Below are 55,818 nucleotides of genomic sequence, written 5' to 3' on the forward strand. Positions count from 1 at the left end.
GGTGGGCCAGGCGGCGGGTGGGGGGAATTGGGGGGTGGGCGGTGCCGGGGGGTGGTCGGCGGCGACCTGCGAGCCGGTGCTCAGCGCCACCTCGTCGTCGTGCCCTGGCACCTCCCCCTGGTTCTCCAGCAGCGCGAACAGCACCTCGGCGGCCGACGGCCGGTCGTCGGCCCGCTTGCTCAGGCACCCCTGGACGATCGGCCGCAGGTCGTCCGGCAGCACGGACAGGTCCGGCTCCTCGTTCATCACCCGGTAGATGACCGCCGGCAGGCTGTCCTGGCCGAACGTGGGGCGTCCCGTGGCGGCGTACATCATGGTCAGGGCCCAGCTGAACATGTCGCTGGCCGGCCCCACCCGCTCGGCGGAGATCTGCTCCGGCGACATGTACGCCGGCGTCCCCACGACCCCGCTGCTGATCGTCATCGCCGAGTCCAGCGCCCGCGCGATGCCGAAGTCGATCACCCGCGGCCCGTCGGTCCCGAGCAGCACGTTGCTCGGTTTGAAGTCCCTGTGCACGATGCCCGCGCGGTGGATGGCGGCCAGCGCGGTCACCGTGCCGACGGCCAGCCGGTAGAGCGATCCGCCCTCCCGCGGCCCCTCCCGCTGCACCACCAGCTGCAGCGACACCCCGTCGACCAGCTCGCTGACGATGTACGGCTGCTCGCCGTCCATGTTCGCCCCGAGCACCTGGGCGGTGCAGAACTGGGCGACCCGGCGCGCCGCGGCCACCTCGCGCATGAACCGCTCCGAGTCCAGGCCGGGCTTGTCAAGCCGGGTGTTGAGCAGCTTGATGGCCACGAGCCGCCCGTCCGGCGACTCGGCCTTGTAGACGATCCCCTGCGCACCCTTGCCCAGGCGTCCGAGCAACCGGTAGTTGCCCAGGGTCGCCGGATCACCGGCTTGTAAGGGGTGCGTGTCCGGCACCTGGTCCTCCCCCTTGTGCTTGACCCCCGATCACAAGCGTGATGAACCCGCACAAACACCCGCAAGTCATCCCAAGTTACGAAAGATCATCGCTCTTTGCGAAAAATTTGCCCTACGCAATAATCATGGAGATGATCGGGGATTTCCAGCACCGTACGGGGAGCCGTCACATGCGCAGAAGTTTCAGCCTGTTGTTAGCCGGTGGACTGGCCGCCGCGCCCATGACCGTGCCCGCCCAGGCGAGCGCCACGGCCACGGCTGCCACCAGCACCAGCGCTACCAGCAAGGCGACGGCGACCGCCGGGATCACGATGGCACCGTTCTCGAACTTCAAGATCACGGTACCGAAATACACGAAGCGCACCAAGCGCGGCGGCAAGATCATGTATTACGTCCGGGCGAAGAACCTGGGCCCCCACTACGCCGACTACTACTGGATGGGCGGCCAGGTGCCCAAGGGCGTCGAGCCCACCCTGCGCTGGGGCGGCCCCAAGGGCACCAAGTGCACGTGGGAGGGCCGCTGGTTCTGGTGCTGGGGCCCGCTGCGGCTGGAGAAGGGCAAGACCGACTGGCTGAACTTCCAGCTCACACTGAAGAAGGGCACCACCGGCACGGCCACGGCCAAGGTCGGCGTGATGTCGTTCGACGTCGACCAGGGCATGGAGAACATCGACGAGGAAGAGCTCGAGCGCCTCGGCATCAAGGGCTATCACTGGCTCAAGACGGTCAAGACGCAGATCGTCACCCCGCCGCGCAACCCCGGCCGGAGCTGGACGCCGCCGCCCGTGGTCAAGGAGTACAACCCGCCCGCCAGCCACCAGGAATCGAACAAGAAGAAGGACACCTGACCGATCAGCCCAGGCCGTGCCGTACGGCGTACAGTGCGGCCTGGGTGCGGTCCTGCACGCCCAGCTTCATCAGCACGTTGGAGACGTGGGTCTTGACCGTCTTCTCCGCGACGGCCAGGCTCCTGGCGATCTCCCTGTTGGACCGGCCGGAAGCGATCAGCGCGAGCACCTCGCGCTCGCGCTCGGTCAGCGGCACCGGCGCGGGGACGGCGGCGTTCGCGGAGGTGGCCAGCATCGCCTCCGCCGCCTCCGGGGCCAGCAGCACCTGCCCGCCGTGCACAGCGCGTACGGCCTGCACGAGCGCGGGCGGATCGACGTCCTTGTAGAGGAACCCGGCCGCCCCCGCCCGCATCGCCGGGCCGACGTCCGACGGATCGCTCACCGAGGTCAGCACCACCACCTTGGTCGCCCCGCCGGCCAGCCGCTCCAGCGCGCCCAGCCCGTCGAGCACCGGCATCTTCAGGTCCAGCAGCAGCACGTCGGGCGCCAGCTCCCCGACCAGCTCGACGGCCTGCTCCCCGTCGCCCGCCTCGCCGACGACCGTGATATCGTCCTGCAGGTCGAGGAACGTCCGCAGCCCCTGCCGCACGACCGGGTGATCGTCGGCGATCAGCACCCGGATCACAGGCCCACCTCCACGCGTACGGTGGTCCCCTGGCCGGGAACCGAGTCGACCGTCATGACGCCCCCCACCGACTCGGCCCGGTCGCGCATCGACACCAGGCCCAGGCCGCGCGACTCCGCCTGCTCGAACCCGTTCCCGTCGTCGTGCACGGTCAGCGCCAGCCTGTCGGCCTCGCACCACAGCCGCACAGCGACCCTGGTGGCGCCGGAGTGCCGCAGCGCGTTGTGCAGCGCCTCCTGGGCCACCCTCAGCACCGCCACCTCGACCGCCGAGTCCAGCGGCGGCAGCTCGGCGCACTCGAACGTGACCAGGGACGGGTGGAGCCGGTCGAGCATGCGCACGTGCTTGCGCAGCGTCTCCGACAGCCCGTGCCGGTCGAGCTCCGCCGGGCGCAGCTCGACGATCACCGCCCGCAGCTCGGCCAGGGCCTCGCCGGCCAGCCGCTGGACGCGCTCGATCTCGACGGCGGCCTTGTCGGGGGCCTTGTCGAGCATGGCGCCGGCGGCCTGCGCCGTGAGCCGCAGCGAGAACAGCTTCTGCGTGACCGCGTCGTGCAGCTCCCTGGCCACCCGGTTGCGCTCCTCCAGCATCGCCAGCTCGCGCCCGCGCTCGTAGAGCCGGGCGTTGGCCAGCGCGATCGCGGCATGGGCGGCGAACAGCGTGAGCAGCTCCTGGTCGTCCTGGGTGAACCCGCCGGGCGTGCGCTTGTTGGCCAGGAAGATGATGCCGAGCACCTGGTCGCCGTCGCGGATCGGCACCCCGAGGAAGTCCTTCATCACCGGATGCGCCTTCGGCCACCACTCGAACCTGGGGTCCTTGCGCAGGTCGGGCAGCCGGGCGGGGGCGCCGTCGCGGAGCATCGCGCCGAGCATGCCGTGCTGCCTGGGCAGCGGCCCGATCGCGTCCCACTGCTTGTCGGTGAGGCCCTCGGCGACGAACTCGGCGAACGACCCGTCCTCGTCGGGGACGCCGAGCGCGGCGTAGCGGGCGTCGAGGAGCCGCTGCGCCGAACGTACGATGACCTGGAGCACCTCGCGGACCGACAGATGGCGGGTGACCGCGAGCACCACGGAGCTCACCGCCTGCAGGATCTCGTCTCGGTCGGAGGTCACGGCCCCACTCTATGGTCCGGGCCCGACAGGATCCCGGGTCCACGGTCCTAGGACGATGTGCCCGGGCGAGGGCGGGCCCTCAGCCCGATGTACGCCGCGCGCCGCGTTCCTACCGTCGGCTGTATGACGAACACCGCACTCATCACCGGCGCCTCCCGCGGACTCGGCCTCGCCCTGGCGAGGTCCCTGGCGGGGGCGGGCTGGAACCTCGTGCTCACCGCCCGCGGGGCGGCCGACCTGGAGCGGGTCGCCGCCGAGCTGGGCGCCACCGCGATCGCGGGCGACGTGACCGACCCCGAACACGTGCAACGGCTGGCCAGAGCGGCACCCGAGCTGCACCTGCTGGTCAACAACGCCAGTGACCTGGGCGTGACGCCGCTGCCGCCGCTGGCGGGCTATCCGCTGGAGGCGTTCAGGGTGCTGCTGGAGACCAACGTCACCGCGCCGCTCGCCCTCGTCCAGGCCACGCTGCCCGCCCTCCGAGCGGCCGGCGGCGCGGTCGTGAACATCACCTCCGACGCCGCCACGGGCGCGTACGAGGGCTGGGGCGGCTACGGCGCCACCAAGGCCGCGCTCGAACAGCTCTCCAACGTGCTGTCCGCCGAGGAGCCCGCCCTGCGCGTCTGGTGGGTCGACCCCGGCGAGATGAACACCCGCATGCTCGCCGACGCCGTGGGCGCCGAGGAGGCCGCGGCCGCCGCCGACCCGGCCAAGGTGGCCGCCGCGCTGTACGACCTGGTGAGCGCCCGCCCGGCGAGCGGAAGAGTGAGCCTGCAATGACCGCCGCGCTCGACTTCCAGCTGCCGCCTGGCCTGTCGGCCCACGAACCGCCCGAGGCGAGGGGCATGTCCAGGGACGCGGTCCGCCTGATGGTCTCGCGCGGCGACCAGGAGCCGGCCCATCACCACTTCGCCGACCTGCCGGGGCTGCTGGACCCGGGAGACCTGATCGTGGTGAACAACTCGGCGACCCTGCCCGCGGCCGTCCGGCTGGACCGCCTGGCCGTGCACTTCTCCACCGCCAGGCCGGACGGCACGTGGCTGGTGGAGCTGCGCCGCCGTACCGCGAAGGCGTCCGAGCCCTACGGCGGGGGCGAGCCGGGCGAGTGGCTGCCGATGCCGGGGCGGGCGACGTTGCGGCTGATCGAGCGGGAGACGCCAAGGCTGTGGCGGGCCGCGCTCGACCGGGACGTGGAGGCGTACCTGCGGGTGCACGGGGTGCCGATCCGCTACTCGTACGTGGAGCGGGACTGGCCGATCGAGGCGTACCAGACCGTGTTCGGGACCGTGCCGGGGAGCGCGGAGATGCCGAGCGCCGCCCGGCCGTTCACCGCCGGCCTGGTGACGGCGCTGGTGGCGCGGGGCGTCGGGATCGCGCCGATCACGCTGCACACGGGGGTGGCCTCGCCGGAGAAGGACGAGCCGCCCTACCCCGAGCGGTACGAGGTGCCGGCGGCCACCGCGCGGCTGGTGAACCTGGCCAGGGAGAACGGCGGGCGGGTGGTGGCGGCGGGGACGACCGTCGTACGGGCCCTGGAGACGGCCGTCGGCGCCGACGGGCGGGTGTCCGCCTCCGGGGGCTGGACCAGGCACATCGTCACCCCGGAGAGCGGCGTACGGGCGGTCACGGGGCTGATCACGGGCCTGCACGAGCCGCGCTCCAGCCACCTGCTCATGCTGACCGCGATCGCGGGCGAACCGGCGCTGGCCCGCGCGTACGAGGAGGCGCTACGCGAGGGGTACCTGTGGCACGAGTTCGGCGACACGCACCTGATTCTGAAGTAATAGGCTTTACACAGATTTTGCATTCGTGATAGGAACAGCCGACATTTACGGGGGCTTAGTTCTGTTGCGTCCCCGTGCCCTTTGATCCCGGAGACGTTGAATGCGCAACTCCCTTCCCAAGGTCGCCTCGCTGGCTTTAGTCGCGGGCGCCCTGCTCCTCCCGGCTGTTCCGGCCTCCGCCACGACCGCTCCCGCCACGGCCGTCAAGGCCGTGCAGGACGACCCGTTCTCCGTCTTCGACGTGACGGTGAAGGCCCCCAAGAAGGTCAAGGCCGGCGGCCGGATCAACTACACGATCCACGCCGTCAACGAGGGCCCGCACTACGCGGACGCCTGGTTCCTCGGTGGCCAGTTCCCCAAGGGCGTCGACCTGAAGAAGATCCGCTACCGCACGAGCATCGCCGACACCGAGTGCTTCCTTGACGGCCGCGCCTTCTACTGCTTCGCCAACAAGGTCTTGGAGAAGGGCGAATCCGTCACCATGATCTTCGAGACCAGGCTGACGAAGAAGGCGAAGGGCACCCAGACGGCGACGCTCGGCATCATCTCCTACGACGTCCAGACGGGCATGGAGAACATGAGCAAGGAAGAGCTCGACCGCCTCGGCATCCCCGAGCACGGCTACGCCAAGACGGTCAAGACCAAGATCGTCCGCTAGTCCTGACACACTGCGCCCGCGCCCGAATGCCCAACCTGCTTCACGAGCATCGGACCGGGCGCAGTACCGTGGCTGGATGTGGACCAGCGCACCCTCCTGATCACACTGACCGGCCCTGATCGCCCGGGCGTAACTTCACGACTTTTCTCCGTTCTGTCGAATTTCCCGGTGACAGTGGCGGACATCGAACAGGTCGTCATCCGGGGCCGTCTCACGCTCGGCGTGCTCGTCGCGTACGCGGGCGGGCCCTCGACCGGCACCGGGACCACCCTCGGCGCCATGTGGACCGCCGTCGAGCGAGTGGCCGAGGACCTCGGCATGGAGGTGGAGCTCTCCACCGGATCGCAGGCCAAGGAGCAGCGCCGCCGCGGCCGCCTGTCGGTCAGCGTGCTCGGCGCCACCCTGCAGCCGGCCGCCATCGCGGGCATCGCCGGCCGCATCGCCGCCGCCGGCGCGAACATCGACCGCATCGAACGCCTCGCCCAGTGGCCCGTCACCTGCATCGAGCTGTCCGTGTCCGGCGCCGACCCCGACGCGCTGCGCGTGGAGCTGGCCGCCGAGGCCGCCGCGCAGGAGGTGGACGTGGCCGTGCAGCGCACCGGCCTGTCCCGCCGGGCCAAGCGGCTGATCGTCATGGACGTCGACTCCACCCTCATCCAGGGCGAGGTCATCGAGCTGCTGGCGGCGCACGCGGGCTGCCTGGAAGAGGTCGCCCGGGTCACCGAGGAGGCCATGCGCGGCGAGCTGGACTTCGCCGAGTCGCTGCGGCGCAGGGTCGCGCTGCTCGAAGGGCTGCCGGCCGAGGTGTTCGAGCTGGTGCGCAAGGAGGTCGTGCTCACGCCCGGCGCCCGTACGCTGGTGCGCACGCTCAAGCGGCTCGACTACCGCTTCGCCATCGTCAGCGGCGGGTTCACGCAGATCACCGACGGGCTGGTGGAGGAGCTCGGCATCGACTACTCCGCCGCCAACGTGCTCGAAGTGATCGACGGCCGGCTGACCGGCCGGGTCGTGGGAGAGATCGTCGACCGGCCGGGCAAGGCGCGGGCGCTGGAGAGGTTCGCGCGCGAGGCCCGCCTGCCGATCTCCCAGACGGTGGCCATCGGCGACGGCGCCAACGACCTGGACATGATCGCGGCGGCCGGCCTGGGGATCGCGTTCAACGCCAAGCCCGTGGTGCGCCAGGCGGCCGACACCGCGGTCAACACGCCGTACCTGGACTCGATCCTCTACCTGCTGGGCATCTCGCGGGACGAGGTGGAGGCCGCGGACGCCGAGGACAGCGTGCTCACGGCCCAGTGAGGTCGGCGGGGTGACCTAGTGTTCCTTGGGGTCCCAGTGGCTGACGAGGCGCCCCTCGCCCGGCCACAGGTCCGCCCAGACCGACTCCACGCCGATCACCGCGAACGCCCCCGGCCGGAACCCGTAGTCGCCCCCGGCCAGCCCCAGGGCCAGCTCGTGCACGCCCGGGTTGTGCCCGCACAGCACGACGGTGCCCAGGCCGGGGTCGGACCGGCGGACCAGCTCCAGCAGCTCCTCGGGGTACGCCTCGTAGATCTCGCGCTCGTAGCTGATCTCCGTCTCGGGGAAGGCGATCTCGGCGGTGCGCCTGGTCCTGAGCGCCGGCGAGCAGAGCACCACGTCCGGGTCGAAGCCGGCCGCTCTGATCTCGTCACCCGCCCGCTTGGCGTCCCGCTCGCCCCGGTCGGTCAGGGGCCGCTCCCGGTCGGCCAGGCCCGGCACCTGGGCGGCTTTGGCGTGGCGCAGCACGATCAAGGTACGCACGAGCTCATCCCGTCCTCGAGGCCCAGACCGACAGCGCCACGATCACGGCCAGGACGGCGACCATTCCGAGCAGGATCAGGCCCAGGGTCTTTCCGCCGCTGGGCCGCTTCTCATCGTTCACGCGCCCAGTTTCCCACCGAGGTGCGCGGGTTCCACTCCCGCCCACCCTCCGCCGGCTCCGACGCGAAGGAGCCCGCCCCCCGGCCGGGGAACGGGCTCCTCGAAGAAACTCCGCGGGTTACGACGGGACGGGCTCGTGCTCGCGGTTGTTGTTGCTGGCCGGCTCGCTGGTCACCGACCGCCGCTTGGACACGATGATCGCGCCGACCACCACGCCCACCGCGACCACGGTGATGCCGATGCGCAGGGCCGGGTTGCCCGCGTACAGGACCACCGCGGGCGCCACCAGCAGCGCCACCAGGTTCATCACCTTGATCAGCGGGTTGATGGCCGGACCGGCCGTGTCCTTGAACGGGTCGCCGACCGTGTCGCCGATGACCGTGGCCGCGTGCGCCTCGGAGCCCTTGCCGCCGTGGTGCCCGTCCTCGACGAGCTTCTTGGCGTTGTCCCAGGCGCCGCCGGAGTTGGCCAGGAAGACGGCCATCAGGGTGCCGCAGGCGATGGCTCCGGCCAGGAACGCGCCCAGCGGCGCGTACCCCAGGGCGAACCCGACCGCGATCGGCGTCATGACCGCCAGCAGGCCGGGGGTGGCCAGCTCGCGGAGCGAGTCGCGGGTGCAGATGTCCACGACGCGGCCGTACTCGGGCTTCACCGTGCCGTCCATGATGCCCGGGTTGTTGCGGAACTGGTCGCGTACCTCGAAGACCACCCGCATCGCGGCCCGCCCGACCGCCGAGATCGCCAGCCCCGCGAACAGGAACACGACCGCGGCGCCGATGATCAGCCCGACCAGGACGTTGGGGTTGTCGATGCCGAGGCTGAAGTTCTGGAACTCGCCCAGCGCACCCTTGATCGCCGCGTCGGCCCTGCTCAGCTCGGTCTCCACGGCCGTACGGAACGCGCCGAACAGCGCCGTCGCCGCCAGCACGGCCGTGGCGATGGCGATGCCCTTGGTGATGGCCTTGGTGGTGTTGCCGACCGCGTCGAGGCTGGTCAGCACGCGGGCGCCCTCGCCGTCGACGTCGCCCGACATCTCGGCGATGCCCTGGGCGTTGTCGGAGACGGGACCGAAGGTGTCCATCGAGACGATGACGCCGACCGTGGTCAGCAGGCCGGTGCCCGCCAGGGCCACCGCGAACAGCGCGAGCGTCACGTTCCCGAAACCGAGCAGGAACGCGCCGTAGACCGCGCCGCCGATGATCAGCGCCGAGTAGACGGCCGACTCCAGGCCGACGGCAATGCCCGCCAGGATGACGGTCGCCGGGCCGGTGGCCGAGCTCTCGCCGATCTCGCGTACGGGGCGGCGGGTGGTCTCGGTGAAGTAGCCGGTGAGCAACTGGATGGCGCTGGCCAGCACCAGGCCGATCAGCACCGCGCCGATGGCGATGAGCCTCGGGTCGGCGTCGGACTGCACCGTGGCGCCGGTCAGGCCGGAGAAGCTGCTGGGCAGGTACCAGAACGCGGCCACCGCCACCAGCACCGCCGAGATCGCGGCGGAGATGAAGAAGCTGCGGTTGATCGCCGCCATGCCGCTGCGGTCGCGGTCACGCATCCCGGTGACGAAGATGCCGATGATCGCGGTGATGACACCGATCATCGGGACGATGAGGGGGAAGATCAGCCCCTCCTGGCCGAAGGCCACCCGGCCCAGGATGAGGCTGGCGACCAGCATGACCGCGTACGACTCGAACAGGTCGGCCGCCATGCCGGCGCAGTCACCGACGTTGTCGCCCACGTTGTCGGCGATGGTGGCGGCGTTGCGCGGGTCGTCCTCCGGGATGCCCTGCTCGACCTTGCCGACCAGGTCGGCGCCGACGTCGGCCGCCTTGGTGAAGATGCCGCCGCCGACTCGCATGAACATCGCCAGCAGCGCCGCCCCGAACCCGAACCCTTCGAGCACGGCGGGCGCGTCACCCTGGTAGATGAACACCACCACGGCCGCCCCGAACAGGCCGAGGCCCACGGTGAACATCCCGGCCACACCGCCGGTACGGAACGCGATGCGCATGGCGCGCTTCTCGCCGGACTCCTTGGCCGCGGCGGCGACGCGGACGTTCCCGCGCACGGCCAGCCACATGCCTATGAACCCGGTCAGCGCGGAGAAAACCGCCCCGACCACGAAGAAGATCGAACGTCCGATGCGTTCGTCCCATTCTCCGGGTAGCAGGAGCAACAGGAAGGGAATCACGACGACGAAGATCGCCAACGTGCGGAACTGGCGCGTGAGATAAGCCGCGGCGCCTTCTTGTACGGCGCGCGCGATGTTCTGCATTCGTTCGGTGCCCTGGCCGGCGGACAGCACCTCGCGTACCAGTCCGCCGGCGACGGCTAGCGCGATAAGTGCGACCGCGGCGACCACGACCACGATGGTGAGATTGTTTCCGCTCAGGGCCAGATTGGACGCTGGCTCCGCTGCCAGCATGTGCCTGCTCATCGTTCTCCTCGGCAAGACCGGTCGTCCTGCCCGGGCGGTGCTGCAGTTTGCCTCGGCGGGTGTTGCGGCACCATCCGGGTTGTGGGTGCCGCTTCCGGTTGAATCCGCATTCCGCCGGATCACCTTGGCCGGTGCCGGGAGTCTACGCAGGCACTCCGCGGATATGAAGGCTCTCGCGGTCGCTAATTGTGCGAGTGTCTAGTAATCCCCTGCCAGTGCCCCGGTTTGGGGTCTGACAAGCGAAATTTCCCTGGGTTTACGGTCGAGGCAAGGCGCTATATCGGTCGGACCGAAACCCGGGTTGGCGGTGGATCTTCGGCGCGGACAGCTGCCCTCGGCGCCGTGGATCTCAGCCCTTTGGCGGCAACCGCTTTCCCGCCGCCGAACTTGATCCGCGGAACGGTCTTCCTGGGTGCGACGCCCGGGCGTCCACGCGCCCGGATCAGGCCCGACACCGCGAAGCCGCCCGGCAGGCAGCGGCACCTTCACGGCCCTCGTTCATGACCGACCACGGGAGTCGCCGACCACGAGAGCCCGGACAGGCGGACCACCACGGGCCGGCACCGGGCGCCCGGACGGATCGCGCGGCGATGCGGCGCATCGTACCGGCAGGCAGGGCTGTCGCCGGGACACGTCCGAATACCGGCGCGACCCGGCTCGATCCACAGGACCAGCCAGATCGCCGTCACGACGGCGGCGGACCGGCCACCAGGTCGTGGTGAAGCCCGCCATCAGGGCCCGTGAGCCAGGCGGCTCCATCAGCCCAGGCGGCAACCACCACCGCCACGCCCAGAGCCCCCACGACCCGATGCCGCCACGCCCAGGGGCCGCCACGGCCCGAGGCCCTCACGCCCAGAGGCCCCACGGCCCGAGGCCCCACGCTCAGGAACCGCCACGGCAGCGCCCGTTCCGTGCGTCAGTCGCACCCACGCTGTCAGGGGCTGTCAGGGGCTGTCAGACGCCCACGAACACTCCGCAGCACTCGATCCCCGGGTCGCTCGTCAAGACACGAGAGGAGAAGAAGTCGTCAGACGCCGACCGCCGCGGGCCAGCTCATGCGGATGTTCGTCCCCTTGGGGCTGGGAAACACCTCGACGTCATCGGCCAGTCCCTCGATGACCGCGATGCCGAAGTTGGACATGAAGGAGTCAGAGAGCATACCCAGGTCGAGGGGTTGTTCCTGCTTGATCTCTTCGCTGGGGGCCTGATCGCTGACCGTGACTTCGAAACGCCCGGAATCGTCACGCAGCTCGATGCGGATGGGCTCGCCCGGACAGTGCACGCGATGCGCCTCTACTGCCCGGGAGCACGCCTCACCCACGGCGAGCCTGACCTCGTCCAGCAGGGACTCCTCCACGCCGGTACGGCGAGCGATCGCTGTCGCCACCAGCCGTGCGGTTCGCACGTGCGCGGGGAGAGCGCTGAACGTCAGCTCGACGGTAGCCATGCTACTTGTCTTTGCCGTGAGCTTCCTTGGCCTCGTCGACCGAAGCGTAGATCCCGAAGACCTTGGTCAGACCGGTGATCCGGAAGATCTTGAGGATGCGCTCCTGCGTGCAGACCAGCTCGAGGGAGCCGTCGTGCGCGCGAACCCGCTTGAGCCCGCCGACCAGCACGCCGAGGCCCGTCGAGTCGAGGAAGTCGACCTTCTCCATGTTGACGAGAAGGTGGAAGTTGCCCTTGTTGACCAGGTCGATCAGGAGCTCACGCAATCTCGGCGCCGTGTAGACATCGATCTCACCCTCGACCTCCACGATGGTGAGTCGGTCTTCGGTGCGGTGATCCAACTTCAGATCCACAGATCCTCCAGCGCCTCGCCTGCGAAACTACTCTTGCGGGCCTGGCAATCTGGAGCGTGGCCCCAGACTGTCCGACCCTGACGCGCGGCATTCAACCACGCGCCTGGCTTGTGTCTATACGAAATCACGATTCCCGGCGACTTTGCCCATCGATGCAAGACTGGAAACAGTGACTTCCTCCGGATCCTCCCCACAACAGGCAGGTCCACTCCTCCACCACCTGCTTGGCGTTCCCGCACGTCACGAGCGTGTCACCCATGTGGAGCATGTTCCAGCACGTCAGGCGGGTCAAGTCCAATGGCCCAAATGGACGCCTGAAGTGCTTGTTACGCGCTTGGCGAACCGTGGGGTCACAGGACTCTGGCCACACCAGTACGAGGCCGCCGACCTGGCTTTTCGTGGCCGAAACGTGATCATCTCCACAGGCACGGCGTCGGGGAAGTCGCTGGCGTACCTCACCCCGGCGATCGCCTCCTGTCTCGACGGCGGCACGGTCCTGTACCTGACGCCGACCAAGGCACTGGCCGCCGACCAGCTCCGAGGCCTGCGCGAGTTGCGCATCACCCAGGTGCGCGCGGCCTGCTTCGACGGTGACACGCCGTTCGAGGAGCGGACCTGGGTACGCCAGCACGCCAACTACGTCCTGACGAATCCCGACATGCTCCACCGCAGCATCCTTCCCCGCCACGCGCAGTGGTCGTCGTTCTTCCGCCGCCTGCGCCTGGTCGTCGTGGACGAGTGCCACGGTTACCGCGGCGTGTTCGGCTCCCACGTCGCCCAGATCCTGCGCCGCCTGCGCCGCGCCTGTGCCCGCTACAACGCGCACCCCACGTTCCTGCTCGCCTCGGCGACGGCCAGCGAGCCGGGGGCGTTCGCGATGAGGCTGACGGGGCTTGAGATGGACGAGGTGACGGTGGACGCCTCGCCGAAGGGTTCAACCACCATCGCGTTGTGGGAGCCGCCCCTGACGGAGCTCCGGGGCGAGGGCGGGGCTCCCGTACGGCGCACGGCCACGGCGGAGGCGGCGGATCTTCTCGCGGACCTCGTCCTGGCCGACGTACGAACGCTCGCCTTCGTCCGTTCCCGCCGGGGCGCGGAGACGGTCGCCCTGTCCGCCCGCGCCAAGCTGGCCGACGTCGCCTTCTCCATCTCCCCCCCTTTCCCCACCCCCAGCTCCACCACCTCCAGCCCCGCCACCTCCAGCGCCGCCACCCCCTCCTCCGGTCCCTCCAGCCCCAGCGCTAGTCCCTCCCGCCCCTCCAGTGGGGCGAACCCGCTTGACCCGATCACCACGACCACCCCGACCAACCCGATCACCACGCCCAACCCGACCCCTCAAACCGACCCGACCAACCCGACCCCTCAAACCGACCCGACCAACCCGACCCCTCAAGCTGACCCGACCAATCCGACCTCTCAAGCTGACCCGAGAACTGCCGATCGCCCAATCGACCCCGCAACCGACAAACACCAGCAGTTCCCGCTCCACCCATCAGAACCGCCTAACGGCCCACTCACCGCTCATGGCCCTCTGACTTGGGCGCTTCCGGACGACCCCTCTCACGCGGCAGAACTCGCCGACCTCCCCAACAAGATCGCCGCCTACCGGGCCGGATACCTCGCCGAGGACCGCCGACTCCTGGAGAAAGCCCTCCGCGCAGGCACCATCATGGGCCTGGCCACCACGAACGCCCTCGAACTGGGCGTCGACGTCTCGGGGCTGGACGCCGTACTGATCGCCGGCTGGCCGGGCACCCGCGCCTCCCTCTGGCAGCAGGCCGGCCGGGCGGGCCGCGACGGCCAGGACGCCCTCGCCGTGCTGATCGCCCGGGACGACCCGCTGGACACCTACCTCGTCCACCACCCCCAGGCCCTGTTCGGCCAGCCCGTGGAGGCGATCGTCCTCGACCCCGGCAACCCGTACGTCCTGGGCCCCCACCTCTGCGCCGCGGCCGCCGAGATCCCGCTGACCGAGGACGACCTGCCGATCTTCGGCACCACCACGTCAAAGGTCCTGGAGGACCTGGTGGCGCAGGGCCTGCTCAGAAAGCGTCCGGCAGGCTGGTTCTGGACCAGGCGCGAGCGCGCCACCGACCTCGCCGACATCCGAGGCGGCGGAGGCGCCCCCATCCAGGTCGTGGAGTCGTCCACCGGCCGCCTCCTGGGCAGTGTGGACGAGCCCTCGGCCCACACCACGGTCCACACCGGCGCGATCTACCTGCACCAGGGCGAGACCTTCCTGGTGGAGGTCCTGGACCTGGAAGCCGGAGTGGCCCTGGTCTCGAGCGCGAACCCCGACTACACGACGTTCGCCCGGGACATCACCGACATCTCCATCCTCTCCACCGAACGCTCCCACCCCTTGGGGCCCGGCACGCTGCACTTCGGCGAGGTGGAGGTGACCCGCCAGGTGGTCTCCTACCTCATGAGGCGTCTCCAGTCGGGCGAAGTGCTCGGAGACGAGCCCTTGGAGCTGCCGCCCCGCACCCTCCGTACCCGCGCCGTCTGGTGGACGCTCCCCGCCTCGGCGGTAGCGCCTCTCGCCGAAGCGGGCATCGATCTCGGTGGAGCCGCCCACGCCGCCGAACACGCCTCCATCGGTCTGCTCCCCCTCTTCGCCACCTGCGACCGCTGGGACATCGGCGGCGTCTCCACGGAACTGCACGCCGACACGGGCCTGCTCACCGTCTTCGTGTACGACGGCCACGAGGGCGGCGCCGGCTTCGCCGAACGCGGCTACGCCCGCGCCACGGACTGGCTGACGGCCACGAGGGAAGCGATCATGTCCTGCGAATGCGAACGAGGCTGCCCTTCCTGCATCCAATCCCCGAAATGCGGCAACGGCAACGAGCCATTGGACAAACGAGGCGCCATCCGCCTCCTCAACACACTCCTAACCCCCCAATAAGTCACTCAACAAACCAGCCCCCCACTCCCGTCACGCCATTAATCACTCATCACCTCCCCCAAATTCACAACCTTCCACCCACACCATCGCCGAAGTGCCCCCACCGCCCCAACACACACCATCAGCACACGTAACCAGCATCACGCCCACACACTCCGAACAGCCCAGCCCGCCTGTCGATCGCCCCCGGCCTCACTCGACAGGGAGCCTCAGTCAAAATAAACAACCCGGGCCGAAAAACAGAGCAATTACCGCCCCATCAGAGGTCCTCCGCAGCTATCTAGCTCTCTCCACCTCTGTGCCGACGACTCGCATAAGCCCGTTCATCGCCCTTTTGGCTACCGTCGTCAGCGCCATCATCATCCGCCGCCCAGAAGTCGGCAGCCCCTGGCTGCGGACGCTCCCAGAAACCGCTGTCCTCCATGGACCTCGGCGACGGCGGCAGGTAGTCGTTCCAGCGCTCTTCAAGGCGCACGGCGGGCGTGACCGTCGGAGCAGAGGGCTCAGGAACATCCGTTACCGCCGAACGCGGCAACGCGATATGCCCCGGCCCCTTATCCCCGCCCGACCCCCCACGGCCAGGCCGCCCCTCCAGACCGCCGCCACTCCCTTCAAGACCGAGCCCCGCCTCAAGACCGGGCAGTCCCTCAAGACGGGGCAGCCCCTCGCAACCGCCCCGCCCCTCATAACCGCCCCGCCCTTCGTAACCGCCCCGCCCCTCAAGACCGAGCGGCCCCTCACGGCCTGACCTCTGGCCACCACCTCTCACCGTGTCCGCTCCGAGCTCACCATCGACATCTCCACGGCGCGCCACTTCTCCGCGCACCTGATCTTCTCTACGCACCTGATCACGTGAGGGCGACTGCAGCCGCCCCTGCTCCGAGACAGTCACCGAGGGCGCCGCCGACGGTGCCGCCGACGGTGCCGCCGACGGCTGCGAGGGCACCTCACCAACCCCCGGCAACGCCTCCGCGCCGAACCCCACCGGCTCCCCGCCCGATTCGGGCCGCTGAGCTCGAGACGGCTGCTCGGGGACGCGAGTCCTGGCAACGGCCAGGATGACCGCCGGCCGACGCGGTGCCGTCGTGGCGGGCGTGACGTTGCCATCCACCTCTCCGACATGAGCCTCGCGATCGGCCACCCTGGCGACCTGCGCCCCACCAGTTGGTGCACCGCCATCTCCGAGTGCCGAGGGCACGGGTGCGGAGGGCACGGGTACGGAGCCGCCCGCACCCGTGGCCAGCGAACGCCGCCGGGCCCAGGCACCCGCATGGGCGCCGAGCAGCAGCAGGAGAATGCCTCCCGCCACGTAAAAGCCGTACTGGCCGAGACTCCCGATCGGCGACTCGTTCGACTGGGCCTTCACGCCATCGCTCTGCACGGGAGCCGTATCCCCACCGTCCTCCTTCACATCCGCCGGCGCCAGTTCGCCGTTGTCGCCCTGCGCGTCGGCGGTCGGAATCGGAAGGTTGCCACTCGGATCGGCGTCAGGCAGGTCCGGCAGCTTCGTGGTGGTCGGCTTGCGGGTCGTCGGCTTGGCCGAGGGGACGGTCTGCTTCTTGGCGGGCAACGTGGGCAGCGCATCGACGCCTCTGGCGTCTCTGCTCTTCGGCGTCTGATCGTTGCCGGTCGTCGTCTTCTTCGTCGGCTGCGCCGCGGGGGCGGCGGGGAAACTGATGTACGCGGCCGCCGACTCGTCCGATCCGATCGACCCGCCGTCGCCGTCCCCCCTGAACGCCTTGACCGTGAACCCCACCCTCTGCCCCGCCGCCTTGGCGGGCACGCCCAGCACCGCCTTGCAGGACGAACCCGCGCACGCGCTGTCGGCGGGCAGTCTCCCGACCACGCCGGACTGCGTGTTGGACACCTCGTACGACTGCAGGTCAGGCTCGGACCCCTTGCTCCAGGTCACCAGGACCTTGCTGGTGCCCTGCTTGCTCGCGTTCACGTCGCCCGGCGCCTCGGCAGGCCGTCGCAGCTTGAACGTGCTGGTCGCGTACCTGGTCCCGGTGATCTCTCCCTTGAGGGTCACGGTGAAGGTCCCGTTGGGGGCGTCGCCGGCCACGAACGTACCGGAGATCGTCTGGTTCGCCCCACCTCCCGCGACCTTCTGGCTGGGCGTGGAGGGCCCTTCGACGTACAGCCCTATCCGCAGCTGCATCAGGCCCGTACGCGCGGAGACCGTGACGGACGAGTCCGACACCACCTGACCGTCAGAGGGTGAGGTGATCTGACCGGAGGAATCGCCCTGCCCCGTCATCGTGTCTGCTTGAGCGGCTCCGCCAAGCGCGATGGATCCGGCCACGATCAGCCCTGCGGCCACCACTCTGCCGACTACCGTCACGACGCTTCCCTCCATCGAGAGCCTCGCCGCCTGAGCACCCACGGGGCGTTCATGCGACGACCGGAAGTGCAGTCCGCCCGGCCGATACGGTCACCGACCGTCCCCGGACCCGCACCCTAGCGACTGTGGTCCTGCGCTCCCAGACTCCCTGTCACATACGGCATGGACCGAGGGTAAGCGGAACCTTACGGGAGGGATCCAACTCTTGGACACCACGTCCAAGAAGTCGTGACTTGATTGCGACATTGCCCCGTCAAGCCACAACAGCCACAAAGCGCCCCAGCCCTTGGACCACGCCCCATTTCGTGCAAGAGCGTTCATGCAACCGCCTGGAGTTCTTGCACAAGGACGCCGCTCACACCGCTCGATCTCTCGTTCGAAGATCAGCAATTCATCGTTGCATTCGAAGATCTACACCTAGGGTGCGTCGCGGAACGAGTCCAGAACAACGTGCTGGTTGACACAGAAAACGCCTCATCTTCTCGATCGATATCTCGCTTCACAGACACAGCGGCAGCGCCGAGTCCCCAAGCTAAAAGACCGTCATCGATCAGCCCGGGCAGCACACACACCCAATGCAGCGACCGAGGATGCGGCGGCTAGTGATCGTTTCCCGTTGGTGCGGCGGGAGTCGCTGGGCCTGCGCGCGATCTACCCGTCAGGGTGCGGGGTCCCAATATCGGCAATGAGATCGGTAACGCGGTCCAGACGTCGGCGACGTCTTCGGTGATCTTGCATTGCGTCAGGTCGACGCCATTTTCCTTGGCCAATGCGGAGGCCCTCTCGCAGGCGCCTTCCGGGTCGATCAACGCGAGCTTCGCCGCTGCCAGGGCGCTGAGGTCTGCGGCGCTGTTGACTCGGTGGCGGGCCACGCGCACAGATCCCACCGTTGCGAACGCTGTGGCGATCGCCATCAGAAGCCCCATGAGGGCGACGCCCCAGAGGGTGGCCGAGCCACGGTCTCTGGGGTTGAGCGCTTTGCCACGATCTTTGGGGTTGATTGCTTCCTCCCCATCCGATGTCTTGAAGGCCGTAGAGGCCATAGGTGTTTGTGATGGCGATATGAGGCATCAGTGCCTTGTGCAGGCAGCCCATGCCGTGGCGGCGGTGTCGACCGATGAGGCTGGTCGCGACGCTTCGCCGCGACCCTCCCCCGCTCGATCTGGGCCAGCATCGTGTTGAGCGAATTCGCCGGGCGCCCGACCCGGTGCTCAGCGGAGCCGGCTCGGACATGTGGCGAGTGAGGGCGCCCTCCGCACGGTACAGCCCGGAACGGTCGTCACCGAGGCTCCGTCGTACATATCCAGGCGCGGCAGGGCAACGGCGAGCGTCTCGGTGACGAGGTCATCGTTCGGTGTCTGCGGTGGCTGTTGCCGATACGCGGACTGCGGGTAGGGATTCGCCCCAGGACGGACGTACTTCTACTGTGATCTGCACTTTTGTTAGTTTCGGATCGCGGGTTATGTCTACTTGAGCGTCTGGGCTGGTGGCTGCGCGGGCGAAAGTGCGGACCTGGTCCAGGGGCTCGCCTCTGGCTGCGGCTCGGACTGCTGCTCGGGCGGCATCGACGCATTCGAGTTGGACGCCGACGGCTTGAATGGCCCACAGGGCGGCGGCCAGCACGACCATGAGGGCGGGCAGCATCGCGGCGGTCTCGGCCGTAACCGAACCGCGCGATGCCGGCCGCTCGGTGCTCATGAGGGTCCGCGTGTGGCGGAAGGTCATTCCTTCGTCGTGTTGAGTGCTCGGTCGATGAGTGACGTCAGCATTTCCTGGACCTCTGGGCTGCTCACGACCTTGAAGAGGAGCGCGGCGAAGGCACAGGCTGCGATGGTTCCTACTGCGTATTCGGCGGTGGACATGCCGCGCTCGCGGTTGACGGTTGCGTAGTGGAGCCACTTGTTGGGGCGCAGGCGAGGGCTTCTGGTGTGTCGGTTAGGGGTTGGTGAGGGGTTCACGGACTGCTTGATCGGAGCTGACGGGTCTCGCTGCGGGGTGGCGCCCGCCGTTGCTGGCTTTTGGGTCGTTGGAGCATCCGCCGTGGCGGTGCGGGGGGTTGGAGCGTCTGCTGCCGTGGTGTGGGGTGTTGGAGCGTCTGCTGCTGTGGTGCGGGGTGTTGGAGCGTCTGCTGCTGTGGTGCGGGTGGTGAGGGTGGCTGTCGACGTGGTGTAAGCGGTGGTGGTTCGGGTGGCGTTGTGCCCATGGGTTGCGAGGTCGGACGGATTTGTTGTGGCGGCCTGGGTGGGGCTTCGGACGAATTGCTGGATGAGGCTTCGGACGATGTGGCCGTGTGGGCTGGTGCTCGACGTGGTGGTTGGAATCCGGTCTGGGGTGGCTTTGATGTCGTCTGGCGTGGTGGCGGGACTGTGCATCTTGCCTCCAGGGTGTTCGGGAGCCGGGGTCTTGTCCGGCGGGAGTCCAAGGCTCGCTCAGGCGGGGTGGGTGCCGGTGAGCCGAGCGCCGTTCTGTGGATAAGTGAGGCGCTGGAGTAATGCCTTGTGGATAGCGATGCCTTGGTGATGAGGAGTCCGTAGGCGTTGGTTGGTCGTGCTGGTGGATTGAGCGCTGGTGGGCTCCGGCACGGGGTTGCAGGGGCCTGCGGGTGTGGTGTCTCGGAGGGGTGTTTGTGGTTACGGGATGATGATGGTGGAGGCTAGGCCGGCTATTACCGGGACGATGCCCAGTAGGACGAACGCCGGGAGGAAGCACAGGCCCAAAGGCGCTACCGCCTTCACACCGACGCTTCTCGCCGAGGCGACAGCGGTGGCTCTGGCGGCTTCTCGGGCGTCGTCGGCCAGCCGGGTCAGGACGTCGGCCACCGGGGCGCCGCTTTGCGCGGCGCGGCTCATGGCTCGGGACAGTTGGCCCATGGCGGGGTCTCTTGCGAGGGCGGCCCAGGTTGGCTCGGGGTCGGCGCCCAGGCGTAGCTGGCTGCTTGCCCAGGACAGACGGTCGCCGAGGGGGCCGCCTATCGCGTGGGCGGCGATCTCCGTGGCGGCGCTCACCGGGCATCCGGCGCGCAGGCAGGCGGTCATCAGGTCGGCGGCGAAGGGGAGGTCGGCGGCGATTCGGTGGCGGTCGTGCTGGGCTGATTGTTGGGGTTCTCTTCTGTGCAGGTACAGACCCACTGCCGGTGTGATGAGGAGGCCGGCGACGGCTCCGGCCAGGCCCCCGATCAGGAACACGAAGATCAGGCCCGTGCATGTGGCGGTGAGGGTTGTTCTGCGGGTGAGCTTGTGTGGGCGGGGAGTCGGGTCCAGCCAGATTGGGGGGTGCTGGCTTTCGTCGGGGGGTCGGGTGGCATGGCTGTTCGGGTGCTGAAGGTCTTGAGGGTGTTGGCGGAGTTGAGGGTGTTGGCGGAGTTGGGGGCCTTTGGGGGCTTGGGGGTGGGAGGGGGAGGCTGGTGAGGACGGGGGGTTGTTCGGGGGGCGTAGGCGGGTGAGGCGTTCTGCGGGCGTTCTTGGTGAGAGCCACAGCCAGGCGGAGATGGCGGCGCACAGCGCGGACAGCAGCTGGAGCATCGGCGGGAATCCGATCGGGGGCGTTGGTTCGGGGGCCGTTCGGGATGTAAGGCTTGGCGTGAGGGGTTGTGGGGGCGGGGTCTTGAGTTCAGGTCTGGGCTTGGGTTGCCATGTGGTTGGTCCACCACAGGCCGCAGGCGTCCAGGGCGGCCCCGGTCACCAGGCACATGAAGCCGGGGAAGCTGCCGAACAGGAAGTCCAGGGGGTGCATGTTCAGGGCGCCGGCCATGAGGAGGCCGAGGGCCGGGAGGATGGCGAGCATTCTGGCTGTGGTGCGTGGTCCCGCCAGTTGTGCTGCCACGTCCTGGCGGTGGGCCTGGGCGGTTCGTAACGTGTGTGCCACTCGGTCGATCAAGGAGGCCATGCCCGCGCCCACCGTGGTGCCGACCTCCCAGCAGGCCGCCAGCCTGTGGAGGCCCTCTCCTCCTTGTGGTGGGGCCGATGAGGTCAGGGCCGCGGAGACGTCGCCGCCGTCCCGTGCGGCCGCGATCACCGGGCGGAGGAGGCTGGGGTCGGGGAAGTCCACTGCGGTCATGGCTCTGGTGAGGGCCTCGCCGGGGGTGCGGCCGGCCGTCAATTCCGCTGACAGGGACTGGCACAGCTCGATCGATGCCCGTCGCCAGGCCTCCGCGCGGCGGGCAGGGCTGGGGCGGGTGAGGAGCCTGGACAGGGGTGGCCATGATGAGGGTTTGGGCATGTCCGAGGTCAACAGCTTGGTCAGTCGGGTTGTGGCTGGGTCGGGGGCTGTCCACAGCCATATGGCGAAGGCTGTGGACAACGCGGATATGAGGGCGCTGGTCATCGCCTTGGTTCCGTTGTGGGGAGATCGCACGGTTCAGGGACGGCTGTGCTGGGGTGATCGTGGTTTCGACCCAGGTGTGCTCGGCGGGTCAGGGCGTCGTAGCCGGGGCCTGGTCGGGTGCCGCCTGCTGCGTCGAAGGTCAGGGCCGGGACCGACTCGACGAAGCCGGCCGGTGTTCTGGAGAGCAGGCAGATCTCGGCTATGCGCCTTCGGCCGTCCGGGCGGCCGCGGGTCAGGTGGATGACCGCGTCGAGGGCGGCGGCCAGTTGGCTGTGCACGGCCTCTCTGCTCAGGCCCGCCGCGCAGCCGAGCGCCTCCAGACGAGGTGGTACGTCGGCCGCCGTGTTGGCGTGCAGCGTGCCGCAACCGCCCTCGTGGCCGGTGTTCAGGGCGGCGAGAAGATCCACTACTTCGGCTCCTCTCACCTCTCCGACCACCAGGCGGTCGGGGCGCATTCTGAGCGCCTGCCGGACCAGGTCGCGCAGGCCCACCCCGCCCGCGCCCTCCAGGTTCGCCGGGCGGGTCTCCAGGCGGACCACGTGAGGGTGGAGGGGGCGGAGCTCGGCCGAGTCCTCCACCAGCAGGAGGCGGTCGCCCGGGTCCGCGAGGGAGAGCAGGGCCGACAGGAGCGTGGTCTTGCCCGTGCCGGTGCCGCCTGTCACAAGGAAGGCGAGCCTGGCGGTGACCATGGCGGTGAGCACCGTAATCGCGGACGGGGCGATCGTGCCTGCCGAGACGAGGTCCGTCAGGGTGAAGGTGCGGCGTGGTGGCAGGCGCAGGGAGACGCAGGTGCCGCCGGACGCGACAGGCGGGAGCACCGCGTGGAGGCGTACTCCTCCTGGGAGCCGGGCGTCCACGTACGGGGATGCGTCGTCCAGGCGCCTGCCCGCGGCCGTCGCCAGGCGTTGCGCCAGCCTGCGGACGGCTCCGTCGTCCGCGAACGTGACCGGGGTTCGGCGCAGGCCGGTGCCGTCGTCGATCCATACCTCGCGGGAGCCGTTGACCAGGACGTCCGTAACGTCGGGGCGGGCCAGGAGCGGTTCCAGTGGACCCGCGCCCATCAGGTCGGCGCACAGGGCCCGGGCGACGGCGAGGATCTCGGCGTCGCCGTACACGGACTTCTCGGCTCTCAGGGCCACTGCCACCTGGGCGGCGCTGGGCTCGGCGCCTGTCCGGGCCAGGCGTACGCGAACGGCCTCGACCAGGTCTGGGGAGACGGCGGGCCGGGCTTGCGGGTGTGGCTCCTGGACTTGGAGGTCGGGGGTCATGCCGTTGGGAGGAGGTCTCGCAGGAGGGAGGTGCAGAGGGCGCCCAGCACGGTGCGCGGGCCCAGTTTGGGCAGCTCTCCGCGGTTGAGGGTGGCGGTGAGCCTGGGCTGGTCGGGGAGGTTGCCGACGGATGGGACGCCCAGGGAGGCCATGGCCATGTCGTCGTCCAGGACTCCCGGACGGAGGACGGCGCGGACGTCGGCGGTGTGTTTGCGTACCTCGGACAGGACCTGAGCGGCCGAGAGGATGCCGCGTACGTCCGCCGTGGCCACCGCCAACGTGGTCTTCGCTCTGGTCAGGGCCTCTGTCGAGGCCGGGTCCAGGTGCCGGGGGAGGTCGACGACGACGAGGTCGAAGCCGCGCCGGCCCGCTTCGAGGACCGAGCGCATGGCCTGCGCGGGGATCGCCGCCACCTCGCCTCTGTGGAAGGACAGCACGGCCAGCTCCCCGAACGCGGGCAGCGCCGCTTGCAAGGCGCCGGAATTGATCCTGCCCTCCCTGGCCACCAGGTCCCCCCAGCGGGCGCCCGGCGCCTCCTCGTGGCCCAGCAACGCGTCTATGCCGCCGCCCAGCGGGTCGGCGTCCACGAGCAGGGTGCGGAGGTGGTCGGCCGAGGCACGCAGAGCCAGGCAGGCGGCGAGCACGCTCGCGCCCGCTCCGCCTCGGCCGCCGATCACGCAGATCACGGATCCCGACCGGGGGTCCGGCTCCATGGCATCCGCGAACCGGTCGACCAGGTGGCGTTCGTCGCCGGGGAGGGTCAGGACGGTCTGAGCGCCCACGGCCACGCATTTTCGCCAGGTGTCCGGGTCCTCGGTGTCTCGGGTCACGAGGAGGACCTGGTCTCGGGCGGGAGGTGAGGTCGCGGCCACGGCGTCCGCCTGGTCCGCGCCGATGGCGATCAGCGGGGCGAGGTTCCAGAAGGGGCGGGCGTGGGCGGGGATGTGGGCCACGTCGAGCTGCGCACCGGCCGCGGCGGCGATGCGGACCAGGTCGTCGAGTAGGGCGTGGTCTTCGGTGATGACCAAGGGGCGGTGCATGTGAGGCCTCCCTGCGGGGTTGGGAGGCCCACCCTGGTGGAGGTGGCGGGGGCGGTGGCGAGCCGAACGGGGTTCTGTGGATCGGGGGTGGGGTGGGGTCAGGTGCTGTGGATAACTCGCTGTGCCAGGCTCTGCGGCCCGGTGCCAGAGGGTGGTGATCCCGGAAAGCCCGGGTGGCTGTAGGGCATGCAGGGCGGGCCGGGCCAGGCGGGGGGTCGGGCCGTCAGTGGGGTCGGGCCGTCAGTGGGGTCGGGCCGTCAGTGGGGCCGGGCCGTCAGGGGGCCAGGATCGTGCGGAGGCTGGGCCATGCGAGGCGGCCAGGGCCGTGCGAGGCGGCCGGGGCCGTGCGAGGCGGGCCTGCACCGTGCAGGGCGGGGGGCCGTCGTGGCGTGGCATGCGTGGCGGGGCCGAGGGGGCGGGGCCGAGCCAGCTGGGGGTGGAAAAGGGGCGACCCCCGCCGGGGGGGAGAGCGGGGGTCGCCTGATCGGTCCGGCTCCGGGGGGGTAGAGCCGGTCCCGTTTCAGAAGAAAGCTTTCATCACTGGACCAGAGCCTGGCAAGGGACTTGCAAAGCTATCCCTTGCACGGTCGCTCCAGTTTCAGGTGATACCCACGTATGCTGCCCGATCGACTCGAGTTTCGTCGAGGAGCAATCTCGCATTTTCGCCAAGTTTTTTCGCCACCCCATAACGATCACATAAAGACGATCACAGAGAGTGATCATCGCGGCTCGGTAACCGGCCGGTCAAGGTGTCGCCACCCCCATACCCGAAGTGCCGGACCATGGTCGGGTAAAGGTCTTGGTACGAGGGGTTCCCATCAGGGCGGATCCGTCGTAGAAAGGTGTCACGGACCACTTGTCCGGGTGCATCAACCGGGCACCCACGCGCGACCAGCCGCGGGAGGCGCGTCGTGACGGGCTTGACCCGCTCCGACGGATAGAGGTGCACGCTTGGTAACCCGGTGTGATGCACGGCAGACGGCGTCTCATGACTGAGACGCCGTCAGCTATGTCCGTAACTCCCCCGCGGCTCGCGTCAGCCCCTCTGCATGGCCTCACAGATCGCAGTCGTCTCGCGTACGCCGAGGCTTACCGCAGCGGCACAGTGCTGTACCCAGGTGCCCACGCCCTCCGGCGTCCCGCTCAGGTACGCGCGCAGCGCATCCCCGTACGCCAGCTCCAGGTGCCCCACCTCGACCGCGACCAGTGACTTCGGGTCCAGCCCGTACTCGACCAGCGTCAACCGCTCCGCCGAACGCGCCACGATCCCGTCCGCCGTGCCGAACGGGCGCAGCACCGCCAGCTCCGCGTGCACCACGGCGGCCAGCACGATGGCGGGCGCCTTCGTGGGCTGTTCGAGCAGGCCGAGCAGGCCCTCCATGCGGGCCGCGGTGTCGGCGGCGGCCGGCGCCGGGCCCAGGGACAGCGGGTCGGAGGCCTCGTCGAAGGCACGGGGGCGGCCGAGCTCCTCCTGCGGCGTCAGGCCGGCCGCCGCCACGACGTGCAGCCGGGCGAGCACCTGCCGGGGCGCCTTCCGCCACGTCACGCCCAGGCGGCCCATCTCCGCCGACGCGCGCAGCGCCCCCTGCACCAGCGGGTCGTGCGCCTCGTCCCGGCGCAGGACGTCCAGAGGCACGTCCACGCCCTCGATGGCGGCCGACGCCCGCGCGCCGCGCAGGGACGACTCCGTGGACACCGCGGGGCTGGCCCGGCGCAGGACGCGGTGGCGGTACAGCCGGTCGACGGCCTGCCGGGCCTCGTCCACCGCCTCCGGGACACCGGGGAACCGGGCGATGGCGGCCAATGGGTCACTCACGAGACATGACCTTACCTGCGGGTAGCACCGGGACGACGAGGCGCGGGGCCCACCACCAGAGTGACCCCGGTGCGGCGATCCAGGGCGGTGGCGGGGTGGCGGGGTGGCAGAGAGTGGCGGGACGCCGGATCACGTGGGGCGGCAGGCGTACCGGCCGGGCGGAGGTGACCCTCGGTGTACGGCCGGGAACGGCCCGGCAGCCAACCCCAGAGAAACCCCGGCGCACCCGGCCCCGAGGGGGGCCCATAAACCCCACCCGCATATTCTCCAGATTTCAGGATGACAACATTTCAATAGCAGTTGTAATGCGCCCTGATAAGGCTCCCCCACGGTACAGACCTGTCTAGACCTCTTGTGTACCGAGGTCGTGAGCTGGTGAAGTGGGACACGACCTATCCAATCTGGCCATAGAAGGAGCATGAGGTGGCCCCGGAGACCGCTGGTAACGAGCCCCAGGCGCTGTCCAACCTGCTGCAGGAGAATCGCCGGTTCGCACCGCCGGCCGACCTGGCGGCGGCCGCGAACGTGACCGCAGCCGCATATGACGAGGCCGCCGCGGACCGTCTCGCCTTCTGGGAGCAGGCTGCCGACCGGCTCACGTGGGCCAAACGGTGGGACACGACGCTCGAATGGAATCCCCCCTTCGCCAAGTGGTTCGTCGGCGGGGAGCTCAACGTCGCCTACAACTGTGTCGACCGCCACGTCGACGAGGGCCGCGGCGACAAGGTCGCCTATCACTGGGAGGGCGAGCCCGAGGGCGACACCCGCACCCTCACCTACAACGACCTGAAGACCGAGGTCAGCAAGGCCGCCAACGCCCTGCGGGAGCTCGGCGTGAACAAGGGTGACCGGGTCGCGATCTACATGCCGATGATCCCCGAGCTGCCGATCGCGATGCTGGCCTGCGCCCGCATCGGCGCGGTCCACTCGGTGGTGTTCGGCGGGTTCTCGGCCAGCGCGCTGAAGAGCCGGATCGACGACGCCGACGCCAAACTGGTCATCACCGCCGACGGCGGTTACCGCAGGGGCAAGCCGTCGGCGCTCAAGCCGACCGTGGACGAGGCCGTCGCCGAGTGCCCGCAGGTCGAGCACGTCCTCGTCGTACGGCGTACCGGCCAGGACGTCGCCACCAACGGCAAGGACGTGTGGTGGCACGACGTGGTGGAGCGCCAGAGCGACCAGCACACCGCCGAGCCCCACGACGCCGAGGACCCGCTGTACATCCTCTACACCAGCGGCACCACCGGTAAGCCCAAGGGCATCCTGCACACCACCGGCGGCTACCTGACGCAGACGGCCTGGACCCACCACGCGGTCTTCGACCTCAAGCCCGAGTCCGACATCTACTGGTGCACGGCCGACATCGGCTGGGTGACCGGCCACTCCTACATCGTGTACGGCCCCCTGGCCAACGGCGCCACCAGCGTCATCTACGAGGGCACCCCGGACACCCCGCACCGCGGCCGGTTCTGGGAGATCGTGCAGAAGTACAAGATCACGATCCTCTACACCGCGCCCACGGCGATCCGGACGTTCATGAAGTGGGGCGACGACATCCCCGCCAAGTACGACATGTCCAGCCTGCGCATCCTGGGCTCCGTCGGCGAGCCGATCAACCCCGAGGCGTACGTCTGGTACCGCGAGCACATCGGCCACGACCGCTGCCCCGTCGTGGACACCTGGTGGCAGACGGAGACCGGCGCCATCATGATCAGCCCGCTCCCCGGCGTGACCGCGGGCAAGCCGGGCGCCGCCATGCGCCCGCTGCCCGGCATCACCGCCGACGTGGTGGACGACCAGGGCAACAGCGTCCCGGACGGCGGGGGCGGCTTCCTCGTCGTACGCGAGCCATGGCCCTCCATGCTCCGCACGATCTGGGGCGACGACCAGCGCTACATCGACACCTACTGGAGCCGTTTCGAGGGGATGTACTTCCCCGGCGACGGCGCCAAGAAGGACGACGACGGCGACCTGTGGCTGCTCGGCCGCGTGGACGACGTCATGCTGGTCTCCGGCCACAACATCTCCACCACCGAGGTGGAGAGCGCGCTGGTCAGCCATCCGAAGGTGGCCGAGGCGGCCGTGGTGGGCGCGACCGACCCGGTGACCGGCCAGGCCATCGTGGCGTTCGTGATCCTGCGCGGCTCCGCCGAGGAGAACGACGACATCGCCTCCGACCTGCGCAACCACGTGTCCAAGACGCTCGGCCCGATCGCCAAGCCGCGCCAGATCCTGGTAGTTCCCGAGCTGCCCAAGACCCGGTCCGGCAAGATCATGCGCCGCCTCCTGCGCGACGTGGCCGAGAACCGCAGCATCGGCGACGTCACCACCCTGGCCGACAGCACGGTGATGAACCTGATCTCGGAGAAGCTCCCGTCCGCGAAGGCGGAGGACTAGAACCACACACGTAGCCGCATGTCCCAATGAAACGGGACATGCGGCTACATAGGTACGCTGAGCCACCGGCCGAGACGTGGCCGTTCCCGGCCGGTGACCGCCGTGCTCGTCGCCGGCAAAGCCGCCCCGACCTGGGCGAACCTCTCCCCGGACGGCCATGACGCGCTCCCCGGGACCGAGGCCGGCCCCGCGCAGGGCCGCCCTCGATCATCGCCTCCCTGGCGGCCTGGTCATGCCCGGCCTTCGCCTTCATGTCGGCGGGGTGAAGCCGGATGGATCAAACCAGGGCGCTATCTTTTCCGATCGGGTAGTTCTGGGAGTGATGGCGGAACGCGTGCTCGGTAAGTTCCTCGGCGTGTTCGGCGGTGCCTGGCTTTCCGTACGGCTCGGCCTGGCGAGACTGTCGGGACATGGCGTACGGCGACGATCGGCAGCGTGCCGAAGCCGTCACCACCGGGAACCTCGCGGCCGGCCTCATCGCGTCGATCCTGGCGGCGGTGTTGCTCAACGCACGAGTACGCAGCGCCGCATTTGCGCTGGATGATGTTTGACACGGCCACCAGGCCTCGATAGGAGACGTTCATGCCGCAGACTCCCGAGGAAGAATCCCTGGGCTCGCTGGTCGCCCAGGCGAGCAGTCACATCTCGTCCCTGATCCGCTCGGAGATCGAGCTGGCCAAGGCCGAGTTCAGGTTCGACGCCAAGCGGGTCGGCACGGCGGCCGGGATGTTCGCCGCCGCGGCCTTCATGGCGCACCTGTGCCTGATCCTCGCCTCGTTCACGATCGCCTACGCGCTGGCCCAGGTCATGCCCAACTGGCTCGCCTTCCTCATCGTGACCGTCTTCTACCTGCTGGTCGCGGGTCTGCTGGTGTTCGTCGGGATCCGCCGGCTCAAGGGTCTGGCCGGGATGAAGCGCACCGCCCGATCGATCAAGGGGCTCAAGGAGATCGCCACTCCCGAGGAGCCGGCGCTGCCGGTGCCCAGCCCGGATCGCGAGCCGGTGACCCGAGATGGCGCCTGACGAGTCCGTCGTCCAGATCGAGGGCCCGTGGACGCACCGCGCGGTGCACGCGGGCGGCACCCGGTTCCACGTCGTGGAGGCCGGTGACGGGCCACTGGTGCTGCTGCTGCACGGGTTCCCGCAGTTCTGGTGGACCTGGCGGCACCAGCTCACCTCGCTGGCGGGCGCGGGATACCGGGCGGTGGCGGCCGACCTGCGCGGCTACGGCGGCAGTGACAAGCCGCCGCGCGGCTACGACCTGCCCACGCTGGCCGCCGACGCGACGGGGCTGATCAGGGCGCTGGGCGAGACCGGGGCGATCGTGGTGGGGCACGACTGGGGCGGGCTGCTGGCCTGGACGATGGCCGTGCTCGACCCCAAGTGCGTACGCCGGCTGGTCGCGGTGTCGGCACCACACCCGCTGCGGCTGCGCAACGCGCTGCTGACCGACCCCTTCGGGCAGCTCAGGGCCAGTGGCCGCCGGCTCGGGTTCCAGCTTCCCCTGCTGCCCGAGCGCCGGCTCACGCGCCACGACGCGGCCCTGGTGGGGCGGCTGCTGGAGGACTGGTCGCGGCCCGGCTGGCCGGACCCCGGGGAGTCGCGGACCTACCGCGAGGCGTTCCGGATCCCGGCCGTGGCGCACTCGGCGCTGGAATACCACCGCTGGTTCGGCCGCTCCCAGCTCCGCCCCGACGGCCGCCGTTACGCCCGGGCCATGCGTACCGAGGTCGAGGCCCCCACGCTGCACCTGCACGGAGCGCTCGACCCGAGCGTCCTGCCACGCACGGCGCAGGGTTCGAGCCGCTACGTGGCGGCCCCCTACCGGTGGCGGCTGTTCGAGGCGGCCGGCCACTTCCCCCATGAGGAGATCCCCGACGTGTTCGACACCGAGCTGCTCGGCTGGCTGAACGATCCGGAGCCCGACCGATGAGAGACCGCGATCCCGAGGGCCGCCCGCGCAGCGCCCGGCCGCGCGACGCGTACGGCAGGCCGCTCCCCTACGGCTCCCCCGGCCTGCCCAGGGTCCCCGACGACTACGCCCCCACCACCGAGCAGGCGCTGGCCGACGGCCGCCGCTTCCTCGACGAGGGCCTGCCGTTCAACGCGCACGAGGTGTTCGAGGGCCGCTGGAAATGCGCTCCCGAGGAAGAGCGGGAGTTGTGGCAGGGCCTGGCGCAGATCTGCGTCGGGCTGACGCACCTGCAGCGCGGCAACGGGCGCGGCGCGGTGACCCTCTTCAGCCGGGGGGCCGCCAAGGCGCAGTCGTACGGCGGCGCGTACGACCCCGTCGGCAAGGCGGCCTCGGGCCTGACCCAGGACAGCGACCCCGACGAGGCCATCGCCCTGATCCTGGCCAAGCTCCCCCGCTAGCCCAGCGCGGCGCGGCCCGCGACCAGCGCGCGCGTGGCGCCCGTCGCGCGCTGGACGGCCGTGTCCACGGCCCGCTCGCCCTCGCCGAACATGCCCAGATGCAGCAGCCCCGCGAGCCCGTGCGCGGTGGCGGCCACGGCCGTCCCCAGCGCCTCCGCCGCACCCGGATCGCCGCCCGACAGCGCCATCGCGGCCGTGCGGAAGGCCTCCTTCACCGGCTGGGTGGCCCGTTCGAGCTCCGGCTCGGCGATCGGCGACAGGGTGCCGAAGACGGCCTCGAACAACGTCCGGTGCTTGGCGGCGAACCGCACGTATCCCCTGGCCACCGCCACCAGCCGGTCCTCCGGCGAGTCGCCGCCGCGCTCGGCCATCACGGCCGTGACCAGCAACTCCCCGACGCGTGTCCCGACCGCCAGGAGCAGCTCGTCGCGGTCGGCGAAGTGCCGGTAGGGGGCGCTGACCGCGACCCCGAGCCGCCTGCTGGCCTCCGCCAGCGAGAACCCCTGCACACCCTGCTCGGCGATCAGCTCCATCGCGGTGTCGATGAGCGCGGCGCGCAGGTCGCCGTGGTGGTAGCGGTCGCGTTTGCTCGTTCGGGGCGTCGGGGACACCGCCTCAGATTAGCGACAGCTCGTTCAGCTTGCCGATCTCGGCCTCCGTGAGGCTGAACTCCATCGTGGCGGCCGCCTCCGCCGCCTGCCGGGGCTTGGACGCGCCGGGGATGGCCACGACCGTGTCGCCGTAGCGGTTGATCACCCAGTTGACGGCCACCTGGGAGATCGAGACGCCGTACGCCGTGCCGATCTCCCGCATGGCGCCGATCAGCGGCCTGGTGCGGGCCAGCCCCCGGGCGCTCAGCTCGCGCCGGCCGAAGAACCTGCGCATCACCGGCGCGGACCTGGCCAGCGCGGGGTTCTCGTGGAAGCGCCCGGTGAGCAGGCCGCCCTCGAGCGGCGAGTACGCGATCAGCGTGACGCCCAGCTCGCGGGCCGTGGCCAGGACGCCGTCGCGCTCGACGTTCCGGTGCAGCAGGTTGATGCGGACCTGGTTCGAGGCCAGCGTGACGCCCTCGGCCGCGAGCACCCGGTGGGCGAGCCTGAGCTGGCGGGCGGAGAAGTTGCTCACCCCCACCGAGCGGATCCTGCCCGCCTTGAGCAGCGCCGCCATGGCCTTGAGCTGGGCCGGGATGCCCGACAGCGAGCCGGTGGGGAAGTGGATCTGGTGCAGGTCCACGGGGAAGCCGCCGAGGTGGCGCAGGCGGTCGCCGATCGTCCGCGTGATGCTGGCGGCCGTCCGGCCGACGGGGGCCCATTTCGTGGCCACCGTGACCTGTCCGGGCCGGATCCCGGCCGCCTTGAGCGCGGCGGCCAGCGCCTCCTCCGAGTTGCCGTTCCCGTACATCTCGGCGGTGTCGAACCAGTCGACGCCGCCGTCGAGTGCCGCCCGCACCACCTGGGTGGCCGACTCCTGGTCGATGGGCCTGATCATCCAGCGGGCAACGTTCCTGGTGCCGGCGAACTGCATGCATCCCAGGCCGATGGGGGTGATCTCGATGTCGGTCGTGCCGAGCCTGCGCGTCTTCATGCCCAACCCTCCATGTGATTGCCTATCACATTGTGAAAAGCTATCACATTGGGGCGTGCGAAGGGGAGGGTCCCTTCTGGATCAGCTGATCAGTCGCACTCCTGCGTGCTGGCCGGCGAGGTGTCGCTGCGGCCCGCCGAGGCGTCGGGAGCGACCTCCTCGGCCGTCAGCACGTAGCCGGTCTGCTCCTCGTTGATCGCGGCGGCGAAGATCACGCCGTAGACCCGGCCGTCCACCGTGAGCAGCGGCCCGCCGGAGTTGCCCGGCAGCACCTGGCCGCGGATCGCGTAGACCTTCCGCCTGACCGTGTTCTCCCGGTAGATGTCGGGGCCCTCGGCGTCGAGCTGTCCGCCGATCCTGGCCGGCTCGGCGGTGAAGCCCTTGCCCTTCGGGAACCCGGCGATGATCGCGTTGTCGCCGCGGCTGCCGTCGCCGTCGAAGGACAGCTGCGGCAGGTTGAGCTCCGGCACGTAGAGGACGGCGATGTCGCGCCGCGGGTTGTAGCGCACGACCGTGGCCGCGTGGCGGGCGCCGGTGGAGTCGATGACCTGCAGGTCACGGGTGACGCCGGCGACCACGTGGGCGTTGGTCATGATCCGGCCGGGGGCGTAGACGAAGCCGGTGCCCTCGATGTGCTTGTTGCAGCTCTCGGCGTTGCCCTGCACCTTGACGATCGCGCGGCGGGCCCGGCTCAGCTTGGCGCCCTGCAGCACGCTCTGGTCGGGCGGCTGCACGTCGATGAGCTGGCCGGCGCCGATGGCGTCGAAGACCGGCGGGAACTCCGAGCGGTCGATGAACTTCTTGAACGGCTGCTGCCAGTTGCGCGCGGCCTGCGGGATGGCGTCGTCGACCGTGGTCAGCAGCGCGGAGTTCTTGACCTGGTCGACGAGCGGGGTGAAGGCCGTCGAGACGATCAGCGACCCGATCAGCCAGGCGATGACCAGCACCGACAGCGCGCTGGCGAACGTGCCCCCGATCGCGTCGGCCACCTTGGCGGGCTCCCAGGTGACGTGGCTGCGCACGACGGCGCCGAGCGTCGAGGAGGCGAACTGGCCGATGGTCGCGGCGAGGAAGACGATCACGATGGCGAGCAGCGCCTGCGGCGTGTCGCCGTCGACGACGGCCTTGGAGACGGGCGGCGCGATGAAGACGCCCAGCACGGCACCGCCGACGAACCCCACGAAGCTCATGGCCCCGATGATGAAACCCTGCCGGTAACCCGAGATGCCGAAGGCGATCACGAGGCCGATCAAGATGAGGTCAAGCAGATCACCGCGCACGCTTCAAAGGTAACCAGCGATACGGTCAAGTGTGCACGTCTTCGATCAGGACGGCGTCACTCACCTGGCTATCTTGAGCGGTATGCCGCCGGACGAGGGAACAGTGCGCGATCTCATCCAGGCAGCGCTGCGCGACACCGATCCTGACGGCCCTCTGCGCTGGCACGTGATCTCCTTGCTGCGCCAGCGGGGCGACCTGGAGTCGTTCATCGAGGCGCGGCGGCTGTGCGCCGCCGACAGCGTCGCCGAACGTCTCCTCGGCGTGGACATCATGGGGATGCTGCGGCCGTTCGTGGACCGTACGCTGCCGGTGCTGCGCTATCTCGCCGCCAGCGAGGACGACGCCATGGTGCTCTATTCGGTGCTGATCGCGTTCGGCCACCTGGCGGACCCGCGCTCGCTCCCGTCCGTGATCGACCTGGCCGCCCACAACGACCCCCGGGTCAGGTACGGCGCGGCGTACGCGCTGCAGCACGTGCTCGGCGAGCCGCCGGACCGGGCGGGCCTGGAGACGCTGCGGGCGCTGGCGGCCGACAGCGACGCGGACGTGGCCGGCTGGGCCTCGCTCGGCGTCGCGCTCAGATCGCCCTATTAGCCGCGGGAGGCGAGGGTCACCACGTCGGGCGGCAGATCCTCCACCTGAGCCGGATCCCACGGCTGTTCGAGCCCGGCCTCGCGCAGCACCGTGTCCAGCACCATCGCCGTGAACCCCCACACCAGCATCCCGCGCACCCGGAACGCCGGCCCCGCCGTGCCACGGGGATGCCGCAGCATGACGCGGTTGCCCGGGTCGACCAGCTCGGCGAGCGGCACCCGCTCCACGGAGTCGACCTCGTCGGGCGAGGCCGCGTGCACCGCCGACGGCTCGCGCCACCAGGCGATCACCGGTGTGACGCGGTTGTCGCTGTGGTTGAGGTAGAGCTCGGGCATCGTGCACAGCACGTGCACCCCGCTGGGGTCGGCCCCGGTCTCCTCCTCGGTCTCCCGCAGCGCGGCCTCGATCGGCCCGGCGTCCTCCGGGTCCACGCCGCCGCCGGGGAAGGCGGGCTGCCCCGGGTGCCTGCGGCCGCGCGTGCTGCGCTGGATGAGGAGCACGTCAGGGCCGTTGGGCCCCTCGCCGAACAACATGAGCACCGCCGCCGCCCGGCCACCCCGGCTGGGCGGCCGGAAGAAAGGGGGAACACGGATCTGCCGCGCTTGCGCCGCCAGTCTTTCGAGCCAGTCGGGCACTTGGGTCACGCATCCTCCAACACGCCGGGGCGCGAATGACTTCCCTCGATCAGGAGAAGGGGCCGGGCCTGACAAGCTTGGTGGCCTCGGCGGGGGCCGTGGGGCCGGTGCCGTACGAGGGGCAGAGCGCGGCCAGCGGGCACACGCCGCACGCCGGCCGCCGGGCGTGGCAGATGCGGCGGCCGTGCCAGATCACCCGGTGCGAGAAGATCGTCCACTCCCGCTTGGGCAGCAGCTCGCCCACGGCGTGCTCGATCTTGACGGGGTCGGTCTCCTCGGTCCAGCGGAACCGGCGGACGAGCCGCTGGAAGTGGGTGTCCACGGTCAGGCCCGGCACGTCGAACGCGTTGCCCAGCACCACGTTCGCCGTCTTGCGGCCCACGCCGGGCAGCGCGACCAGGTCTTTCAGCCTGCCGGGCACCTCGCCTCCGTGGCGCTCGCACACCGCCTGGGCCATGCCGATGATGCTGTTGGTCTTCGCGCGGAAGAAGCCGGTCGAGCGGATGATCTCTTCCATCTCCGGCCGGTCGGCGGCGGCGTAGTCCTCCACGGTTGGATATTTCGCGAAGAGGGTGGGGGTGACCATGTTGACCCGCTTGTCCGTGCACTGCGCGGACAGGATGGTCGCGACCAGCAGCTCCAGCGGGTTGCCGAAATCGAGCTCGCAATGGGCGTCCGGGTAGGTCTCCGCGAGGATGCGGTTCATCTTGCGCGCCCGCCGAACCAGAGCGAGCTGGGTCTCAGGCTTGCGCCCCGCCGCGTTCGTCGCCATGCGGCAAGAGTAGAAGCTCCGGGGAACGGTTGAACCAAGGACGGCTTATCCGCGTACAACCTGGCGCCTTGGAAGGGGGTCGTCATGGGTGATCAGGGAGCGACGCTGGCGGAGTTCGTCCGGCATGGAGGTCCGCTGCGCGGCCAGGCGCTGCACCGGCTCGCCGTGACCTGCGTCGCGGCCATGGCCAAGCTGCACGCGCGCGGCACCGCCGGGGTGCGGCTCAGCAAGGAGAGCGTGGCGCTGGGCGCGCGCGGCCAGGTGCTCATCGGGTGGCAGCGCTCCGCGACGGAGTCCGGCCTGCCGCGGGCGGAGGACGTACGGGCCTGGGCCGACCTGGTGGTCTTCGCGGCCACCGGCGCCGAGGACGGCGACACCTCCGTCCTGTGGCCCGCGCTGCGGATCGCGGTCGAGCAGTGCCGCCACCCCGAACCCGCCTCCCGCCCGCAGGCCGCGGACGTGCTCCGGGTCCTGCTCAGCCGGTCGGTGGCGGCGGCGGTGGCGTCCGTGGACGACCTCCTCTCCGGGGACCACCGAAGGGCGGGCTGAGCTCCGAGGAGTGCCGGTCGCGCGGTGAATCAGGCCGTCCGGTACCTTTCCCCCGGGAGCTGACGCACCTGGACAGGCTCCGAACACTCCGGCGTTCCCATAGCCTGTGTGTGCTGTCCGGAGTGGGGTGAGTCACAATGGCAGCAGAGGAGGCAGAGTGAACACCGAAGATGTGCTGGGCAAGGCCCCCCTGTTCGCCGCGCTGGACCGCGAGAGTGCCGCCGCGCTGCGCACGAGCATCACCGAAGTCCAGCTGTCCAAGGGGCAGACGCTCTTCCACGAGAACGAGACGGGCGACCGGCTCTACGTGGTGCTGGAAGGCAAGATCAAGCTTTCCCGCACCTCCCCGGACGGGCGGGAAAACCTGCTGAGCGTGCTGGGGCCGAGCGAGATGTTCGGCGAGCTGTCGCTGTTCGACCCGCGGCCGCGCACGGCCACGGCGACGGCGCTGACCGAGGTGCGCCTGGCCGGGCTGGGCCACGACGACCTGCGGCCGTGGCTGACCGGCCGGCCCGAGGTGGCGCTGCACCTGCTGCGCGCGCTCGCGCAGCGGCTGCGCCGCACCAACGACGTGCTGGCCGACCTGGTCTTCACCGACGTGCCCGGCCGGGTGGCCAAGCAGCTGCTCGACCTGGCCGAGCGGTTCGGCACCAAGACCGACGACGGCCTGCGGGTGCACCACGACCTGACCCAGGAGGAGCTGGCGCAGCTCGTCGGCGCCTCGCGGGAGACGGTCAACAAGGCGCTGGCCGACTTCGCCCAGCGCGGCTGGCTGCGGATCGAGGCCAAGGCCGTGGTCATCCTCGACATGGACCGCCTCTACAACCGGTCCAGATAGTCCAGCTGCGCCAGCACCGACATCTCGGCGGCCGGCCAGAGCGATCGGTCGACGTCGGCGTACACGATCTTGACGATCTCCCGTGGCGTGCGCGCGCCCTGCGCGCGCGCCGCCCTGATCTGGTCGAGCCGCTCGCGCCGGTGGGCGATGTAGCCGTCGAGCGCGCCGATCGGGTCGGGCAGCACCGGGCCGTGGCCGGGCAGCAGCGCCCGCGCCTCCAGGCTCTCGGCCGCCGCTCTGAGCCGGTCGAGGCTGCGCAGATAGTCGGCCAGGCCGCCGTCGCGGGCGATGATCGTGGTGCCCCTGCCGAGCACGGTGTCGCCGGTGAGCATCGCCCGGTCCGCCGGCAGCCAGAAGCACAGCGAGTCGAACGAGTGGCCCGGGGTGCCGTACACGTGGATCTCCAGGCCGGCCACGGTCACCACGTCGCCGTCGGCGAGCCCCTCGTCCCCCAGCCGGTGGCGCGGGTCGAGGGCGCGCACGGGCGCGCCGACCATGCCCGCGAAGCTCTTGGCGCCGCCGCTGTGGTCGAAGTGGCCGTGGGTGAGCAGGATCTCGGTGACGCGGCGCGGCCCCAGGTGCTCGCGCACGCGGCTCAGGTGCGACTCGTCCTGCGGCCCGGGATCGACGACGACCACCTCCTCGCCGGTGCCGATCACCCACGTGTTGGTGCCGTCGAGGGTCATCGCCGAGGGGTTGGGGGCGAGCAGGTTCTCGGCGTGATCGGTACGCGACCCGTCGGGCGTGTCGAGCGGGATGTGCAGCCCGCTCATGTGGTCACCAGCCGCATCTCGCCCTCGATCTCCACGGCTCTGGGCATGATCGTGACGATCTCCCGGGGCGCGGCCAGGACGCCGGCCACGCTGTCGTACGCCGCGAGCTCGCTCAACGTCCGGTACGTGGGCGGCATGAGGAAGATCTCCCCCTTGTGCGCCAGCTCTATGGCCTCGTCCGGGCGCTGCCAGACGACCTGGTCGGCCTCCCCGCCCACGTCGCGCGTGCGCTGCCCCTCGGGCAGCACGGCGGCGAAGAACCGGGTGTCGAACCGCTTCTGCTCGATCTCCGGCGTGATCCAGTGCGCCCACGCCTTGAGCAGGTCGGAGCGGAGCACCAGGCCGCGCCGGGCGAGGAAGTCGGCGAAGCCGAGGCTGCGGTCGATCAGCGCCAGCCTGTCGGCCTCCCAGTCCGCACCCGTGGTGTCGGCCACCACGGAGTCGGGCCCGGGCCCCGCCAGGAGCACGCCGGACTCCTCGAACGTCTCGCGCACCGCCGCGCACACCAGCCCGCGGGCCAGCCGCTCCCCGGCGTTGAAGACCTCGCCCCACTCCGCCGGGGACGGCCCGGCCCAGGCGACGGCCTGATCGGTGTCGCGCACGTCCACGGAGCCGCCGGGAAAGACGTACGCGCCCGCCGCGAAGGCCATCGTGGCCTTGCGCCGCAGCAGGTAGACCTCCGGTCCCGGGCGCAGGAGCACCACCGTGGCGGCGTCCCGCGCCGGCACCGGCTGGATCCGCCCGGCGAGGACTTCCCGCGCCCGGGCGGCGAGTTCGGCTGGAAGCGGCAATCCGGTCACATGACCTCCTCCTAGAACATCACTCGGTCATGGTGACATATGCCCCGTCAGCCGACTTCGGCGATCAGCTCCACTTCCACGGGCGCGTCGAGCGGCAGGGAGGCGACGCCCACGGCGCTGCGCGCGTGCTTGCCGGCCTCGCCCAGCACCTGGCCGAACAGCTCGCTGGCGCCGTTGCCGACCTTCGGCTGGTCGGTGAAGGACGGCTCGCTGGCCACGAACACGACGACCTTGACGATGCGGACGACCTTGGACAGGTCACCGACCTCGGACCTGAGCGCGGCCAGCGCGTTGAGCGCGCAGATGCGCGCCATCTCCACGCCTTCCTCGGTGGTCAGGTCGGCGCCCAGCTTGCCGGTTCTGGCCAGCTTGCCGTCGACCAGGGGCACCTGGCCCGAGGTGTAGACGAGGTCGCCGGTGCGCACGGCCGGGACGTAGGCCGCCACGGGCGCCGGCACCTCGGGCAGCTTCAGGCCGAGCTCCTCGAGCTTCTGCTCAGGGGTCACTGCTTCTCCCTCTTGAAGTAGGCGACGAGCTGCTCCGGCGTGGCGCCCTGGAGGATCTGGACCAGCTCCCAGCCGTCCGCGCCGAAGTTGTCGAGAATCATCTTGGTGTTGTGGATCAGCACTGGGGCTGTGAGGTACTCCCACTTCTTCATGGGGGCAGCTTATTGTGAGCAATCTCAAACGGTGGTCGTCGGCTTTCGACAAGTGACCGTTCGGTAGCCTCGAAACGTGGACTCTCCGGACACGGATTGGGCCGACGTACGGCTGCACGTCGTCACCGGCAAGGGCGGCACCGGCAAGACGACCGTCGCCGCCGCCCTGGCCCTCGCCCTGGCCTCAGGCGGTCGCAAGGTGCTGCTCGTGGAGGTGGAGGGCAGGCAGGGCATCGCGCAGATCTTCGACCTGCCGCCGCTCCCCTACGAGGAGCGCAGGATCGCGGTCGCGCCGTCGGGCGGTGACGTGTACGCGCTGGCCATCGATCCCGAAGAAGCCATGCTCGAGTACATGGAGATGTTCTACGGGATGCGCCGGGCGGGTCGCGCGCTGACCAAGATGGGCATCGTCGACTTCGCCACCACCGTGGCCCCCGGCTTCCGCGACGTGCTCGTCACGGGCAAGACCACCGAGGCGGTGCGCAGGCGCGGCAGGAACGGCCGCCGGATCTACGACGCCGTCGTGCTCGACGCGCCGCCCACGGGCCGCATCACGCGCTTCCTGAACGTCACCAAGGAGGTGGCGGGCCTGGCCAAGGTCGGGCCCATCAAGAACCACTCCGACCTCGTCAGCGGCGTCGTGAAGTCCCCGGAGACCGCGGTGCACTTCGTCACGCTTCTGGAGGAGATGCCGGTACAGGAGACGCTCGACGGCCTGGCCGAATTGCGCTCCGCCGGCCTTCCCCCGGGTGGAATTTTCATCAACATGGTGCGCGAGTCACTCCTGCCCCAAGCCGCTCTTGACACGGCTGTCAAGGGCCGGTTCGACGCCGAGGAGATCGCGCTCGGGCTCAAGGCGACCGGCGTCGCCGACGGCGCTCAGGCCACGGCGCTGGCGGAGGCGCTCGCCGCGGAGATCGTCGAGCACGCCCACCGCACGGAGCTGGAGCGCGCCGAGCGCGAGACGCTGGCCGAGGCCGGGCTGAAGAGGTACGAGCTGCCGCTGCTGGCCGACGGGGTGGACCTGGCCGGCCTGTACGAGCTGGCAGAGAGCATCCGCACCCAGGGAGCAGCGTGAAGAAGCCCGCCAGACTCGACATCGACGCGATCCTCGACGACCGGGGCACCCGGATCATCGTCTGCTGCGGCGCCGGCGGTGTGGGCAAGACCACGACCGCGGCCGCCCTCGGCCTGCGGGCCGCCGAGCGCGGCAGGTGCGTGGTCGTGCTGACCGTGGACCCGGCCCGGCGGCTGGCGCAGTCGATGGGGCTGACCGAGCTGGACAACACCCCACGCCTGGTCAGCTCGCCCGAGGGCGACGGGCAGCTCTTCGCCATGATGCTCGACATGAAGCGCACGTTCGACGAGATCATCGAGGCGCACGCCGACCCCGAGCGGGCCCGCCAGATCCTGTCGAACCCCTTCTACCAGTCCCTCTCCTCCAGCTTCTCGGGCACGCAGGAGTACATGGCCATGGAGAAGCTGGGCCAGCTCCGCCGCTCGGACGAGTGGGACCTGATCATCGTGGACACGCCGCCCTCGCGCTCGGCGCTGGACTTCCTGGACGCGCCCGAGCGGCTCGGGCGCTTCCTCGACGGCCGGTTCATCCGGCTGCTGACCGCACCGGCCAAGGCCGGCGGGCGCAGCGCGTTCCGGCTGCTCAACGCCGGGTTCGGGTTGATGGCGGGGGCGATGACCAAGTTGCTGGGCGCCCAGGTGATCAAGGACCTGCAGACGTTCGTGTCCGCGCTGGACGCGGTGTTCGGCGGGTTCAGGCAGCGTGCCGACATGACGTACCGGCTGCTCCAGGCGCCGGGCACGGCCTTCCTCGTGGTGGCCGCGCCCGAGCGCGACGCGATGCGCGAGGCGTCCTACTTCGTGGAGCGCCTGGCCGAGGAGCGCATGCCCCTGGCCGGCCTGGTGGTCAACCGGGTGCATGAGTCGCCGGCCTCGGCGCTCTCCGCCGCCCGCAGCGCCGCCGCCGCGGAGGATCTGGAGTCGAGGGGCGAGCACGAGCTCACCGCCGCCGTGCTGCGGCTGCACGCCGGGCGGATGCAGCTCGCCGCCCGCGAGAGCCGCGAGCAGGAGCATTTCGTCTCGGCCCACCCCACGGTGCCCGTGGTGCAGGTTCGCGCCATGTCCGAGGACGTCCACGATCTGACGGGTCTTCGGCAGATCGGGAATCTGCTGGCGACCGCATAGAAGTACGGCCGGCGGGCGACGCCGGCCGTACGCGGCCGCCGGGCTGGGGTCAGCCGGCGATCAGCTCGTTGGTTCGTTCGTATTCTTCCTTGGCGGACTCGAGCAACTCGCGCCACGAGTCCACGTCGGGCCGCCGCCGCAGCAGGGCACGTCGTTCCCGTTCGGTCATACCGCCCCACACCCCGAACTCGATGCGATTGTCCAACGCATCGGCGAGGCATTCAGTACGGACCGGGCAACCCCGGCAGATGAGCTTGGCTCTGTTCTGCGCGGCGCCCTGCACGAACAGGGCATCCGGATCCGCACCCTTACAGGCGGCACGGGAGGTCCAATCCGTGATCCACATTTTTCGACCCCACTCCCCTTAGGTGGTCAGTCGTCATTTGGGGCCGACGGGCGCGGGCGCCGAGCCTCCGTATTCAGTTGCCGCAGGGAGAACGTACGCAACTAGACGTTCGGGCCGACAGACCCCAGAGGACCAATTTCTCGCAGCAGTCTTGACCGGGAATGACTAGTCACCCCCGCCAGTCAAGGCGAAATGGTGTCGTGCTACCGGAAAGGTCAGTCTTTCGACGTACTCTTGGTAGCGTGCAAGCGCGTGGCAAAGATCGTTCCAACCCCGTCCTCAACGTCCTGCGGCTCATCATCGCCGGATCGGCGGCCGGGGTGCTCGCGGCCGCCGTGGCGTTGCCGGCGGTCGGCGGAGCGGGAGTGTCCACCAAGACGGCGGTGGAGGGGCTCAACCTCAAGCCCGAAGAACTCGACGAACCTCCTCTGCCCGAGCGCACCGAACTGCTCGACGCCGACGGGAAGAAGATCGCGCAGTTCTACTTCGAGAACCGGCAGTCCGTAAGCCTCGACCAGGTCGCCCCGATCATGCAGACGGCGCTGATCGCGATCGAGGACTTCCGTTTCTACCAGCACGGACCGATCGATGTGGAAGGAACGGCCAGAGCGCTCGTCAAGAATTTGACCAGTGGCGGCGTGACGCAGGGCGGCTCCTCGATCACCCAGCAGTACGTCAAGCAGGTGCTGGTCAACAAGGCCGAGACGCCCGAGGAGCAGGCGGCGGCCATCGCGCCGACGGTCTCCCGCAAGCTGGCCGAGCTGCGCTACGCCATGGCGATCGAGAAGAAATACTCCAAGAACCAGATTCTTGAGAAATATCTCAACATCGCCTACTTCGGTGCCGGCGCACACGGCATCCAGGCGGCCTCCAGGCGCTTCTTCGACAAGCCGGCCTCCAAGCTCACCCTCGTCGAGGCCGCCACGCTGGCCGGCGCGGTGCAGAACCCGGCCAGGACCGACCCCAACGTCGGCCCCGAGTCCCGCGAGCGGCTGCTCGAGCGGCGCAACATCGTGCTGGACCGGATGGCCGAGCTCGGCAAGATCACGCCTCCTGAGGCCGCCGAGGCCAAGGCGAAGAAGCTGGGCTACAAGGACGTCAAGGTGCCCGGCGGCTGCGAGGTCAGCGAGGTCCCGTACTTCTGCCTCTACGTCCAGTACGAGATCCTCAACAACGAGGACTTCGGCAAGAACCAGGACGAGCGCAGGAAGCTGCTCCAGCGGGGCGGTCTGAAGATCAAGACCACGATCGACCCGAAGATGCAGGAAGCCGCCGAGAAGGCGATCAAGAAGTACGTCAGCACCAAGGACAAGCCCGTGGCCTCGCAGGCCATGATCGTCCCTGGCACCGGCGAGATCAAGGCGATGGCCGCCTCGCGGAAGTTCGGCCAGAGCAAGAAGAAGAACGAGATGAGCTACAACATCGTGGCCGATGCGGCGCACGGTGGCGGTCGCGGGTTCCAGCAGGGCTCGACGGCCAAGGTCTACACGCTGGCCGCGGCGCTGGAGGAGGGCCTGAAATACGGCGACGGCTTCCCGTCCCCGGCCGGCTACACCGCCGGTGGCTACAGCACGTTCAAGAACTGCAAGGGCCAGAACGTCGGCGACCCGTCGCACACCGTACGCAACTCCAGCGAGGGCGGCGGCGGCTTCAAGACGCTGGAGAGCGGCACCTGGGGCTCGGTGAACACGTTCTTCGTCAAGCTGCAGGAGAAGGTCGGGCTCTGCGACGTGGTCAAGATGGCCAAGAAGCTCGGCGTCAAGCGGGCCGACGGGCAGAAGCTGTCCGAGGTGGAGACGTTCACGCTCGGGGTCAACGAGGTCGACCCCGTCACGATCGCCAGCTCCTACGCGGTCTTCGCCTCGCGCGGCCAATACTGCAGGCCGCTGGCCATCACCGAGATCAAGGACCGGAACGGCAAGGCCAAGCAGTACAAGCCCAAGTGCTCCCAGGTGATGGAGGAAGACGTCGCCGACGCGGTCAACGGCATCCTGTCCGGGGTGTTCACCAAGGGCACGATGCAGGAGGTCGGCGGCATCGGGCGCGACGCGGCCGGCAAGACGGGCACGACCGACAACTACATGTCGGCCTGGTTCGCCGGTTACACCCCGAACCTGGCCTCCGCCGTCAGCCTGGGCGACCCGCGCGGCACCTCGGCCCACAAACTGATCGGGATCACGATCGGGGGGCGCTACTACCCGTACGTGTACGGCGCGTCGATCTCCGGGCGGGTCTGGAAGGACTCCATGATCCAGGCGCTCAAGGGGATCGAGCCGACCGAGTTCGCGGAGGTCGACCGCTCGCGGTTCGGCGGCTGCACGGACAACTGCGCGCCCAAGCCGCCCAAGAAGAAGAAGGACGAGGAAGGGCCGGACGACCCGTTCGACATCTTCGACCCCGGTGACGGGGACGGGCCCCCTGACGGGCGCGGCGACGGGCGGGACGACGGAGACGGGCCCGGAGGCGGCCGCGGGCGCGGCGGCGACGCCGGACCGATCACACCGGGCCGCTGAGGCCTCCGCCCACGGACGTGGGGGGAGGCCCATGGCACAGAACATGGGCCAGACCCTCCCGGGCCCGCTGAGACGGCGCTGAAGCCCGTCCCAGGGCCCCTGGGACGGCGCCGAGGCCCTCTCACAGCCTTGTGCCGGCCTGCCTTGCCCGCTTACCGGCCTACCTTGCCCGCTAGCCGGCTGCGTACCGGCCTGCCTTGCCCCGCTAACCGGCCAGCTTGGCGCGGACGGCGGCCGCGACCCGGCCGCCCTCGGCCCGCCCGGCCACCTTGGGGTTGACGGCCTTCATGACCTGCCCCATGGCCTGCGGCCCCACGGCGCCGGTCTCGGCGATGGCCGCGTCGACCAGCGCGGCCAGCTCCTCGTCGGAGAGCTGCGCCGGAAGGTACTCCTCCAGCACCGCCTGCTCGTCCAGCTCCGCCTGCGCCTGCTCGGCCCGCCCCGCGTTGCCGAACGCCTCCGCCGCCTCCCGCCGCTTCTTGGCCTCCTTGGTCAGGACCTTGATGATCTCGTCATCGGTCAGCTCCCGGGCCTGCTTGCCGGCGACCTCCTCGACGTTCACGGCGGCCAGTGCCATCCGGACCGTCCGGAGACGTACCTCGTCCTTGTTCTTCAGCGAGGCCGTCAGATCGGCCTTCAGCTTGTCCTTCAATCCGCTCATGCGCTCCATCTTGCCGCCTGCGCGGACTACCCGGTCGCCTCGCGCCGGATGTCGGGCATCATGAGTACGTGAGGAAAGCAGTCGCAGTGCCCCTGTCCATGCTCGGTCTCGGCCTGGCCGGGCTGGGCTACGCCTCCGTGGTGGAGCGAAACTGGTTCCGTCTGCGCCGCTTCGACGTACCCGTGCTGGAGCGCGGCCAGCGTCCCGTGCGCGTCCTCCACCTGTCGGACCTGCACCTGACGCCGCGCCGGACCATGCTGATCAACTGGGTCCGCTCGCTGGGCGCCCTGGAGCCCGACCTCGTCGTCAACACCGGCGACTCGATCGCGCACCCGGAGGCCGTGCCCGCGCTCCTGCACGCCCTGGAGCCCCTGCTGTCCCGCCCCGGCCTGTTCGTCTACGGCTCCAACGACCTCTACGCCCCGAAGCCGAAAAACCCGGCCCGCTACCTGTGGCGCACGTCGAAGAACGAGCGGCGCCAGCACGTGCCCACCCTCCCGTGGGAGGAGTTGGGGGCGGGCATGGCCGCCGAGGGCTGGCTCGACATGAACAACACCACGGCCCGCATCAAGGTGGGCGACCTGGACGTGGCCGTGGCCGGCATCCACGACTCCCACATCTCCCGCGACCGCTACGACCTCGTGGCGGGCCCGGCACCGGCGGACGCGGACCTGCGCCTGGGCGTCATGCACTCACCCGAGCCCCGCAACATGACCCGCTTCGCCGCGGACGGCTACCAACTCCTGCTGGCCGGCCACACGCACGGGGGCCAGCTCTGCATCCCGTTCTACGGCGCCCTGGTGACCAACTGCGGCATCGACCGGGCCCGGGTCAAGGGCCTGAGCCGCCACGACTCGGCCTGGCTGCACGTGTCGGCCGGCCTGGGCACCTCGCCGTACGCCCCGGCCCGCTTCGCCTGCTTCCCGGAGGCGACGCTCCTCACGCTGGTTCCCCGGAGATAAAGGCGGTCACAAGCACCTTGGAAGTCCGCTAGACTTTTCCAAGCACGCGCACGACGGCGTGCACCGGGGTGTAGCGCAGCTTGGCAGCGCGCTTCGTTCGGGACGAAGAGGTCGTGGGTTCAAATCCCGCCACCCCGACAGAATTGCCACAGGTAGAAGGCCGCTTCCGAAGATCGGAAGCGGCCTTTCTCATAGCCTGAGTGGCTCACTGCGTGACCATCCCCTCAGATCGGCGACACTTCCCAGACGGTCGCCCTAAGGTCCCTCGTCCTCTCATGGCCCGTACATGACGGGCAGGAGATGCTGCACGCCGTCCATGCGGCTGCGGTCGGCAGCGGCGTGTTCAGCGGCAGCGTGGTCAGCCACCTCGTCAGCCGGTCCGCCACGCAGACCGTGATCCCCGGGCTGGCCGCGCGGGAGCACGACGCCCTGAATCTCGTGGCGGCCGGCCTGACCAACACGGCCATCGCCCATCGCCTGTCGCTCAAGCCGAAGAGGGTTCGCAATTACTCGTCCATGGTGTTGACCAGGCTCGGGGTCGACGACCGTGACGAGGCGCTCGCCCTGGCCCGTGCGGCCGGGCTGGGGTTCTGACGGCCCCGCTGCGGCACCGACGAACAGGACGTCATCCTCCAGACCGATCAGCTGCTCGCTCGCGGCGTTCCGGAAGATCGCGTCTACATCGACCGCGGCTTCTCCGGCACCACCCGCCGCAACCGGGCCGGCCTCGACCAGGCCCTCGCCGCAGTCTGGGACGGCACCGTGTTCATCGTCACCGGGTTCCATCGCTTCGTCCGCAACAGGGCCGAGGCCGACGTGCCGATCCGCCTCCGGGCTGATGTGATGACGGTATGGTCGCCATGCGTGATGGCCGGATACTCCACGGCGTCTGGAGGCTGCTGCGGCGGTTGCCGCCAGGTGTGGCCAGGAGGGTCGCCCGGCTCGTCGCCGGTGCGCAGGCTATGCGCGAATCCGGCTACTGGAAGACCGCGTACCGGATCTCACCCAGGCTGGCGGGTGAGAACCCCGGCCTTGGCAAGATCCCGCCGTGGTGGGCCGCGACGGTCCGCGTCCGCAGGAACGGGCTGAGGCTGGAGCTGGACCTGCGCGACAACCTGCAGGCCATCCTGTACTACACCGGACGCTACGAGCCCGATGTCCTGCGGTTCCTCCGCCGGGAGCTCCGGGCCGGGGACGTCGTGGTCGATGTCGGGGCGCACATCGGCGTACACGCACTCGCCGCCGCCCGCATCCTGCGTCGCTCGGACGGCCGCGTGATCGCTTTCGAACCCGCCTCGGACTCCGCCGCCAAGCTCCGCGCCGCCGCCCACCGTAACCGCCTGCGGGTCGAGGTCGTGCGGACCGCGCTGGGCGCCCGCCACGGGACGGCCGGCCTGTACGGCGACGCACGCTACGACGCCGCCGACGCGGGAGTACGGTCCGAGTACGGCGATGCGGCACTGGTCGAGCAGGTCCCGGTGCGTACCTTCGACGCCTGGGCCGAGGAGACGGGGCTGCGCCGCCTCGATGTCGTCAAGATCGACGTGGAGGGCGCCGAGGCCGCCGTGCTCACCGGCATGAGCCGCTCGCTCCGCACCCTGCGGCCGCGCGCCGTGCTGGTCGAGGTCAAACAGCGCGAACGCACGGACACGAGCGCGGAGGAACTGCGCGAACTCCTGCGCGCACATGGGTATGCGAAGGCCGCTCGCCTCGGCCACAACGAGCTGTTCCGCCCCGGCGAGCCTCCCTCATCGAGATCGTCATAGAGGGCTGGATCGTGCTGCCTGAGGGGCCCGGCGGGTAGCGTCGCGGGCGTTCTCGGCGAGGACCATCAGCGCCTTGTGCTCGCGGTGGGCGTCTTCGCGGGTGGGCAGCCCACGAACCGCAGCCGACGTCGCGCGCGGCGGCTCCGCGAACCTTGGTCGGACGTCGCGCCCAGCGCTTAGGGTCAGGGCATGGATCATGAGCCGATGCGGCGAGTCGCCGAGTTCCGCGAGACGTTCGACGGTGAGGCCCGGACCGAACGCCCCGAATTGGCGGAACACCGCCGGACGCTGCTGGTCGAGGAAGCGGGCGAAGCTGCCGAGGCCCTCACCGACCTCGCGAAGGCCCTGCGGACCGGCGACGACCCGCTCGCCGCGTACAAGGCGGTGGCCAAGGAACTGGCCGACGTCCTCTACGTCACCTACGGCGCCGCGGATGCACTGGGGATCGATCTGCCGGCCGTCTTCGCCGAGGTCCATCGGTCCAACATGAGCAAGCTTGACGCGGACGGCCGAGTCCTCCGCCGAGCCGACGGCAAGGTGCTCAAAGGCCCCGGCTACCGACCGCCGATCCTCGATGATCTCGTCGAGCGGCCGTCGACCGGGTCCTGAGCGCTCCGCACGACGTTCGACCAGGATTCGCGGAGGGACAGACTCCACGACACCGACGACCAGCCAGGGAGGCGCGGGGTGCACAACCACGAACCCGCCGACTACCACTGCCCGTTCTGCCACCTCACCCCGGACCGGGAACCCGACGTGGTCTACCGCGACGAGCGCGTCTTCGCGATGATCTGCCCCCGCTGGTGGCCGCGGAACGCGGGACATCTGCTGATCATCCCCGTCGCCCATCACGAGAACCTCTACGACCTCCCCGCCGCCGACGGCCACGCGATCTTCGACGCCACCCGGATGCTCGCCCGCGCCATGCGCACCGCCTACGACTGCGCGGGCGTCTCCACCCGCCAGCACAACGAGCCCGCCGGCAACCAAGACGTCTGGCACTTCCACCAGCACCTCTTCCCCCGCTACCCCGGCGACGACCTCTACGGCACTCCCCCGCAGCCCGACTGGCTCCCCGCCGACCGCCGCCGCGCCTACGCGGAGCGGCTGCGGGCCGCGCTCAACCCCTAGAAGACGCGTTGCGTGGCGCGTTCGGGCAGGGCAGCGGCGTGCCTGTGTTCCGTGCCAGGCCGCCCGCATGCCCGCCCGTCCGGTGTACGGGTACCGGGGCCTACAGTGCGCGCATCAGCAGGTGGCCGCGGCGGAATCGTTCATCCTCCAGAGGCTCGCGCAACATCCGCGCCACCTCGACGAACCCTTCCTTGCAGGCCAGGTCGGCCAGGTCGTCGATCGGCCAGCGGTAGGCCGGCGTGACCCTGTGGTCGAACTGCAGCACCGGGCCGCCCTCGGATTCGAAGAAACCGAGCAGGAGGTGACCACCCGGGGCCAGCACCCGGCGGAACTCGGCAAGGTACGGCGGCAGCTCCGGTGGCGGGATGTGGATGACGGAGTACCAGGAGAGCAGTCCGCCCAGCTCGCCGTCGGCCACGTCGAAGGCGCCCATCGAACCCACCTCGAAACGCAGGTCAGGATGGTCTCTGCGGGCGATGTCGATCAGTGCGGGAGACAGGTCGATGCCGAAGGCGTCCAGTCCGAGGTCACGCAGGTGTGCCGTCATGTGCCCGGGACCGCAGCCGGCCTCGGCGACGGGCCGGGGTCCGGCGGCCCGTACGAGTTCGGCGAACACGGCGACCATCGCGCGATCCAGCGGCAGGCGGTCGAGCGAATCTCGGGCGAAGTCGGCGTAGAGGTCGGCGACGGCGTCGTAGGCGTCCGCCGTCGCGGTCAGGTAGGGGGAGGATTCGGCCATGGCGGACGACTGTAGTTCATCGGTCGGCAAAGGTCGTCGGTCTTTTCCGGTGGTCGTGCGTCGCACACGCGCCAAGATCGCAGATCTGGCCGCGCTGAGGGGCGCCATGAGCCAGGAGTGCGCAGCGCGGGGCCGCCTCCTCCGCGAAGTGGTGGCTGGACCGGCTTGCCGCATGGCCGTACACCCGTGTTCGGTAGATGTGGCGAGCGCGGGAAGCGGTTCCTTCGGGGGGAGAGAGAAGGGCGTTCATGGAGTGTGTGATCGGGAGGACGGCTCGGCTGCAGCGCTTCTTCTCTTTGCCGGAGGCTGGGGGTCGCCGGGGAAGCGCCGTACGATGACACATCATGCCGTCGGGAGGGTAGAGGTCCGTGTCCGATGACCACGCAGGGCACCGGGATCCCCGCCGGGGCGCGAGCGGTTCGGCGCACACTGCCAGGGCGGTGCCCGGGCGCGGTCGGACGGGGTGGTGGGTGGCCGGGGTGTTGGTCATCGCGTTCACGGTCGCGGTCGCGGGCACGCTCTATGTGGTGAACCGGCTTGAGCCCGCGGCGGAGGAGGCGCCGGCGGAGGTGCCGGCGGGGTGGCGCCTGGTCTGGGGGGACGAGTTCGACGGGCCCGCCGGGGCGCCGGATCCGGCGAAGTGGAATCTGGTCGACGACCATCTCGGCTACAACAACGAGCTCGAGTACTACACGCCGCGTAACGCGGTCGTGGACGGCCAGGGCCGGCTGGTCATCACCGCGCGGTCCGACGACGCGGGCGGTCACGACTGCAGCCCCCGCGTGTGCGCGGCCACCTCCGCGCGGCTGTTCACGGCGGGGAAGTTCGTCCAGCGGTACGGGCGGATCGAGGCCCGCATCAAGTTGCCCGCAGGTCAGGGCATGTGGCCGGCCTTCTGGGCGCGGCGGTCGCCCCAGGGCAGCGGGCGTGGGGAGATCGACATCATGGAGCACCTCGGGCGCGAGCCGGACACGGTCCACGCCAGCCTGCACGGGGAGAAGGGCTACGACGTGCTCAACACATACCGGCTGCCCGGCGGGGGCAGGTTCGCCGACGACTTCCACGTCTTCGCCGCCGACTGGTATCCCGATCGCATCTCCTTCCTGGTCGACGGGCAGGTCTACGCCACCGAGCACAAGGCGGACGCCCCGCCCGGCGGCTGGGACTTCGACGTGCCCTACTACCTGCTGCTCAACCTGGCCGTCGGCGGCGACTGGCCCGGCCCGCCCGACTCGACGACCCGCTTCCCGCAGCAGATGATCGTGGACCACGTCCGCGTGTACGCCGCCGCTACCGATCCGCCGCGCTGACCCCGGCACGCGGCCCCGGCCCGGCGAAGCTGACGATCAGCACGCCCGCTCCCAGCAGCAGGGACAGGCCCTGGGCGAGCGTCCAGCCGATGGCCGCCGCGGTCAGCCCGTACGGGAGGAACGCCGCCACCAGTCCCAGCACCAGGGCGGCGTTGGCGCCGTTCATGAAGACGTACGGGCCGGTGCGGTCCCTGCTGATCAGGATCGTGTCCACCAGGTAGTTCCCCGCGCCGACCAGCGCCCCCAGGCCCAGCACCCGCAGCGTCTCCGCCGCCTGCGCCGAGTAGGCCTCCCCGAACACCCGCAGGATGTACGGCGCCCCGGCCACGATCACCGCGACGGCGGGGACGAGCAGGCCGTAGATCCCCGCGACGGCCTTGCGCAGGTACCGGCGCAGGGAGATCCGCTGCGCCTCGGCGAACAGCACCTGCGCGCTCGTGGACGGGATGAAGTTGAGGAACGCCGCAACCTGGAAGGCGATCGCGAAGTACGCCGCTGCCTGCGGCCCCTGGACGGCCAGCACCTCCAGCGGCACCACGGTGCTCGGGAGCATGCCGAGCGCGGTCGCCAGGTAGCCGGCGGTGGAGAACGGCAGGTACCGCCGGAGCAGCTCCATCGGCCGCGTACGGTCCGCGGTGCGGCGCAGCCGCGGCCACAGCGCCGCCCCGCCGAGCAGGCAGGCGAGCAGCGCGCCGCCGCCGTAGGCGAGGACCAGGCCGGTGAACCCGAGCGGGACCAGCGGCAGCAGCGCGCCGACTTTGAGCAGGGTGCCCGCCAGGTTCTTGGCCAGCAGCGCCGCGGTGCCCCGGACCGCCACCAGCCCGGCGTCCAGCGTCCCGCCCACGGCGGTGACCATCACCAGGACGGTGATCAGCGCGATCGTGCCCGGTTGCCGGATCAGCTCCGGGCCGCCGGGCAGCAGCGGCGCCAGGATCAGCAGCGACAGCAGGGCGAGCACGCCGCCGATCGCGCCGACGGCGGTCACGGCCATCGCCGCCAGCCGGCGCGGGTCGTCGGCCTTGACGAGATGGCGCAGCAGCGTGGTGGGCAGGCCGAGGGCGGCGACGGTGGACAGCAGGTTGACGCTCGCGGTCACGGCGGTCAGCCAGCCGACGGCCTCGACCGGATAGTTGCGCGCCGCCAGCGTGAAGAAGGCGAAGCCGCCCGCCGCGAGCAGCACCGTGTTCGCCAGGAGCAGGAAGGTCCCGCGGACCAGGACGTTGCGGAAGAACGACCGCACCCGCTCCCGCATCCCACCGTCCGCGAGGCCGCGGCGGGCGCGCTCCCCCGTCGGGTGCACGCGCTCCCCCGTCCGCCCGCTCCGGTCCCCGAGCACGGTGGCGTAGCCGTTCCGGGTCGCGTGGGCGATCTCGGGCCAGCCGACGCCGTTCGCGTGCTCCAGCGCCGCTTCCGACATCGCCGCCAGCGTCGCCGCGTCCCAGCCCGCCGCCGCGCGCAGGGCCGCGGTCAGCCCGGTGACGCCGCCGCGGTAGCCGGCCAGGGCGGCGGCCGGGAGCCCCGCCAGGGCAGGCAGCTCCGGGACGATCAGCGGCCTGCCGTGGGCGAGCGCGAGCAGCGCGCTGCCGCTGGTGGTGATCTCGCGGAACGGCAGCACGACGACGTCGCCCGCCGCGAACAGCCCGGCGACGTCCTCGTCGCGTACCCGCCCGAGCCGCAGGTCGACGCGGGCGTCGCGGGCGGCCGACGCCTCCAGCCGGGCGGCGAGCGCCGCGTCCGGGCAGGATCCGGCGATGACCAGGCGCACGTCCGGCCCGCGCTCCGGGGCGGTGGGCTCGCCGGCGCAGGCCCCGCCGGGCAGCGCCGTGAAGGCCGCGAGCAGGTCCTCGACCCCCTTGTACGGCTCGATCCGCCCGAAGAACAGGAACGTGCGGGGGCCGCCCGACCGGCCCGGCGGCGGCAGCGGCGGCGCGGGGAAGGGACCGTGCGGGATCACGGCGGCCCGGGACGGCACCGCTCCCAGGTCCGCCAGCCGGTCCAGCGCCGTCGAGTGGTGGGCGATCACGAGGTCGCAGTGCCGTACCAGGGTGCGCCGGGCGGCGGTGTCGTCGGCGAAGACGGGCCGGTGCGGCAGCACGTTGTGCGCGGTCCACACCAGCCGCAGGCCGAGCAGCCGCACGACGCCGAGGACGGCGGCGAACCACAGCTGCGCCGGCCGCCGCGTCCTGGCCCCGCCCGGCAGCGCGAACTTCCACACCCAGTGCAGGTGCACGATCCGTACCCCGGCCAGCCGCCAGACGGCCAGCTCGGCGGGCAGCAGCAGGAGGTTGAGCGTGTGGGAGAAGGTCAGCTCGCCCAGGTAGCGGACGCGGACGCCGGACCGGCGTAACTCGCCGTACAGCAGGTCCTGGTACGGGTTGCTGTCGCGGGGGAAGACCAGCGCCCTCATCGGCCGGCGCCACCGCGGGGAGCGGCGAGTCCGGCGAGCACGCCCGCGCCGTACACCAGGTGGTCGGCGAGGACCCGCACCGGGCCGTTGTGCCGGTTGCGCCAGGCCGGCACCAGCAGCAGCGCCGGGTAGAGCGGGAACCACAGGGTCAGCGGCAGGCCGAGCAGGAAGAGGGGATAGGCCACGACCATCGGCTCCCGGCGCAGCAGGTGCGCCCGGCGGTCCCGGTGCTTGAGGTAGAGCCGGGCGCGGGCCTTGCCGTAGACGTACGAGCGGCGGAGCTGCCGGCGGCGGTCCCCCCACTCGTGGGTGACGACCGCGTCCCCCGCGCTGCGGATGCGGTGCCCGGCGTCCTGGACCCGCCAGCTGAAGTCGACGTCGGAGCCGTACCCGAACGTCTCGTCGAAGCCGGCGACCTCGTCGAGGACCTCCCGGCGCACCGCCAGGTTGCCGGTGCCGCACTCCGGGAGGTAGCGGGCGGCGGCCCGGCGCCGGGCGTCGGCGTCGTAGAGGCTGCCGTGCCCCTCGGGGCCGGTGACCAGCCCCGACACGACGCTCTCGCCCTCGTCGAGCAGCGGCGCGACGAGGCGGCGCAGCCAGTCGCCCTGGGGGAGGCAGCCCGCGTCGGTGAACACCACGATCTCGCCCTTCGCGGCACGCACTCCGGCGTTGCGCTGGTGCGGGATGGTCACGCGCACGCCCGCCGGCGGGGTGTAGGCCGTCCACCGCACGTGCGGGTGGGCGGCGGCGATGGCGTCGAGCCGGCCTTCGGAGGCGTCGACGACGATGATCTCGTACGGCAGGCCGGTGGACCCGGCCGCGCGGGTGACGCCGGCGAGGGTGCCGTCCAGCGCGGGCTCGTCCTTGCTGATGATGACGATAGAGATCATCGGTGGAAGACCTTCGTGACTCCGCTGGTGTAGACGAGATCGTAGTGCGCCTCGATGAAGCCGGTCGGGAACGCGTACAGGGCGAGCTGGTTGTCGAACAGCGACCTGGCGCGGCCGACGGCGGTGTTGGCCCAGCTCGCGTACACCCAGGCCCGCCGGTCCAGGGTCAGGGGGGTGATGTCGGTCTGGATCCGCCGGCCCGGCCCGAGCTCGGCGAACAACCGCAGCTGCGCGTACCGGTCGGCGTAGAGACGGTCGGGCGAGCCGCGTACCGCCTCTTCGAGCCAGCGCGCTCCCGCCAGCTCGGCCTCGTACATGCAGAACCGCTCGCAGTCCTCGCCACGCGTCGAGAGGTTGGTGGCCCGCTCCCCGCCGAGCAGCACGTTGTCCAGGCCGCTGCTGGTCGCGAAGGTGACGACGACGGCCGCTCCCGCCAGCCCGTACGCCGTCCGGCGGAGCGGGGCGGGGAACTTGGCCGCCGAGACGCGGTGCAGCAGCCAGAACATGGCGATGGTGAGGAGCGTCAGCGCCTGCAGCTGGGCGCGGCTCTGGTTGTACGCGGCGGCGAGGGTGCCGGAGACGCGCAGCAGCACCAGGGCGCCCAGCATCGGCACGGCCAGCACGCCGATCCGCCGGACCAGCCACGACGAGCGGCGGCGCAGCGCCATGACCAGGGCGCCGATCAGGCCGAGCAGGTTCGCCAGCTGCTGGACCAGCAGCACGCCGAGGTCGAGCGACGCGCTCACCGCCGGCGCGACCTTCGGGGGTACGGGCACCCCCGCGTCCCCGAGGTCCCAGCGGGGATCGCCGGCGTCGGCGGCAGGCGTCACGGCGGCCTTGGGCGGACGGTATTTGGGCACCACCCGCTTGGCGTAGAGGTAGGTCGGGATGCGGGTCACGTCCGTGCCCCGCAGGTAGGCCGAGAGCAGCGACCCGGCGGTCTCGGCGGCGGGCAGCAGCCGCAGGCCCTCAGAGCTCAGCGCGGTGCGGAACTCGCCGATGTTGGCCGTCGACCCGGTGATCGGAACGTACCAGAGCACCCCGGCGAGCAGCCCGGGCAGCAGCGCCGCCGCGACCGCCCGCGGCGCGATGCGCGGCCGTCGAAGGGCCCACAGCACGGCCTGAAGGACCAGCGCCCCGCCGAGCATCACGGCCGTGAAGTACGCCGTCGTGTAGTGCGAGACCACGATGCCCGGCCCGAACAGGCACAACAACGCCGCCTTCGGCAGGCGCCGCAGCCGGGCGTCGAGCAGCGCCCCGCACAGCGCGGCGAACAGCAGCATGGCGATCTCCTGCCGGGCCAGCGCCGGGAACTGCTGGGACAGCGCGCCCTGCGCCGTCACGAACGCGGCGGCGGCGAACGCCCACCGGCCCTGCAGGAAACGCCTGGCGAGGTGGAGGATCCCGACGGGGAACATCGCGAAGACGGCCGGGTAGACGACCTTGAGCACCAGCGGGATCGGCAGCCCGGTCAGGGCGTGCAGCTCGGCGGGCAGGACGGTGATGCTGAGCATCGCCCCGTACGCGTCGGGGTGCGGGCCGGTCAGCCAGATCCCCGAGGTCGCCGTCTCCTGGGCCACGGCGTACTCGGAGGCGATGTCGAACCCGTAGACCAGCTCGCCGCGGAGCGCATACGACCACATCATGGCCAGCGAGACGGCGTACAGCAGCACGGCCGATCGGCCGGCCCCGAGCCGACCGGCCCGGACGATCCCGAAGGCCAGCACGAGCACGCAGCCGGCGACGGCCGCGATCGCCACCTCGGGGCCGTACCCGTGGTTGAGCCGCAGCGCCCCCGCCGCGGCGAGCAACGGCAGGAGCAACGGCAGCGACAGCCACCCGGCGGAGGGCA

Annotated in this window: 54 protein-coding genes, 1 tRNA gene and 2 pseudogenes (1 of these 57 only partly in view); 26 read left to right on the plus strand and 31 right to left on the minus strand. The window is 70.4% G+C overall.

Going from position 1 to position 55,818, the window contains the following annotated elements:
* On the minus strand, positions 1-924 hold a 924-nt coding region (locus tag ACTWPW_RS06275; RefSeq protein ID WP_443168156.1), incomplete at its 3' end, for a serine/threonine-protein kinase.
* A 170-nt stretch (positions 925-1,094) separates the two neighbouring features.
* Here ACTWPW_RS06275 and ACTWPW_RS06280 point away from each other — a divergent pair.
* Entirely contained in the window at positions 1,095-1,772 is a 678-nt protein-coding gene (locus ACTWPW_RS06280; protein WP_375119354.1) for a hypothetical protein, read from the plus strand.
* Between the two features lie 4 nt (positions 1,773-1,776).
* Here ACTWPW_RS06280 and ACTWPW_RS06285 read toward each other — a convergent pair whose 3' ends face one another.
* Together ACTWPW_RS06285 and ACTWPW_RS06290 are read right to left on the minus strand one after the other, a co-directional pair.
* Positions 1,777-2,397, minus strand: coding sequence for a response regulator (locus ACTWPW_RS06285; RefSeq protein ID WP_375119355.1), 621 nt, complete (start codon positions 2,395-2,397; stop codon positions 1,777-1,779).
* A complete protein-coding gene (locus ACTWPW_RS06290; protein WP_443168157.1) occupies positions 2,394-3,509 on the minus strand; it encodes a GAF domain-containing sensor histidine kinase in 1,116 nt (371 codons plus the stop codon). The genes ACTWPW_RS06285 and ACTWPW_RS06290 overlap by 4 nt, the downstream gene beginning before the upstream one ends.
* Positions 3,510-3,632: 123 nt before the next feature.
* On the opposite strand from ACTWPW_RS06290, the gene ACTWPW_RS06295 reads away from it, so the two are divergent.
* From ACTWPW_RS06295 to serB, 4 genes are all read left to right on the plus strand, one after another.
* Positions 3,633-4,289, plus strand: coding sequence for an SDR family oxidoreductase (locus ACTWPW_RS06295; protein WP_375119357.1), 657 nt, complete (start codon positions 3,633-3,635; stop codon positions 4,287-4,289).
* A complete protein-coding gene (locus tag ACTWPW_RS06300; RefSeq protein ID WP_375119358.1) occupies positions 4,286-5,293 on the plus strand; it encodes an S-adenosylmethionine:tRNA ribosyltransferase-isomerase in 1,008 nt (335 codons plus the stop codon). The genes ACTWPW_RS06295 and ACTWPW_RS06300 overlap by 4 nt, the downstream gene beginning before the upstream one ends.
* A 100-nt stretch (positions 5,294-5,393) precedes the next feature.
* The gene (locus ACTWPW_RS06305) at positions 5,394-5,951 is read left to right on the plus strand and encodes a hypothetical protein (protein ID WP_375119359.1); all 558 of its coding nucleotides are present in this window, start codon (positions 5,394-5,396) and stop codon (positions 5,949-5,951) included.
* A gap of 78 nt (positions 5,952-6,029) precedes the next feature.
* Entirely contained in the window at positions 6,030-7,250 is a 1,221-nt protein-coding gene (gene serB / locus ACTWPW_RS06310; RefSeq protein ID WP_364126102.1) for a phosphoserine phosphatase SerB, read from the plus strand.
* Between the two features lie 15 nt (positions 7,251-7,265).
* Here serB and ACTWPW_RS06315 read toward each other — a convergent pair whose 3' ends face one another.
* From ACTWPW_RS06315 to ACTWPW_RS06330, 4 genes are all read right to left on the minus strand, one after another.
* Positions 7,266-7,733 (minus strand): SixA phosphatase family protein, encoded by a 468-nt coding sequence (locus tag ACTWPW_RS06315; protein ID WP_443168158.1) that lies wholly within the window; start codon positions 7,731-7,733, stop codon positions 7,266-7,268.
* A gap of 238 nt (positions 7,734-7,971) precedes the next feature.
* The gene (locus ACTWPW_RS06320) at positions 7,972-10,287 is read right to left on the minus strand and encodes a sodium-translocating pyrophosphatase (RefSeq protein ID WP_364126097.1); all 2,316 of its coding nucleotides are present in this window, start codon (positions 10,285-10,287) and stop codon (positions 7,972-7,974) included.
* Positions 10,288-11,314: 1,027 nt separating this feature from the next.
* On the minus strand, positions 11,315-11,734 hold the full coding sequence (locus ACTWPW_RS06325) for an ATP-binding protein (protein WP_375119361.1): 420 nt from the start codon (positions 11,732-11,734) through the stop codon (positions 11,315-11,317).
* 1 nt (position 11,735) lies between these two features.
* Positions 11,736-12,086, minus strand: coding sequence for an STAS domain-containing protein (locus ACTWPW_RS06330; RefSeq protein ID WP_043629845.1), 351 nt, complete (start codon positions 12,084-12,086; stop codon positions 11,736-11,738).
* Positions 12,087-12,495: 409 nt separating this feature from the next.
* On the opposite strand from ACTWPW_RS06330, the gene ACTWPW_RS06335 reads away from it, so the two are divergent.
* A complete protein-coding gene (locus ACTWPW_RS06335) occupies positions 12,496-14,994 on the plus strand; it encodes a DEAD/DEAH box helicase (RefSeq protein ID WP_443168159.1) in 2,499 nt (832 codons plus the stop codon).
* 280 nt (positions 14,995-15,274) lie between these two features.
* Here ACTWPW_RS06335 and ACTWPW_RS06340 read toward each other — a convergent pair whose 3' ends face one another.
* The 9 genes from ACTWPW_RS06340 to ACTWPW_RS06380 all read right to left on the minus strand — a co-directional run bounded on the left by ACTWPW_RS06340 (position 15,275) and on the right by ACTWPW_RS06380 (position 25,785).
* Positions 15,275-17,338, minus strand: a complete 2,064-nt coding sequence (locus ACTWPW_RS06340) for a hypothetical protein (RefSeq protein ID WP_443168160.1) — start codon at positions 17,336-17,338, stop codon at positions 15,275-15,277.
* Between the two features lie 599 nt (positions 17,339-17,937).
* On the minus strand, positions 17,938-18,381 hold the full coding sequence (locus tag ACTWPW_RS06345; RefSeq protein WP_443168161.1) for an Rv3654c family TadE-like protein: 444 nt from the start codon (positions 18,379-18,381) through the stop codon (positions 17,938-17,940).
* A gap of 301 nt (positions 18,382-18,682) precedes the next feature.
* Positions 18,683-19,063: a TadE family type IV pilus minor pilin gene (locus ACTWPW_RS06350; RefSeq protein WP_443168162.1), complete on the minus strand. Its 381-nt coding sequence runs from the start codon at positions 19,061-19,063 to the stop codon at positions 18,683-18,685.
* The gene (locus ACTWPW_RS06355) at positions 19,060-19,710 is read right to left on the minus strand and encodes a DUF4244 domain-containing protein (protein ID WP_443168163.1); all 651 of its coding nucleotides are present in this window, start codon (positions 19,708-19,710) and stop codon (positions 19,060-19,062) included. Before ACTWPW_RS06355 ends, ACTWPW_RS06350 begins: the two co-directional genes overlap by 4 nt.
* A 258-nt stretch (positions 19,711-19,968) precedes the next feature.
* Positions 19,969-20,523, minus strand: coding sequence for a type II secretion system F family protein (locus tag ACTWPW_RS06360; RefSeq protein WP_443168164.1), 555 nt, complete (start codon positions 20,521-20,523; stop codon positions 19,969-19,971).
* A gap of 424 nt (positions 20,524-20,947) precedes the next feature.
* On the minus strand, positions 20,948-21,661 hold the full coding sequence (locus tag ACTWPW_RS06365; RefSeq protein WP_443168165.1) for a type II secretion system F family protein: 714 nt from the start codon (positions 21,659-21,661) through the stop codon (positions 20,948-20,950).
* On the minus strand, positions 21,658-22,929 hold the full coding sequence (locus tag ACTWPW_RS06370; RefSeq protein ID WP_443168166.1) for a TadA family conjugal transfer-associated ATPase: 1,272 nt from the start codon (positions 22,927-22,929) through the stop codon (positions 21,658-21,660). Before ACTWPW_RS06370 ends, ACTWPW_RS06365 begins: the two co-directional genes overlap by 4 nt.
* Entirely contained in the window at positions 22,926-23,969 is a 1,044-nt protein-coding gene (ssd, locus tag ACTWPW_RS06375; protein WP_375117236.1) for a septum site-determining protein Ssd, read from the minus strand. The genes ACTWPW_RS06370 and ssd overlap by 4 nt, the downstream gene beginning before the upstream one ends.
* A gap of 1,036 nt (positions 23,970-25,005) precedes the next feature.
* Positions 25,006-25,785 carry an oxidoreductase gene (locus tag ACTWPW_RS06380; protein ID WP_443168167.1) on the minus strand — a complete coding sequence of 260 codons (780 nt, stop codon included), beginning with the start codon at positions 25,783-25,785 and terminating at the stop codon, positions 25,006-25,008.
* Between the two features lie 423 nt (positions 25,786-26,208).
* Here ACTWPW_RS06380 and acs point away from each other — a divergent pair, with 423 nt between their 5' ends.
* The 6 genes and pseudogenes from acs to ACTWPW_RS06410 all read left to right on the plus strand — a co-directional run bounded on the left by acs (position 26,209) and on the right by ACTWPW_RS06410 (position 30,555).
* The gene (gene acs / locus ACTWPW_RS06385) at positions 26,209-28,182 is read left to right on the plus strand and encodes an acetate--CoA ligase (RefSeq protein WP_375117238.1); all 1,974 of its coding nucleotides are present in this window, start codon (positions 26,209-26,211) and stop codon (positions 28,180-28,182) included.
* A gap of 157 nt (positions 28,183-28,339) precedes the next feature.
* Positions 28,340-28,576: pseudogene (locus ACTWPW_RS06390) on the plus strand (Na+/H+ antiporter NhaA); the annotation flags it as partial.
* A gap of 16 nt (positions 28,577-28,592) precedes the next feature.
* Positions 28,593-28,733: a hypothetical protein gene (locus ACTWPW_RS06395; protein ID WP_375117368.1), complete on the plus strand. Its 141-nt coding sequence runs from the start codon at positions 28,593-28,595 to the stop codon at positions 28,731-28,733.
* Positions 28,734-28,764: 31 nt separating this feature from the next.
* Complete coding sequence (locus tag ACTWPW_RS06400; RefSeq protein WP_364126061.1) at positions 28,765-29,205, plus strand: phage holin family protein; 441 nt, start codon at positions 28,765-28,767, stop codon at positions 29,203-29,205.
* Positions 29,195-30,115, plus strand: coding sequence for an alpha/beta fold hydrolase (locus tag ACTWPW_RS06405; RefSeq protein WP_375117239.1), 921 nt, complete (start codon positions 29,195-29,197; stop codon positions 30,113-30,115). Before ACTWPW_RS06400 ends, ACTWPW_RS06405 begins: the two co-directional genes overlap by 11 nt.
* The gene (locus tag ACTWPW_RS06410; RefSeq protein WP_375117240.1) at positions 30,112-30,555 is read left to right on the plus strand and encodes a DUF309 domain-containing protein; all 444 of its coding nucleotides are present in this window, start codon (positions 30,112-30,114) and stop codon (positions 30,553-30,555) included. Before ACTWPW_RS06405 ends, ACTWPW_RS06410 begins: the two co-directional genes overlap by 4 nt.
* On the opposite strand, the gene ACTWPW_RS06415 is transcribed toward ACTWPW_RS06410, so the two are convergent.
* From ACTWPW_RS06415 to ACTWPW_RS06425, 3 genes are all read right to left on the minus strand, one after another.
* Positions 30,552-31,166: a TetR/AcrR family transcriptional regulator gene (locus tag ACTWPW_RS06415; RefSeq protein ID WP_375117241.1), complete on the minus strand. Its 615-nt coding sequence runs from the start codon at positions 31,164-31,166 to the stop codon at positions 30,552-30,554. The genes ACTWPW_RS06410 and ACTWPW_RS06415 overlap by 4 nt on opposite strands.
* A gap of 4 nt (positions 31,167-31,170) precedes the next feature.
* The gene (locus ACTWPW_RS06420) at positions 31,171-32,139 is read right to left on the minus strand and encodes an aldo/keto reductase (protein ID WP_443168168.1); all 969 of its coding nucleotides are present in this window, start codon (positions 32,137-32,139) and stop codon (positions 31,171-31,173) included.
* Positions 32,140-32,228: 89 nt separating this feature from the next.
* The gene (locus ACTWPW_RS06425) at positions 32,229-33,419 is read right to left on the minus strand and encodes a MarP family serine protease (RefSeq protein ID WP_375117243.1); all 1,191 of its coding nucleotides are present in this window, start codon (positions 33,417-33,419) and stop codon (positions 32,229-32,231) included.
* An 82-nt stretch (positions 33,420-33,501) separates the two neighbouring features.
* On the opposite strand from ACTWPW_RS06425, the gene ACTWPW_RS06430 reads away from it, so the two are divergent.
* Positions 33,502-34,014, plus strand: a complete 513-nt coding sequence (locus ACTWPW_RS06430) for a HEAT repeat domain-containing protein (protein WP_364137689.1) — start codon at positions 33,502-33,504, stop codon at positions 34,012-34,014.
* On the opposite strand, the gene ACTWPW_RS06435 is transcribed toward ACTWPW_RS06430, so the two are convergent.
* Together ACTWPW_RS06435 and nth are read right to left on the minus strand one after the other, a co-directional pair.
* Positions 34,011-34,658 (minus strand): NUDIX hydrolase, encoded by a 648-nt coding sequence (locus ACTWPW_RS06435; RefSeq protein ID WP_375117244.1) that lies wholly within the window; start codon positions 34,656-34,658, stop codon positions 34,011-34,013. The two genes, ACTWPW_RS06430 and ACTWPW_RS06435, sit on opposite strands and share 4 nt — an antisense overlap.
* A gap of 40 nt (positions 34,659-34,698) precedes the next feature.
* On the minus strand, positions 34,699-35,421 hold the full coding sequence (gene nth, locus ACTWPW_RS06440; RefSeq protein ID WP_364137685.1) for an endonuclease III: 723 nt from the start codon (positions 35,419-35,421) through the stop codon (positions 34,699-34,701).
* An 84-nt stretch (positions 35,422-35,505) separates the two neighbouring features.
* On the opposite strand from nth, the gene ACTWPW_RS06445 reads away from it, so the two are divergent.
* Positions 35,506-35,970 carry a hypothetical protein gene (locus ACTWPW_RS06445; RefSeq protein WP_375117245.1) on the plus strand — a complete coding sequence of 155 codons (465 nt, stop codon included), beginning with the start codon at positions 35,506-35,508 and terminating at the stop codon, positions 35,968-35,970.
* Positions 35,971-36,127: 157 nt separating this feature from the next.
* Positions 36,128-36,808, plus strand: coding sequence for a Crp/Fnr family transcriptional regulator (locus ACTWPW_RS06450; protein WP_043629901.1), 681 nt, complete (start codon positions 36,128-36,130; stop codon positions 36,806-36,808).
* Here ACTWPW_RS06450 and ACTWPW_RS06455 read toward each other — a convergent pair.
* Genes ACTWPW_RS06455 through ACTWPW_RS06470 form a run of 4 tightly spaced genes read right to left on the minus strand, consistent with a single transcriptional unit; the run spans position 36,790 to position 39,039 of the window.
* Entirely contained in the window at positions 36,790-37,581 is a 792-nt protein-coding gene (locus ACTWPW_RS06455) for an MBL fold metallo-hydrolase (protein ID WP_375117246.1), read from the minus strand. The two genes, ACTWPW_RS06450 and ACTWPW_RS06455, sit on opposite strands and share 19 nt — an antisense overlap.
* Positions 37,578-38,372 (minus strand): NUDIX hydrolase, encoded by a 795-nt coding sequence (locus ACTWPW_RS06460; protein ID WP_375117364.1) that lies wholly within the window; start codon positions 38,370-38,372, stop codon positions 37,578-37,580. The genes ACTWPW_RS06455 and ACTWPW_RS06460 overlap by 4 nt, the downstream gene beginning before the upstream one ends.
* Before the next feature lie 56 nt (positions 38,373-38,428).
* Positions 38,429-38,887, minus strand: a complete 459-nt coding sequence (locus tag ACTWPW_RS06465; protein WP_375117247.1) for a RidA family protein — start codon at positions 38,885-38,887, stop codon at positions 38,429-38,431.
* On the minus strand, positions 38,884-39,039 hold the full coding sequence (locus tag ACTWPW_RS06470; protein ID WP_165959776.1) for a hypothetical protein: 156 nt from the start codon (positions 39,037-39,039) through the stop codon (positions 38,884-38,886). Before ACTWPW_RS06470 ends, ACTWPW_RS06465 begins: the two co-directional genes overlap by 4 nt.
* A 76-nt stretch (positions 39,040-39,115) precedes the next feature.
* Here ACTWPW_RS06470 and ACTWPW_RS06475 point away from each other — a divergent pair, with 76 nt between their 5' ends.
* Positions 39,116-40,117 (plus strand): ArsA-related P-loop ATPase, encoded by a 1,002-nt coding sequence (locus ACTWPW_RS06475; RefSeq protein ID WP_375117248.1) that lies wholly within the window; start codon positions 39,116-39,118, stop codon positions 40,115-40,117.
* Positions 40,114-41,241 (plus strand): ArsA family ATPase, encoded by a 1,128-nt coding sequence (locus tag ACTWPW_RS06480; RefSeq protein ID WP_443168169.1) that lies wholly within the window; start codon positions 40,114-40,116, stop codon positions 41,239-41,241. The genes ACTWPW_RS06475 and ACTWPW_RS06480 overlap by 4 nt, the downstream gene beginning before the upstream one ends.
* A 49-nt stretch (positions 41,242-41,290) precedes the next feature.
* Here the strand turns inward: ACTWPW_RS06480 and ACTWPW_RS06485 are convergent, their stop codons facing one another.
* On the minus strand, positions 41,291-41,587 hold the full coding sequence (locus ACTWPW_RS06485) for a WhiB family transcriptional regulator (protein WP_020542548.1): 297 nt from the start codon (positions 41,585-41,587) through the stop codon (positions 41,291-41,293).
* 242 nt (positions 41,588-41,829) lie between these two features.
* Here ACTWPW_RS06485 and ACTWPW_RS06490 point away from each other — a divergent pair, with 242 nt between their 5' ends.
* Positions 41,830-44,100 (plus strand): transglycosylase domain-containing protein, encoded by a 2,271-nt coding sequence (locus ACTWPW_RS06490; RefSeq protein ID WP_375117250.1) that lies wholly within the window; start codon positions 41,830-41,832, stop codon positions 44,098-44,100.
* Positions 44,101-44,305: 205 nt separating this feature from the next.
* Here the strand turns inward: ACTWPW_RS06490 and ACTWPW_RS06495 are convergent, their stop codons facing one another.
* Positions 44,306-44,761 carry a GatB/YqeY domain-containing protein gene (locus tag ACTWPW_RS06495; protein ID WP_364137671.1) on the minus strand — a complete coding sequence of 152 codons (456 nt, stop codon included), beginning with the start codon at positions 44,759-44,761 and terminating at the stop codon, positions 44,306-44,308.
* Between the two features lie 98 nt (positions 44,762-44,859).
* Between ACTWPW_RS06495 and ACTWPW_RS06500 the strand changes: the two genes are divergently transcribed.
* The 7 genes and pseudogenes from ACTWPW_RS06500 (at position 44,860) to ACTWPW_RS06530 (ending at position 48,620) form a co-directional block, all read left to right on the plus strand.
* Positions 44,860-45,723, plus strand: a complete 864-nt coding sequence (locus ACTWPW_RS06500) for a metallophosphoesterase (RefSeq protein WP_375117365.1) — start codon at positions 44,860-44,862, stop codon at positions 45,721-45,723.
* 64 nt (positions 45,724-45,787) lie between these two features.
* Positions 45,788-45,861, plus strand: a tRNA-Pro gene (locus tag ACTWPW_RS06505).
* A 162-nt stretch (positions 45,862-46,023) separates the two neighbouring features.
* Entirely contained in the window at positions 46,024-46,317 is a 294-nt protein-coding gene (locus ACTWPW_RS06510; RefSeq protein ID WP_443168170.1) for a LuxR C-terminal-related transcriptional regulator, read from the plus strand.
* Between the two features lie 18 nt (positions 46,318-46,335).
* Positions 46,336-46,521 (plus strand): annotated as a pseudogene (locus ACTWPW_RS06515) (recombinase family protein); the annotation flags it as partial.
* 53 nt (positions 46,522-46,574) lie between these two features.
* Complete coding sequence (locus ACTWPW_RS06520) at positions 46,575-47,489, plus strand: FkbM family methyltransferase (RefSeq protein WP_443168171.1); 915 nt, start codon at positions 46,575-46,577, stop codon at positions 47,487-47,489.
* Positions 47,490-47,678: 189 nt separating this feature from the next.
* Positions 47,679-48,098 carry a MazG nucleotide pyrophosphohydrolase domain-containing protein gene (locus ACTWPW_RS06525; RefSeq protein WP_375117254.1) on the plus strand — a complete coding sequence of 140 codons (420 nt, stop codon included), beginning with the start codon at positions 47,679-47,681 and terminating at the stop codon, positions 48,096-48,098.
* Between the two features lie 78 nt (positions 48,099-48,176).
* Positions 48,177-48,620: an HIT family protein gene (locus ACTWPW_RS06530; RefSeq protein WP_443168172.1), complete on the plus strand. Its 444-nt coding sequence runs from the start codon at positions 48,177-48,179 to the stop codon at positions 48,618-48,620.
* Between the two features lie 100 nt (positions 48,621-48,720).
* Here the strand turns inward: ACTWPW_RS06530 and ACTWPW_RS06535 are convergent, their stop codons facing one another.
* The gene (locus tag ACTWPW_RS06535) at positions 48,721-49,359 is read right to left on the minus strand and encodes a class I SAM-dependent methyltransferase (RefSeq protein WP_443168173.1); all 639 of its coding nucleotides are present in this window, start codon (positions 49,357-49,359) and stop codon (positions 48,721-48,723) included.
* 470 nt (positions 49,360-49,829) lie between these two features.
* Between ACTWPW_RS06535 and ACTWPW_RS06540 the strand changes: the two genes are divergently transcribed.
* Positions 49,830-50,669, plus strand: a complete 840-nt coding sequence (locus ACTWPW_RS06540) for a glycoside hydrolase family 16 protein (RefSeq protein WP_443168174.1) — start codon at positions 49,830-49,832, stop codon at positions 50,667-50,669.
* Here ACTWPW_RS06540 and ACTWPW_RS06545 read toward each other — a convergent pair.
* The 3 genes in view from ACTWPW_RS06545 to ACTWPW_RS06555 are tightly spaced (each overlapping or abutting the next) and all read right to left on the minus strand, a layout consistent with a single transcriptional unit that may run on beyond the window.
* Positions 50,650-53,076 (minus strand): glycosyltransferase, encoded by a 2,427-nt coding sequence (locus tag ACTWPW_RS06545; protein ID WP_443168175.1) that lies wholly within the window; start codon positions 53,074-53,076, stop codon positions 50,650-50,652. The two genes, ACTWPW_RS06540 and ACTWPW_RS06545, sit on opposite strands and share 20 nt — an antisense overlap.
* Positions 53,073-53,966 carry a glycosyltransferase family 2 protein gene (locus ACTWPW_RS06550; RefSeq protein ID WP_443168176.1) on the minus strand — a complete coding sequence of 298 codons (894 nt, stop codon included), beginning with the start codon at positions 53,964-53,966 and terminating at the stop codon, positions 53,073-53,075. Before ACTWPW_RS06550 ends, ACTWPW_RS06545 begins: the two co-directional genes overlap by 4 nt.
* On the minus strand, positions 53,963-55,818 hold the 3' portion of the coding sequence (locus ACTWPW_RS06555) for a hypothetical protein (protein ID WP_443168177.1). The gene runs 421 nt beyond the window's last position; the window shows 1,856 of its 2,277 coding nt (coding positions 422-2,277); the start codon falls outside the window, past its right edge — the gene reads right to left on this strand; the stop codon is at positions 53,963-53,965. Before ACTWPW_RS06555 ends, ACTWPW_RS06550 begins: the two co-directional genes overlap by 4 nt.

Origin of the sequence: Nonomuraea sp. KM90, from assembly GCF_052246675.1 — a bacterium.
In the GTDB taxonomy this organism is placed as follows: domain Bacteria; phylum Actinomycetota; class Actinomycetes; order Streptosporangiales; family Streptosporangiaceae; genus Nonomuraea.

Excerpts from the sequence above, each read along its gene's own strand:
- ACTWPW_RS06320 (WP_364126097.1), bottom strand. The coding sequence starts at position 10,287 with ATGAGCAGGCACATGCTGGCAGCGGAGCCAGCGTCCAATCTGGCCCTG.
- ACTWPW_RS06485 (WP_020542548.1), bottom strand. The coding sequence starts at position 41,587 with ATGTGGATCACGGATTGGACCTCCCGTGCCGCCTGTAAGGGTGCGGAT.
- ACTWPW_RS06410 (WP_375117240.1), top strand. The coding sequence starts at position 30,112 with ATGAGAGACCGCGATCCCGAGGGCCGCCCGCGCAGCGCCCGGCCGCGC.
- ACTWPW_RS06300 (WP_375119358.1), top strand. The coding sequence starts at position 4,286 with ATGACCGCCGCGCTCGACTTCCAGCTGCCGCCTGGCCTGTCGGCCCAC.
- ACTWPW_RS06350 (WP_443168162.1), bottom strand. The coding sequence starts at position 19,063 with ATGACCTTCCGCCACACGCGGACCCTCATGAGCACCGAGCGGCCGGCA.
- ACTWPW_RS06280 (WP_375119354.1), top strand. The coding sequence starts at position 1,095 with ATGCGCAGAAGTTTCAGCCTGTTGTTAGCCGGTGGACTGGCCGCCGCG.
- ACTWPW_RS06445 (WP_375117245.1), top strand. The coding sequence starts at position 35,506 with ATGGGTGATCAGGGAGCGACGCTGGCGGAGTTCGTCCGGCATGGAGGT.
- ACTWPW_RS06420 (WP_443168168.1), bottom strand. The coding sequence starts at position 32,139 with ATGAAGACGCGCAGGCTCGGCACGACCGACATCGAGATCACCCCCATC.
- ACTWPW_RS06495 (WP_364137671.1), bottom strand. The coding sequence starts at position 44,761 with ATGAGCGGATTGAAGGACAAGCTGAAGGCCGATCTGACGGCCTCGCTG.
- ACTWPW_RS06455 (WP_375117246.1), bottom strand. The coding sequence starts at position 37,581 with ATGAGCGGGCTGCACATCCCGCTCGACACGCCCGACGGGTCGCGTACC.
- ACTWPW_RS06305 (WP_375119359.1), top strand. The coding sequence starts at position 5,394 with ATGCGCAACTCCCTTCCCAAGGTCGCCTCGCTGGCTTTAGTCGCGGGC.
- ACTWPW_RS06395 (WP_375117368.1), top strand. The coding sequence starts at position 28,593 with ATGGCGTACGGCGACGATCGGCAGCGTGCCGAAGCCGTCACCACCGGG.
- ACTWPW_RS06355 (WP_443168163.1), bottom strand. The coding sequence starts at position 19,710 with ATGCACAGTCCCGCCACCACGCCAGACGACATCAAAGCCACCCCAGAC.
- ACTWPW_RS06345 (WP_443168161.1), bottom strand. The coding sequence starts at position 18,381 with ATGGCCTCTACGGCCTTCAAGACATCGGATGGGGAGGAAGCAATCAAC.
- ACTWPW_RS06400 (WP_364126061.1), top strand. The coding sequence starts at position 28,765 with ATGCCGCAGACTCCCGAGGAAGAATCCCTGGGCTCGCTGGTCGCCCAG.
- ACTWPW_RS06430 (WP_364137689.1), top strand. The coding sequence starts at position 33,502 with ATGCCGCCGGACGAGGGAACAGTGCGCGATCTCATCCAGGCAGCGCTG.
- ACTWPW_RS06510 (WP_443168170.1), top strand. The coding sequence starts at position 46,024 with ATGCTGCACGCCGTCCATGCGGCTGCGGTCGGCAGCGGCGTGTTCAGC.
- ACTWPW_RS06365 (WP_443168165.1), bottom strand. The coding sequence starts at position 21,661 with ATGACCAGCGCCCTCATATCCGCGTTGTCCACAGCCTTCGCCATATGG.
- nth (WP_364137685.1), bottom strand. The coding sequence starts at position 35,421 with ATGGCGACGAACGCGGCGGGGCGCAAGCCTGAGACCCAGCTCGCTCTG.
- ssd (WP_375117236.1), bottom strand. The coding sequence starts at position 23,969 with ATGCACCGCCCCTTGGTCATCACCGAAGACCACGCCCTACTCGACGAC.
- ACTWPW_RS06370 (WP_443168166.1), bottom strand. The coding sequence starts at position 22,929 with ATGACCCCCGACCTCCAAGTCCAGGAGCCACACCCGCAAGCCCGGCCC.
- ACTWPW_RS06520 (WP_443168171.1), top strand. The coding sequence starts at position 46,575 with ATGGTCGCCATGCGTGATGGCCGGATACTCCACGGCGTCTGGAGGCTG.
- ACTWPW_RS06295 (WP_375119357.1), top strand. The coding sequence starts at position 3,633 with ATGACGAACACCGCACTCATCACCGGCGCCTCCCGCGGACTCGGCCTC.
- ACTWPW_RS06545 (WP_443168175.1), bottom strand. The coding sequence starts at position 53,076 with ATGAGGGCGCTGGTCTTCCCCCGCGACAGCAACCCGTACCAGGACCTG.
- ACTWPW_RS06525 (WP_375117254.1), top strand. The coding sequence starts at position 47,679 with ATGGATCATGAGCCGATGCGGCGAGTCGCCGAGTTCCGCGAGACGTTC.
- ACTWPW_RS06470 (WP_165959776.1), bottom strand. The coding sequence starts at position 39,039 with ATGAAGAAGTGGGAGTACCTCACAGCCCCAGTGCTGATCCACAACACC.
- ACTWPW_RS06325 (WP_375119361.1), bottom strand. The coding sequence starts at position 11,734 with ATGGCTACCGTCGAGCTGACGTTCAGCGCTCTCCCCGCGCACGTGCGA.
- ACTWPW_RS06500 (WP_375117365.1), top strand. The coding sequence starts at position 44,860 with ATGCTCGGTCTCGGCCTGGCCGGGCTGGGCTACGCCTCCGTGGTGGAG.
- ACTWPW_RS06405 (WP_375117239.1), top strand. The coding sequence starts at position 29,195 with ATGGCGCCTGACGAGTCCGTCGTCCAGATCGAGGGCCCGTGGACGCAC.
- ACTWPW_RS06535 (WP_443168173.1), bottom strand. The coding sequence starts at position 49,359 with ATGGCCGAATCCTCCCCCTACCTGACCGCGACGGCGGACGCCTACGAC.
- ACTWPW_RS06550 (WP_443168176.1), bottom strand. The coding sequence starts at position 53,966 with ATGATCTCTATCGTCATCATCAGCAAGGACGAGCCCGCGCTGGACGGC.